Consider the following 56,602-nt stretch of genomic DNA (forward strand, 5'->3'; position numbering starts at 1 on the left):
GTGGTGGTCTACGGCCAGGAAGGCCTCACCAACAGCTATTCGATCGACGCGGGCGGCTCCATCACCATGCCGCTGATCGGCGCAGTGCCGGCGCGCGGCCGCACCACGGCGGGCCTTGCCGGTGAGATCGCCGCACGCCTGCGCAACGGCTACATCCGCGAGCCGTCGGTGGCGGTCGAGATCGAGACCTATCGCCCGTTCTTCATCCTCGGCGAGGTCCTCGCGCCCGGCCAATATCCATACGTGCCGAACATGACAGTCGAGAGCGCGGTCGCCATCGCCGGCGGCTTCTCGCCGCGCGCCAAGCGCGACGTGGTCACCGTCACCCATACCGAGAGCGGCGGCGCCATGCGCGCGGTCGTCCCGCTCGGCACGCCCCTGGCGCCCGGCGACACCGTGTTCGTCGGCGAGCGCTGGTTCTAGGGCCTCAGCCGCGCCCCCCTCGTCATTCCGGGGCGCGACGAAGTCGCGAGAATCCATCTCTCCATCGTCTCTGCAGTCGGATGGATTCCGGGGCTCGCGCTACGCGCGCCCAGGAATGACGGCGGAATCTCACCGCCTGAAATCCAGCCGCCCGTTCGGAAAACATCCGTCGATCCGCATCGCATCGACCACGCGACCGACCCAGGGCCGGGTGATCGCCGGCGTGGTCAGATTGATGTATTTTCCGACCAGGCGATCCGCGCCGTCGCGCGCCGCATCGATCAGTCCGTGCCGGCGGCCGTTGTCCCAGTCAAAGCGCAGATAGATCCGGCCTGCTGAGACGCGGATCTCGGCGCGGCCCCGCTTCCACTTGTCCGGCGCATCGCCGCCGATGGTGGGATCGGCGCCGCCATTCCAGCGGCTCTGCCACTCGCCCTCGAGCGGATCGGAGCGCGTCGTGATTGATGCCCATGCCGGTGCGTTGACGTCGGCAGCATCGCCGGGCAGCGATGCCGTCGCGGCATAATCCTTCACCTCGAAATCGTCAGGAGATGGAACGTCCATGGTTCCGAACGGATTGCGGATGACGAGGTGCGTGATTGCCTGCTGCATGGCGATCTCCCGGCGTGAGTTGGCTTGACCGGCCAGCTCTATCGCCGGGCGGCACGATGCAGCCACCCGATTTCCGCTCCGGGGCGGCGCAACTCTCTCTTGTCATTCTTGTCATTCCGGGGCGCGCGGTAGCGCGAGCCCGGAAGCCATCGCGCTACCATCGCTGACGCCCGATGGATTCCGGGTTCGACGCTGACGCGTCGCCCCGTAATGACGGCGGGGAGTGTCGCGCGCCCTATTTCAAATGCTTCGCGAAGAACGCCATGCTGCGCGGCCAGGCGATGTCGGCGCTGGCCTTGTCGTAACTGGCGCGCTCGTCGCAATGGAAGCCGTGCTGGGCGCCGGGATAGATGAAGACCTCAACTTCCGGCCGCTTGGTCTTGATGGTCTCGACGTCGGCGAGCGGAATGCCGGCATCCTTCTCGCCGAAATGCAGCTGCGTCGGCACCTTCGGCGTCTCGTCGGCAAAGCGCACGATTGCGCCGCCGTAATAGCCGATCGCGGCCTTCAACCCCGACAGCCGCGTCGCCGCCACGAAGGCGACGCTGCCGCCGAGACAGAAGCCAATGATGCCCACGGGCCCGACGCTTCTGGCGACGTCGATCGCGGCTTGCGTGTCGCGCAGCATCGCGGCCCAGTCCGGATTGGCCACGAACTTGCGCGCCTCCGCAATCTCGTCGGGCGAATAGCCCGACTGGAAGTTCGGCGACGTCCGGTCGAAGATCGACGGCGCGATCGCGACATAACCTTCCCCGGCCAGCCGGTCGCAGACAGAGCGGATGTGATGATTGACCCCAAAAATCTCCTGGATCACCACCACCGCGCCCTTCGGCGTGCCTGAGGGATCAGCGCGATAGGCGCCGAGCTGGAAATTGTCGGAGGCCGTCAGCTTGATGTCTTGTCCCACGCGGGTTGTCCTTCTTGGTTGTCGATCCGAAATTCAGCTCTCTCCTCATCCTGAGGAGCGCGCTCTTCGCGCGCGTCTCGAAGGATGCAAGGCCGAGAGGCGGCAGCGGGGCCTTCATCCTTCGAGACGCTTGCTGCGCAAGCTCCTCAGGATGAGGGGATAGGGTTCACTCCCACATCCAGTTCTCGCCGTAATCCTCCTTCCATCCTGCCAGCCGTCCGTGGCGGAATTGCAGGAACAGGCGGTGGCGGTGGGGGAGCAAGCCGCTGCCGCCGATGTTGCGCAAAGCGAGGTAGATCTCGTTGCCGGCACGTCCCCGTACATATTGCAGCGGCTGACCGAGGGCGCGCGCGGTCTCTCCTGCATCCATGCCGAAGGCGAGCGGCGTGTTGTTCGACGAGGTCGTGACGAACGGCTGGCGCGGCGGCACGGCGCCGAACGGCTCGGCCTGCGCCGATATCGACAGCAACATCGTGCCCGCGGCCAGCATCATCAGCTTCATCGCCTACGTCCCTGCTCGATCGCCCTATGCCGGCAAGTTCTTCAGGAAAGGCACGACCGCGTCAACAAAAGCCTGGGGCTGATCGATGTTGACGGCGTGTCCGGCGGCGGGGATCACGACCTTTTGTGCGCCGGGGATCTTTGCCGCCATGTAGTCGGACGCGGCGAGGAACGGCGTGTCGTCGGCGCCGACCACGATCAGCGAGGGCACCGTGATGTCGGGGAGCAACTCGATTACGCAGGCGTCGCGCTGGGTCAGCATGCCGCGTGCGGCGAGCGCCAGCCCCCTGGCGTTGCGATGGTTCGCGGTGGCGCGCTCGCGCGTTGCCGATTTCAGGACGTCGAGGCCTTCGCGGTCGAGCCTGTCGGCCGTCGCAAGCGCCCGCGCGTTCCAGGCCTCGCGCGCGTCGTCCTTCTTGAAGCCCGGTCCGGTATCGATGATCAACAGCGCACGGGCCCGCTCCGGGTGTGCGCGATAGAACGCGAGCGACATGTAGCCGCCGAGCGAGAGGCCGCCGATGACGGCGCGCTTCGTGCCGACCGCATCGAGGATCGCCGCCATGTCGCCGACCGTCAGCGCTTCGCTGTACGCGTTCGGATCGTCGGGATAGTCGGACCGGCCGTGGCCGCGCATGTCCCACAGGATCAGCTGGTGATCCCCAGCGAGCGCATCGACCTGCCCATGCCACATCGTCGAGGTCGAGGAATAGCCGTGGGTGAGCAGCAATGGCGGCCCGTTGCCATGGACCTCGTAGTAGATTTCGACGCCGTCCCGGTTGATTTTAGGCATTGTTTTTCGCGCCTTTCTCGTTTCTTTTCTATCGCGCCTCGATGACGGTCCACCCACTCCCCCTGTGGGCCCCCTGTGGGAGAGGGTGGCTTCGCGAAGCGAAAGCCGGGTGAGGGGTCTCCATCCTCACGAGCGGTTTTGCGAGTGGAGAGAACCCCTCATCCGTCGCGCTACGCGCGCCACCTTCTCCCACAAGAAAGGGGAGAAGGAAGTCCGCGCCTGCGGCTGCACTCTAGCGCGCCAAGTTACCTCGAAGAAACTACCTGATCGCAATGGCACGCATGTCGGACAACACGCTCTGTTGCGTCCAGTCGCTGCATCCGCCTGCTCTCGCAACGCACAACATCGGGCTGCCGAGATCGTTCGACTGCATCCAAATTGCATTTGCCTCCGTGCCTGAACGCGATCATTCTCGCGGGCAAGGCTGACGCCGGCCCGGTGGGCGTTCGCCACACAAGTTGCCGCCGTAAGCGGCTTCATGCACCGGCAGGGGAAGACGCCTATGCCAACACTCACCATCAACGGGCGGAGTCTGTCCGTGGATGCGGCGAACGACACGCCGCTCCTCTGGGCGATCCGCGAGCAATTGCAGATGACGGGCACCAAGTTCGGCTGCGGTGCCGGGCTGTGCGGTGCCTGCACCGTGCACGTCAACGGCGAAGCGGTGCGCTCGTGCCAGACCATGGTCGGCGACGTCGCCGGCAAGAAGATCACTACGATCGAAGGCCTCTCGGCCAAGGGCGATCATCCCTTGCAGAAGGCTTGGATCGCCGAGCAGGTGCCGCAATGCGGCTACTGCCAGTCCGGGCAGATCATGCAGGCGGCTTCGCTGCTCGCGAAGAATCCCAATCCGACCAAGGAAGAGGTGGTCGCGCATATGGACGGCAATCTCTGCCGTTGCATGACCTATTCACGGATCCAGAAGGCGATCATGCGCGCCGCATCCGAGATGCGCACCGCATCCGCCACCTCCAGCGAGCGGAGGCCCACATGAACAAGCACGTCAAGAACGTCACTGCCGAGGCGACGGATCTCAGCCGCCGCTCCTTCCTCGTCGGCACCGCCGCGACCGGCCTCGTGCTCGGCTATGCCGGCGTGCCCGGCATCTATCCTGCGGCCGCCGCGGCGCCTGCCAATTTCGAGCCGAGCGTCTGGTATGCGATCTCGCCGGACGGTCTCGTCACCGTGACCTGCGGCAAGGCCGACATGGGCCAGCACATCGCCTCCACCATGGCGCAGATCGTCTGCGAGGAGCTGGGCGCGAAATGGAGCGACATGCGCGTGGCGCTCGCCTCCAACGATCCGAAGTTCAACGATCCCGTGCTGGGTGCGCAGATCACCGGCGGCAGCTGGTCGACCATGATGAACTTCGACGCCATGAGCCGCGCGGGCGCCGCGGGCCGCATCGCATTGACCGAAGCTGCCGCCGCCGCGATGGGCGTGCCGGCGTCCGAGCTCGTGGTGCGCGATTCCGTGATCGTGCATCCCAAGTCGAGGAAGCAGATGTCGTTCGCCGATGTCGTGAAAAGCGGAAAGGCGACGAAAACCTTCACGCCCGACGAGCTGAAGGCGATCAAGCTGAAGACGCCCGATCAATACACCATGATTGGCGTCTCGGTGCCGCAGCTCGACATCCCCTCCAAGACCAATGGCACGGCGAAGTACGGCATCGATGTGATGCTGCCGGGCATGGTCTATGGCGCGGTGGTCACGCCTCCGGTGCGCTTCGGCGCCACGGTGAAATCGGTCGACGACAGCGCGGCGAAGAAGGTGCCCGGCTTCATCAAGGCCGTCACCCTCGACGACAAGACCGGCACGACGTCGGGCTGGGTCGTCGCCGTGGCCAGCACCTACGCCAACGCCAAGAAAGCGGCGCAGGCGCTGAAGGTCGCCTACGACAACGGCCCGAACGCCAAGCTGTCGAGCCAGTCGCTGCTCGATGAAGCCATGCGGCTTCAGAAGCTGGAGGATTCCGGCCAGTTCTTCGTCAAGGACGGCGATCCCGTTGCTGCCTTCGGTTCGGCGGCCAAGGTGCTGGAGGCCGAGTACACCACCAGCATCAACATCCATGCGCCGCTGGAGCCGATGAATGCCACCGCGGAGTTCAAGGGCGACATCCTGCACATCTATTCCGGCAACCAGTTCGCGACGCGTTCCGGCGCGATCGCCGCGGGTGCCGCCGGGATCGATCCGAAATTCGTGGTCATGCACCAGATGTGGCTCGGCGGCGGCTTCGGCCGGCGTCTCGATGCCGACATGATGATCCCCGCGGTGCAGGCAGCGAAGGCGGTCGGCAAGCCGGTGAAGGTGATCTACACGCGCGAGAACGACATGACGATGGATTTCTCGCGTCCGCTCACCTATCAAAAGGTCAAGGCCGGCGTGGACGGCGATGGCAAGCTCATCGCGATCAGCCACGACGTGGTCTCGGCCTGGCCGACCGCGCGCTGGGGAATCCCGGACCTCCTGACGCCCTCGGTCGACAAGAAAGGCCCGCTCGATTCCTTCACGGTGAACGGGGCCGACTTCTTCTACACCGTGCCCAACCATTATGTGCGCGCGATCAAGAACGAGCTCGCGCACAACGCCACACCGTCCGGTCAACTCCGCTCGGTGGCGCCGGGCTGGACCTTCTGGGCGGTCGAAAGCATGATCGACGAGATCGCGGCGGCGACCGGCAAGGATCCCGCCCAGTTCCGCATCTCGCTGCTCGACGGCGCCGGCAAGAACGACGGCGGCGCGCAGCGGCTGCGCAACACCCTGCTCGCCGCGATGGGACTTTCGGGCTACGGCACCAAGCAATTGCCGAAAGGCGAGGGCATGGGCGTGGCCTGCGTCTCCTCGCAGGAGCGCGCGACTGCAAGCTGGACGGCGTGTGTCGCCCATGTCGCGGTGGCGCCGTCGGGCGCGGTGACCGTGAAGAAGCTCACGGTCGCAACCGACGTCGGCACGCAGGTGCATCCCGACAACATTCGTGCCCAGGTCGAGGGTGCGGCACTGTGGGGCCTGTCGCTGGCGATGTACGAGAAGGCGACGCTGAAGGACGGTGGCATCGAGCAGACCAATTTCGACAGCTACACGCCCTTGCGCATGAGCCAGACGCCCGAGGTCGCGGTCGCCGTGATCGCCAATGGCGAGAAGGCCACCGGCGTCGGCGAGCCCGCGGTGACGGTGGTGGCGCCGGCCATCGGCAACGCCATCTTCAACGCCTGCGGCGCCCGTGTTCGCGCCCTGCCGATCACGGCGGAGGCGGTGAAGGCGAGCATGAAGGCGTAAGCTGAGCCGCGATCGCCAAACGAGATGATCCGCCGGAGGGCAACCTCCGGCGGATCTGTTTTGGGGAAGCCGCCTCCACACCCTCACTGTCATGCCCCGGCTTGACCGGGGCATCCAGTACGCCGCGGCTTCTCGGTTCAGCCGCGCCGTCACGGCGTACTGGGTCGCCCGGTCAAGCCGGGCGACGACAACGGAGGGTGGGGCGACAGCATCCAAAATTCCTCTGTGTTATCAATGCCCGTTCTACTGTGCATGGGGTTGTTTTCGCGGCTTCGAAGCTCCCCCTCCCGGAACCCCAATCCCTAAAATTGCACCCTATTCCCCAAGGTTCCATTGAGCACGCCTCTTAAGGCCCGGAGAACCTGATCCGGCTTAGGCTGACGCCAAATCCAGTTCCGTGCTTTGGGGAAGTCATGAGCGCCTCAGCCAAACCCGCCGCCAACCGTCGGCTTCTGCTCGCCTCCGATCGCAGCGACGGGAGCAGCGAGCTCGCCAGCATCTTGAAAGCGGTCGGTGACGTCTCCACGGTGACGACGGAAGAGATTCCCGCCCAGCCGGCGCGCGATCTCTCCGGCCTCGTGGTCGACATCAACCTGCGCTCGCCCGAGAGTGTGCAGCGGGTACGCAACAAGCTGCGCGGCGATGCCTACCGTTCGATGCCGCGGCTGTTCGTGCTCGCGGACGCCCTGCATCACGGCACCATGCAGGCCTGGGCGTTAGGGGCCACCGACACCATCTCACGGCCGCTCCAGGCGGACGCGATCCTTCAGCGCATCCGCGCCGCTTTCCCTGATACGGCCGCCTATGACGCCACCGATCGCGGCAAGACGCTCAACCGCGGCGTCGCGGCGGCGCACGCGGTGCTGACCAAGATGTTCGAGAAGCTGCCGCTCGGCGTGCCCCTGACCTTCGACGACGTCATCGCGGCCGAGAGCAAGATCCTGAAGGCGATCAAGCATTCCTCGCTGCGCGAATGGCTCACCACGGTCGGCTGCCATCATGTCGGCAGCTACCGCCATTGCCTGTTCGTCACCGGCTTCGCGGTCGCCTTCGCCCAGCATCTCGGCATGCGCGAGGACGACCAGCGCCGCCTGACGCGCGCAGCGCTGCTGCATGACGTCGGCAAGGCCTTCGTTCCAGCCGCGCTGCTCGACAAGCCGGGCAGGCTCACCGACGAGGAGATGGCGGAGGTCCGCCAGCATCCGCGCCGCGGCTATGACGCGCTCGCTGCCCAAGGCGGCTTCCCGCCGGAGATGCTCGACGTGGTGCTGCATCATCATGAATTCCTCGACGGCTCCGGGTACCCGAACGGCCTGTCGTCGAACCAGATCAGCGACATCGTGCGCCTGACGACGATCGTCGACATCTACGCCGCCCTGGTGGAGAAGCGCGCCTATCGCATGCCCTTCACCCACTCCCGCGCCTTCGCGATGATGGAAGGCATGGGCGGCAAGCTGGATCAGCAGCTGCTGCAGGCCTTCCGGCCCGTGGCGCTGGGGTCGTTCTGACAATCTAATCCGTCATTCCGGGGCGCGCGAAGCGCGAACTGTGGTGCGCAATTGCGCACCTGAGAATCTCGAGGTTCCGGGTTCGGTGCTCTGCACCGCCCGGGAACGACTAGATCACCCCACCATCTTCCTCAGCTCCGCCTTCGCCACCTTCTCCAGCGTCGAGCGCGGCATGTCGTCGACCAGCCTGATCTCGCGCGGCAGCTTGAAGTCGGCGAGGCCCTTGCGGCAGGCTTCCATCACGCGATCATGCAGGTCCGGCGCAGCACCCGCGACGCCGCCTTGCGGGATGATGAAGACGACCGGCACCTCGTCCAGCATCGGATGCTTCTTCGCCACCACGGCAGCTTCCCGCACGCCCGGCACCAGCGCGATCACCTGCTCGATCTCGGAGGCCGCGACGTTCTCGCCGCCGACCTTCAGCATGTCCTTGGCGCGGTCGCCGAACTTGATGAAGCCGTTCTGAAGCCGCTCGACGCGGTCGCCGGTGAGGAAGAAGCCGTGCTCGTCAAAACTCTCGCGCGTCGCCTCCTCGTTGTGCAGGTACTCGGCGAACAGCGACAGGCCCGGGATGCCCTTGATCGCGAGATTGCCGGTGTCGCCGACCTCGGTCGGCCGTCCGTCATCGCCGGTGATACGGATTTCGTATTCCGGCGCGGCGCGGCCGATCGACATCGGGATGTTGGGCTGGTCGACCTCGCCGACAATGCCGTGGGTGATGGTCTCGGTCATGCCCCACCAGCCGATGATCTTGACGCCGAAGGCGGCGAAGGCGGGCGGCTCGTTGATCGCACTGCCCCACAGGCGGAATTTGTGGTCCTTCGGGATCTCCTGCTCGAGCAGCGCTTTCATGCAGAACGGAATCGTCGAGGTCCAAGTCGAGCCGTGCTCGCGCGCGACGCCCCAGAACCGGCTCGCGGAGAAGCGCGGCTGGATCACGCAAGTCGCCCCGACCCACAGTGCCGCCAGCATGGAGTAGGCCAGCGCATTGGTGTGGAACAGCGGGAGATAGGTCTGGTGCACGTCCTCGGCGTGAAGGTCCTCATGCGCGGCATTGATCTTGGCGCCCCACAGCGCGTTGGCATGGGTCCACAGCACCGCTTTCGGCCGTGATGTCGTGCCCGACGTGTACTGTACGCTGCACGGCGCGAGCGGATCGGTCGCGCGCCTCGGACGATCGGCGCTGTCGGCGAACAGGGATTCAAAACTGTCGCCGCGTGAGACTGCCTGCGCAGGCGCTGTACCGGCGTCATGCGAGGTCACCGCCATCCAGCGAATGTTGCGGCAATTCTGCGCGACGACTTCCGCATAGGCCGGCTGCGTGATCGCAGCGACCGCGCCGCAATGATCGGCGAAATACTCGATCTCGGCGGACGCCGAGCGGGTGTTGGTGGTGACCGCGACGGCTCCTAACTCGACACAGGCAAACCAGGCCAGCAGCGCCTCGATGCAGTTGTCGAGGTGAATGAGCACGTATTCGCCGGGCTTGACGCCGCGCCTGGCGAGCCCCGCCGCAAGCGCGCCGACCCGCTCGTGAAACTCGCCATAGCTCCAGCGCCGCGCCGGCGCGTCGAACGGAGCCCAGATCAGGAACGGATGATCACGCCGGACCTCGGCGCGCATCCTCAAAAGCCAGGGCACGTCGAGCCCGTCGAACGGGCTCACGATTCCGGCGGCGGTCTGTTGACCTGGCATGGTTCCTCCCGGTGCAGCCCTGCATCTTGCTGCCGGCTGTCTTTGGATTATTGCGTCTTCCTGCCACCAGATGGCGCGGGGCGCAAATCGGAGCACCCCATCTCTCCCGTCATTGCGAGGAGCCCTTGCGACGAAACAATCCAGGTTCACTCCGCGGAAACAGTCTGGATTTGCTTCGCTGCGCCTCAGTCCTCGTACGACGATATCTCGATCAAGCTGCCATCGGGATCGCGGCAATAGACCGAGCGCAGCGTGCCGCGGGCGCCTTGCCTCGGGCCTGGGCCCGCCTCGATCGCAACGCCATGTGCCCGCAAATGTGCCACCACCTCGTCCGGTGTGGCCGAGGTGAGGAAGCACAGATCCTCGCTGCCGGCGGTCGGATGATTCGCGGTGAACCACTCCACTCTGTCGGCATCGCGCTGCCGGACGTTGATCCTCTGGTTACCGAACTCGAGGAAAGTCCGCGGCGCTTTGCCGCCGCCCGGATCGAACACCTTGACTTCCATGCCGAGAATCTTGCGGTACCACTCCGCCGTCGCCGCGACATCGCTGACATTGATCACGAGATGATCCAGGGCATGAACCTTGACCGGCATGTCTCATCCTTTCGTCGTGATGCGCCCCGCGCACTTTCCGCCTGCGGCAAGCTTTGTTACAACCGCGCCGCCGCGACGTTCAAGCTATCCGACTTTCAAGAACAACACTGGGAGAACCCTTGAGATGATCACTCGCCGTACCGCGCTGGGCCTGCTCGCCGCCAGTCCGCTTGCAGCCACCCCGCTGTCGAAGGCTGTTGCCGCCGATTATCCGGCACGCCCGGTGAAATGGGTGGTCGGCTATCCGCCGGGCGGGGCCACGGACATCCTGGCGCGGCTGATCGGCCAGCGGCTCTCGGAAAAGCTCGGCCAGCAATTCGTGATCGAGAACAAGCCGGGCGCCGGGAACAATATCGCGACCGAATCAGTCATCAACGCCGAGCCCGACGGCTACACGCTGCAGCTGGTCAATCCCGCCAACTACATCAACGCTTCGCTCTACGCCAATCTGAAGTTCAACTTCGTGCGCGACATCGCGCCGGTCGCCTCGTTCCAGCGCGTGCCGAACGTGATGACCGTCAACAAGGACGTGCCGGCCAAGAACGTCGCCGAGTTCATCGAGTACGTGAAGGCCAATCCCGGCAAGGTGAACATGGCCTCGTCCGGCAACGGCACCTCGGTGCATCTGTCCGGCGAGATGTTCATGGCCATGACCGGCTGCAAGATGCAGCACGTGCCCTATCGCGGCGCTGCGCCCGCAATCACCGACATGCTCGGCGGCCAGGTGCAGGTGATCTTCGACAACATGCCCTCGATCATCCAGCACATCCGCTCCGGCTCGCTGCGCGCGATCGGCGTCACCACCGCGGAGCGCTCGCCGCAATTGCCGGACGTGCAGGCGATCGCCGAGACCGTCAAGGGCTATGAGGCGAGCGCGCTGTTCGGCATGGGAGCGCCGAAGAACACGCCGAAGGAGATCATCACCAAGCTCAACAGCGAGATCAACGCGCTGATGAAAGAGCCCGACATGGCCAAGCGCCTGGTCGAGCTCGGCGGCGAGCCTCGGGTGCAGACGCCGGAGGCGTTCGGCGACGAGATCAAGGCCGAGACCGAGAAGTGGAAGAAGGTCGTCGAGTTCGCCGGCCTGAAGGTCGAGTAGCGATCTTGTGATGCCTGAAAAGGGAGCCCTGCCGTTCGGCAGGGCTTTTTTCTTGCGCGCGCGATGCCATGATCCGGAATAAAGCCGTGCGACGAACCTGATGGTAGATGGCGCGTATCTCGCGTCGTGAGCAAAGGAGTTGCGGTCATGCGCAAGACGCAATTGGCACTGCTGACGCTGTGCGCGACGGTCGTTGCCGGCTTCGTCACCATCACGCCGGCGGCAGCCCTCGATTACCCCTGGTGCGCCCGGGGCGGCGAGTATGACTATCCCGGCGAATGCGCCTACAGCACCTATGAGCAGTGCCAGGCGAGCGTGTCCGGGCGGCTGCTGTACTGCGATCGCAATCCTCGCTTCGCCTATGGCCAGCAACAAATCCCGCAGCCGCGGCCGCACCGGCGCGCGCGGCCCGCCGCGCCCTACTGATCGCGCTTCATACTGGCCTCATCCTGATCACGCAGTCGTGCGCACCCGCGCCCGCGGGTTCCGGCTTGACGCTGCCCCGCTCGCTTCTATACTAAACCACATGGTTAAGTATCAGGACGAGGCACTGGACCGGACCTTCGCGGCGCTCTCCGACCCGACGCGGCGTGCATTGCTGGCGCGCCTCGGCGAGCAGCGCAGCCTGTCGGTGAGCGAGCTGGCCGCGCCGTTTCCGGTCTCGCTTCCGGCGATCATGAAGCATCTCGACGTGCTCACGGATGCAGGCCTGATCGTGCGGGAGAAGACCGGCCGCACCGTGGTCTGCCGGCTTACCGCACGGCCGATGGAGCAGGCGATGAACTGGCTCAATCGCTATGCGCAGTTCTGGTCCGACAATCTCGACCGTCTTGCCGCCTTCGTGGAGGAAGAGACATGGCCGCCACCGCCGTCAACGCCGCTGAACGCCCGCCAGCAGATCGACCAAGCCTCACGCTCACGCGCCGGCTCCGCGCGCGGCCGGAAAAAGTCTTCGCCGCCTGGACGCAAGCCGAGCAGCTAGCGCAGTGGTTCGGGCCGCCGAACATGAAGCCGGCGACGTTGCAAGCCGATCTCGACGTCCGCATCGGTGGCCGCTTTCGCATCAGCTTCGTCCGCGACGACGGCGAGTATTTCGAGGCCGGCGGCACCTATCGCGAAGTGGTGCCGAGCGAGCGCCTGGTCTTCACCTGGGCCTGGCACTCGACGCCGGAACGCGAATCGCTGGTGACGATCTCGCTGAAGCCGGACGGTGCCGGCACGTTGATGATCTTCCATCACGCCCAGTTCTTCGACGAGACCGCACGCGACAACCACCAGCGCGGCTGGAGCTCGTTCTTCGACAAGCTCGATGCCTTCGTCGCTTGAGCTCCAAAGGAGAGTATCATGCAGCAACATCAAATCGTTTCGCGCGAGCAATGGATTGCGGCGCGCAAGGCCCTTCTGGCTCGCGAGAAGGAGTTGACGCAGGCCCGCGAACGGGTTGCCGAGGAGCGCCGCCAGCTTCCCTGGGTGAAGGTCGACAAGACCTACGTCTTCAGCGGGCCGAACGGCAAGGTCACGCTTTCCGATCTCTTCAAGGGCCGCCCGCAGCTCATCGTCCAGCACGTGATGTTCGCGCCCGACTGGGACGCTGCCTGCAAGAGCTGCTCGTTTTGGGCCGACGGCTTCGAGCGCATGGTGCCGCATCTGGCCGCGCGCGACACGTCCATGGCTGCGGTCTCGCTGGCGCCCAGCACAAAGCTCGAAGCCTTCAAGAAGCGGATGGGCTGGACCTTCGACTGGGTCTCCTCGGGCGACAACGATTTCAACCGGGACTACGGCGTGACGTTCTCGCGCGAAGAGATCGCGACCGGAAAGCCGATGTACAATTTCGGCACCACGCCAATCTACGGCCCCGAGCTGCCCGGCATCAGCGTGTTTTACCGCGGCGAAGCCGGTGAGATCTTCCACACCTATTCCTGCTTCGCCCGCGGCCTCGACATGATGAACGCCGCCTATCAATATCTCGATCTCACGCCGCTCGGTCGTCACGCGGAGGGTCTGCCCTATCCGATGGACTGGGTCCGCCTGCGCGACCAGTACGAGCCGCAGCCGGCGAAGGCGGCGTGCTGCCACGGGTGAGGGAGGGGCACGCTGGATCCCATCAAAGGTGTCGTCGCCCGGCTTGACCGGGCGATCCAGTACTCCGAGACGGTCGTGGTTCAATCGAGAAGCCGCGGCGTACTAGGAGTCCCCGCCTGCCGCCTACGCTAAAGCTTCGGCGCCCCTGGACCTCGACCGCGGCGAAGCCTTGGCGTAGCCGGGTCGCGGGGAATGACAGCGCGAGGCGGCGAGGCAGCTATCCTTCCGCGCCACGCTACCGCTTCGCGTCCGCCTGCTCCGTCGCATTGCACGAGATCAGCATCGTATAGGGCCGGGCGTTGGCGGCGATGTCGGTGGTCTTGAGCTCGCCCTTTGGTTCGGCGGTCTGATAGGGCACTACGGAATTGTCGAGGAAGTCGCGCAACACGCCCGTCTTGATGGCGAAGTTGATGTTCTCGGGAATGTTTCCGGTCGCCACCGCGATGCGCAATGCCGGAATCTTTCCGGTGACCACGCCCACGACCTGACCGGTGCTATCGAACAGCGGTCCGCCGCTGTTGCCGGGCTGTACGGGCGCACTGATCTGCAGGAAGCGCGAGTCGTTGCGCATGCCGCGGAGCGAGCTCACGATGCCGGTCGTCACGGTGAAGTCCGAGGTCAGGATGCCGTGATAGGGAAAGCCGATCGCGACCACGGCGTCGCCGGAGCGGATCGAGCGGTCACGGATCCGGGCAAAGTCCTTGAATGGCGTCGTCGATGGCGCCTGCATCAGGGCGAGATCGTTGTTGGCGTCGCTCGACACCACGCGCAGCACCATTGCGGCCCCGCCGGTGAGATTGCCCTTGATGTCGCCGGCGCAGCCGTCGATCACATGTTGGTTGGTGACGATGTGTCCGCTCGTGCTGACCACGAAGCCGGTGCCGCTCTTGGTCCTGGCAGATTTGCCGCCGGCCGGCGGTGATGTCTGCTTCTCCGCCGTCGCTGCCGGCTTGGCCGCTCCTTTGGTAAAGTCGCCCGCCTTGCCCAGCCCGTCGGCTTTCACCCTGGTGACGCAATTGGCCAAAGCGGCGATCACCGGTCCGGTCGATGTCAGATCGAAATTCAAGGCGGTGCGGCCGCTCGTCGCGACCATCAGGCTCGCCTTCTGAAACGTTCGCACAACGTTGATAGGCATGACGGATGTGAGCATGTTCGGCTGGTTTGCCGTGGCGAACAGCCTGGCTTGCTCCTGCCCGTCGAAGATGACGTCGATCGCGGCGTTCTCGCCCTGTTTGAAGCGGTAGCTGGGACTCGCAAAGGCCAGCGTCCAGGTGCCGGCGGCATTGTAGCCTACCACGAGTATGACGCCGTTGGCGTAGGGCGTCGTCGCTGCACAATGCGAGAAAGCACCCGTCTCGTCATTGCTGAAGGCGCCGCCGATCCAGTTGCCGACATTGACGGAGCCGAACGGCCCCGCCGCGTTCGCCCCGACCACACTCAACTGCAACGCGACCGCAACAACGAACGACCTCAACCACATACCAGCCCCCGGAACGCTTTCGGATCCATCTTATCCGCGAGGGCAGGTCGGGTGCAACCGTCAGTTGTCCGTCCGAGGTCGTGCGGCTCTCGCAACAGTTCGGGCTTGCATCTGCTTTGCAGCGCCATATACTTTGCAGTACAAAGTAACGACTCATCGTCCCGGAATGCCCGGGTGGAACGAGGTTTTGGCGTTGCCAATGCGCGATCTCGACAAGGCGCTGGCCGACATCGTGGCGATCCGCAGCCAGATCGCGGCGGGCACCGCCTTCCGCGGCTACGGCCCGGCGACAATGGCGGCGACCGGCGCCGTCGCGCTCATCACCGCGATTCTGCAATTCTGGCTGCTGGGTGATCCCACCGGTGAGCCGCTCGGCTTCTTCGTCGGCTGGTTCATCGCTGCCGTTCTCTCGGGGCTCATCATCGGCATCGAGATGCGGGCGCGCTCGCGACGCCATCATTCGGGTCTTGCCGATGCCATGATCCACCAGGCGATCGAGCAGTTTCTGCCCGCCGGCGTTGCCGGCGTGCTGCTCGCAGTGGTGATGTGGAAGTTCGCGAGCGAGACGCTGTGGCTGCTGCCGGGTCTGTGGCAGATCCTGGTGTCGCTCGGCATCTTCGCCTCGGTCCGCTCGCTGCCGCGCACGGTCGCGCTCGCGGGCGCCTGGTATTTCGTGTCGGGCTTTGCGGTCGTCGTGCTCGCGAGCCGAACCCACACGCTGTCGCCATGGACCATGGGGCTGCCCTTCGTGATCGGGCAATCGGTGATGGCGGCCATTCTGCATTTCGCGTCCGGAGACAACGATGTCGAAGATTGACAGCGCGCCCTTCTCATATGAAGGGCTCGACCGCGTGATCCACGAGAAGGCGAGGCTCGGGCTTCTGACCTCGCTGATGGCGCATCCCAAGGGCCTGGCATTCGGCGACCTCAAGCAGCTCTGCGGCCTCACCGACGGCAATCTCAGCCGGCACCTAGCCGTGCTCCAGGAAGCCGGCCTCGTCGAGGTGACCAAGGGCTATGAGGGCAACCGCCCGCACACGACCTGCCGCCTGACCAAGGCCGGCCGCCGCCGTTTCCTCGACTATCTCGCCGTGCTCGAGCGGCTGGTGCGCGACGCGGCGAAAGCTGCCGGCCGCGAGGCGCCGCCGCTCGGCCGCCTCGATATCGTCTCGACCTGATCTTCCCCTTTTTGGCTGGAGACTTTGCAATGCAAAGTGAAATCACGTCCCGCAACGAGAAGCTTCATGTCGGCATCATCATGGACGGCAACGGCAGATGGGCGACGCGGCGCGGCCTGTCGCGCGTGCGCGGTCACGAGGCTGGCGTCGAAACCATCCGCCGTATCGTCGAGGCCGCGCCCAAGCAGGGCATCGGCACGCTGACGCTTTACGCCTTCTCAACCGACAATTGGCGGAGGCCGAAGGCCGAGGTCGCCGCACTGATGACCTTGCTGCGCTTCTATCTCACCAGCGAGGTGCAGAGCCTGCTCAGGAACGGCGTGCGCCTCTCCGTCATCGGCCGCCGCGATCGCCTGCCCGACGGCGTCGCCACCGCAATCACCCGCGCCGAGGAAGCCACGGCCGATGGCAGCGCGCTGCATTTGCGCATCGCCGTCGATTATTCCGCGCGTGACGCCATCCTCAACGCCGCGGCGAAGGCGGCTGCGCTGACGAGCCTCACCCGCGAAGCCTTCTCGCAGCTCGTTACCGGCGAGGCTGGCCTTCGCGACGTCGATCTCATCATCCGCACGTCCGGCGAGAAGCGGCTGTCGGATTTCCTGCTCTGGGAAGGCGCCTATGCCGAGCTGCACTTCACCGAGCGGATGTGGCCCGAATTCGAGGCGGGCGATCTCGCTGACGCGCTCGCCGCCTTCCACAGCCGTGAGCGCCGCTTTGGTGGCTTGCAGGCCATTCTGCCTGGGGAGGTGCCTTCGCTCTCTCGGGTGTGACGGGCGGCACGTGAGAACGAGTTGTTGGTTTTCAGCCGCATGACCGGCAAGGATGTCCAAGCGGCGGGCAGGCGGCGCCAGCCGCATCCCCGTTGATTGCCGCCTGGCATGGATCGTGCTCTAGTATTCCGACGTTGGATATCGCGCCGCGACGGGAGCTTTCGCAAGATGCGTGCGGTCCTGGACTATTGCACCGGCGGAACGGAGCGGCAGCTTGCCGCCGGCACGGTCGTGGTCGCCGAGGGTGGCACCACCGGCCATCTCTACGTGCTGACGCAAGGCAAGCTCGAGGTGCTCAAGGGCGAGATGGTGGTCGCCACCGTCACCGAGCCCGGTGCGGTGCTGGGTGAAATGTCCGTGCTGCTGGGCCAGCCGCACACCGCAACCGTGCGGGCCTGCTCCGACGCGGTGGTCTACGAATTCGAGGATGCCGCCTCGTTCCTGGAGAGGGAGCCGGGCGTGGCCCTGCTGATCGCAAAAATGCTGGCGCAGCGGCTCAATGTCGCCAATACCTACCTCGCCGATCTCAAGCGGCAATATGCCGGCCACGGCACGCATCTGGCCATGGTCGGCGAAGTGCTCCAGAGCATGATCAACCTGCCGCCCCTCGAGGTCTCGCCAGGCTCGGATCGGCAATCCGATCCAAGAATGTGAGCCAATCGGGCGGCGCCTCGATCGGAGCGGCGGGGCGCTTCAGCGGCGCATGCAGGTCGATCCATTGGGCCTCGCCGGCCGCAAGCCAGAACGCTTTGTCCGCACCGAGGTCCAGCACGATGTAGGTCGGGGGGCGGCCTGGTTGCAGGCCCGTGTTGAAGACCCAGGTCTGGCCCAGCCGGTCGAACCACGAGCCGCCGGTGACGAACGGCGACTGGTGCACATGGCCCGAGATCACCATCGACGGCTGGTACTGCATGACCCATTGCACCAGCTCGACGTCGCCGAAGAAGCGCTTGCCGCCCCAGCTCGTGGGTGAATCCGCCGGCGGCGCATGATGGGCCCAGATCCAGCGCTGCGGTCGGTCGGCCGCGGCATCGCGCAACTGCTCGACGAGGCGTTGCTTGACCAGTGGTCCGTCCCACCACGGGCACACCGTGAACAGGGTGCCACCGATGTTGAGGCTGTCGCCGTCGCAGGCAATGCCAAGCTCGCGCACCTCCGAGATCCAGCGCGAAATCTTTTCGCCCTCCGCGTTGCGCTCGTCGAGGTCGTGATTGCCGGAGCAGAGGATCACGCGGCTCGTCGCGGCAAGCAGCGCGAGGTACTTCTTCACGACGACGATCTGGGCGCGAAAATCCACCATCGAGCCGATGTCGAGCGCATCGCCGGCGAAGATCACGAGATCGAATTGCGACGCCGCGCTGACCAGCCAGTCGAGCTGCGGCAGCGAATAGTGCAGGTCGGCCACGACCAGGCAGCGCATTGGAGAATCGTCCGCGAGAGGTCGACTATATCCGGGAATTCCAGGCTCATGAAAGCAAGAAGCGGACCAGCATGTCGCTCCCTCGCGTCATCATCGCAGCGCTGGACCGGTTCATCGAATTCTGATGTCGTATTGAACCGTCAATGCGGATGTCCGTATGACCTCATTCAAGACCATTCGCACCCGCGCCGAGAAACGCAAGGGCGGGCCCAAGGCGTTGGAGAAACTGTTGCCGGCCAAGCCGGACCTCAAGCGGCTGGCCAAGCTCGGCGACGACCGTATCCTCGCCGAAATGACCAAGCGCGTGTTCTGCGCCGGCTTTGCCTGGAGCGTGATCGATTCGAAATGGGACGGCTTTGAAGACGCCTTCCTGCATTTCCAGCCCGCCAAGCTCACCTTCCAGCCCGAAGAGTATTGGGAGGGCCTGCTGCGCGACGCGCGCATCGTGCGTAACGGCGCCAAGGTCATGTCGGTGCGGGACAATGCCGTCTTCGTCCAGGAGATCGCGAAGGAGCACGGCAGCTTCGGCAAGTTTCTGGCGAAGTGGCCGTCGTCCGACGAGATCGGCCTGCTCGATCTCCTCAACAAGCGCGGCAGCCGGTTAGGGGGCAACACCGGCCAGATGCTGCTGCGCTTCGTCGGCTGGGACGGTTTCGTGACGTCGAGGGACGTGGTGGCTTGCCTGCGCGGTGCGGGTCTCGACATTGCCGAAGAGGTCAAGTCGAAGGGCGACCGCGCCAAGGTGCAGGCACAGTTCAACGCCTGGGCCGGGGAGACCGGCCTGCCCTACGCACATCTGTCGCGCATCTGCGCGCTCTCGGTCGGCGAAAACGGCGCATAGCGCGTGAGCGCGGCCCACCGCCGGATCGTGTGCATCCTGTGGCGATCTTGTGCCGCGAGCGCGGCGGACGCCGCATGCGATCACGAAATACATTTTGCAGGAACCTTTGTCCGCAGCGCCTGTTCGGCCATTGAGCCAGGCGGACAAGCGCGCAGGGAACGCGCGCTTGTCCGCCCGGGTCAAAGGAACCGGCTACAGAAACGGAGCAGCTCATGAAGCTCACATCTGAACAGGTGAAGCAGACCGTCAACCAGCTCGGCGCTCAGGTGCTGCCCGACGAACATCCCGCGATGCCGCAGCTCAACAGCATGTTCGGCGACCATACTTTCTTCGTCGACGAGATGGGCCTCAAGGTCCTCGAGCCCACGGGATCGCTTGGTACCGACCGCCAGAGCGGCGAAGTCGTCAGCCTCGCCGATTGGGGCGATTCCGACCTGACGCGCCTGATGGCGCATGAGCCCGAACCGACCGGCGTGATCGTGGTGTTCGAGCAGATGAAGCATTGAGCGCCCCGAGCAGGACGTTTCGAGACACGTGCGCCACGGTCGGCAAAGCGCTGATCGTGGCGCGAGGCTTCAGCATGCCCGGTCGTTCCGTTGTCTTCCAACGAGCGTCGTGCCGGTCGTGCTATCCGCCACGGCTGCGAGCGTAGCGCCACATTTCTCCGCGACAGGCCGGAAACAACGCGACGATCGTGAGCGAGACCGCATATGACCGCTGGCGACGCCGACTGGTCCGAACGGCAGCCCGCATATGAAGGCGAGAATCGATGTTGAGACATTGAACGGGCTCCAGCGCATGTACTCCTTGGTGCGACCCTGGCTGAGGCAGAGCCAGTTGGCGGGGCTGTTGTTGGCTTGCAGCAGACCGGCGATCCTGAGGGCGAAGATCGGCGCAGCCTCGGGAACCGCTCGCACGGCGTTCCGATCTCAAGAGACTTCGCTGCTGTGTTGCAATGTCTGTTCTGTCGGAATCTCGATGGCGATCTGAGTTCCCGGACCCGCTTTGCGCTCAAGTCGCAAGCGCCCGTTGAGCGATGAGGCAACTAGGTTGAACGCGATGTGGAGTCCCAGGCCGGCATTGCCACGCTCCCGACTGGTCGTCACGAACGGATCGAAGACGTGAGCCTGCAATGGCTCGGGGATTCCGACGCCTTCATCGGCGCAGACCAGGCGGACCGAAGTCGGGTCCGGCCGGCTCACCGTGATGACAAACCTGCCGCCTCTCTTGTCAGGATAGGCGTGCACGGCAGTGTTGAGGGCGAGATTGCTGATCACCTGAGCAAGCGCTCCGGGGTAGCTGTTGAGCTTGACTCCCGCCGGGCATTGCACCTCGACCGTCAGGCCGTGATGCGCCAGCAATGGCCCGAGCTTGGACATCAACTCCGACAGCCAATCCCTGAGTTCGAAAGTGCGCCGGTCCTCATCGGCTTGGTGAACGGCGACCTGCCTGAAGCTGTGCACCATCTCGGACGCGCGATGCAGATTGTCGAAGGTCAGGCTGAGTCCCTGCTTCAGCCGGTCAATGCCCTTGGTCAGATCGGAGCGCCGGACCGATGCTCCGGCCAATGCGTCACTCATCGCTTGCAGGTCAGCCTGCATGGCCGTCGAGGTGGTCAAGGCGAGGCCGAGCGGGGTGCTGACCTCGTGAGCGACACCTGCCACCAATTGCCCGAGCGAGGCGAGCTTTTCCGCCTGCACGAGGTGCTCCTGGGTCGCGCGCAGATCTCGCAGCGATTTCTCCGAGCGTTCTTTCTCGCGTTGCAGCGCCTCGGATGTCCGGAATTGCTTTCGCGCCCGGTACTCGCGTGCAGCCACAGCGTAGAGCGATAGCGCGTAGGCGTTGCCGACGAGAGAGTGGTTGATGAACCTGAGGCCCGCCGGCAGCGTCGGCGCGAACGTCTCGGCGATCAGCAGCGCCACCCATGAGAGCAAACAGAAGATCGCCAGCGAGCCGATCCGCAATGGCAGCATGGTCGAGACGAACAGGATGATCATCATCATGCCGGGCGCGGCAAACGTGAAGCCCGACGGCAGCACGAGATAAATGCTGGGCAGGATGCAGCCGGGGATGACGCAATAGACGAGGAAAATGGTCTCCGCCCACGGCTTCATCCAGCGCCGTGACAGCAATGCCGTGAGCGGCAGCAGGATGAACACGGCGGTGCCACCACGGATTGCGAGCGTGGTCGGCACGACTTCGGGGTAGAGCACCCAGTCCCACAGTGTGTAGCCGGCATAGGTGGCGGCGCCGAGCAGCATCGCGATCTGCGTCCAGCCGAGACTGCCTCGGACATATTGGTCGACAAACCGGCGCTCCTCGATGCGGTCTTCGAAACGCAGTCCGAGGCGTATCAATAAGGCAAGCATTCCAGCATCAATCGCGAAAAACCGTGTCTTGGTGTCTCTACGACAGGTTTGGCGCCGCGTCGCGGACAAAGATGCCGCGCTCGCTGAAGGGGGCCTCCAGCCCCGTTCAGATGCCCAACGTCAGCTGCGGCTCCGCACCGTCTCCGACCTGGAGCGACGACAGCGAGACCCCCAACAGCCTGACGCGCTTGGGCAGCGGCATCTCGGCTTCGAGCAGGCCGCAGGCCAGCCGCTCCAGATCGTCGCGGCCGGCAACGGCCGCCGTGACCGACCTGCTGCGCGTGATGATCTCGAAGTCGGCGAACTTGATCTTCAGGGTCACGGTGCGGCCGCGATTGCCGGTGGCTTCGCAATGGCGCCAGACTTTATCGACGAGAGGCCTGAGCTCGGCGACCAGCGCGTCGAACGCGTCGAGATCCGCCGAGAACGTATTCTCCGCACCGATCGACTTGCGGATCCGGTTGGCGCGGACCGGCCGCTCGTCGACGCCGCGTGAGATCCAATAATAGTATGCGCCCGACTTGCCGAAATTCGCATTCATGAACTCCAGCGTCTGGTTACGGATGTCGCGGCCGGTGAATAGGCCGAGCGCGTTCATCTTGGCAGCTGTCGCCGGACCGATGCCATGGAACCTGCCGACGGGCAGCGTCTCGACGAAGGCCGGTCCCATCTCCGGCGAGATCACGTACTGACCATTGGGCTTGCGATGATCGGAAGCGAGCTTGGCCAGAAACTTGTTGTAGGAGATGCCCGCGGACGCGTTGAGGCCGGTCTCGGCCTTGATCTTCTCGCGGATCTTCAGCGCGATGTCCCGCGCCAGCGGAATGCCTTGCAGGTTCTCCGTGACGTCGAGATAGGCTTCGTCGAGTGACAATGGCTCGATCATCGCCGTGTGCTCGGCGAAGATGTCGCGGATCTGCCTGGAGATCGCCTTATAGACCTCGAAGCGTGGCTTGACGAAGATCAGATCGGGACACTGCCGCTTCGCCGTCACCGATGGCATGGCGGAGCGAACGCCGAACTTGCGGGCCTCGTAGCTGGCGGCCGCGACGACACCGCGTTCCGCGGAGCCTCCGACCGCGACCGGCTTGCCGCGCAGCTCCGGATTGTCGCGCTGCTCCACCGACGCGTAGAAGGCATCCATGTCGATGTGGATGATCTTGCGCACCGGCGAGGCTGCGCCGGTCACCGTGTCGGATTCGCTCATGGCAAGATGATACAAGCGAGCAAGGAGAAGCGCGAGGTGATGGATGGGTCAGTTGTCAAAGCGCAATCTCAGGCTTGTGAGTGGCAAGCGGGAGCACGCGACCTAATATGAGCCGGCGGAGGACGCCCATGCAATACAGCTCCGAACTCATTCAGACGATGCGCCAAGCGCTGGAGACCGTGATGGCGAACGTGCCGGCTCACCAGTCGGTCTTCGGTCTGAAAGCGGCCGTAGCCGAATGCATCCTGAAGGCCGCGGCACACGGCCAGACTTCGTATGACGGACTGGTGGCGTCCGCCTCTGATCAGGTTCAGGCAATCATCTCGATGCTGACGTGAGAGCCGGCATGAAAGCGGCTGCAAGCTGGCGCACCCGACGTCGATCTCTTGGAAGAGATGGCGAGGAAAATCGGCAATGTCAGGCTGATCATCGTCGATCCGATCTCGGCATACATGGGCGGCAGCGACGGCAACGGGAACGTAGAGACCCGGGAAGTGCTGGAGCCGTTGGCCGACATGGCAAACCGTCTGCGCATCGCTGTGGTCGCCGTGACGCACCTCAACAAGAGTGGAGGCGGGGGCAACCAGAGCGCCTTGAACCGGTTCGCCGGATCGATCGCGTTCGAAGGGCCCAAAACCTCGCAGTCTCTTTCGTCCAATCATCCGTGCCAGGCTTGAGATTTTGAAGGCGTCCCGTGGTCTGCGCCGCCTCAAAGTACAGGTCGAGCTTCTTGGTGAGGAAGGGACGTTGTGCCTCAATCCTCCGGGTTGCCTCTGCCGCTTTTTCCGCCTCCAACCTCTTGGTCGAGTAGTCGTAGAGCGTCCACAGAGCTCCGACCAAAACCGCAGCAATTGGAAGCCAATCTTGTACGAACTGGAGGGCTGGTGATTTCTTCTGCGCCGGCGGCTCTCGGACGGGTAATTTGCTCATGTGTCAAACCATTATTCAAGCAATGGACAGACAATCCTGACCATGGTTGTATGAAAGTGCGGACTCAACCAAGGGAGGGGGAAATGGTCAAATGGATACTTGCCTGCTTGGTGGCTTTGGCTATTTCAGACGCAAGCGCCCAACAACTGGGGAATTACTCCGCCAATCCGTACGCTCCTAACTCGACAGGTAATCCGTACGGTGCTGGAAGCCCGTTTGGTCAAAACAGCATCAACAATCCCTACGGGCGCTATGGCAGCCAGTACAGCAACGATTCGGCAACCAACCCGTATGCTACGAACGCTCCAAAGCTATACGATTCCGATGGGAATTATCGAGGACGCCTGAGCAGCAATCCTTACGAACTGGACTCCGTTTCAAACCCCAACGGCCGATACGGCAGCCGCTACTCATCGGACAGCATCAACAATCCATACGGAGCCGGAAATCCGTATTCGGCGGACAGTCCGACGAACCCATATGGCAAGGGCCTGTCTATTCAGGGCGACGATGACTAGCGACTCCTGGGTCTTGGCCAGGGTCTGTGGAGGACCAGGAGCGTCTCACATCTACGGTTTTGAAGCTATGACACGATCGAATTCCTGCGCTGGTCCTTCAACGATCAATATGCGGTGCTCCAAAGTGAGGAGAACTTCCGTCGGTACGTATGCGAGAACCTTGATGAGATCGAATCCGAGGCTCGTCCTGCAAACTGTGCTTCTTGGCCTGATCCTATGGAGGGTCTGGTGATGACGCATGGCCCATTCCACGCTTCCAAGGTGCATTAGGTCTAAGAATGGCGGGCCGCGACTATGACGGGGAGGACGACGAGAAGCCTCCTAAGCTGAGGGTCGTTGGCGATAACCCGAATGCTCGGGCCGATCGACAAATCGAATGGGCCAAGGACGAGGCGCAGCGCGCACTATCCCAATTCGCCGCCGCTCTGCTGCGTACAATGGTGGGTAACGATACCGAAGCGGTCTACCTCATCCGTCGGCTGGCTCTCGTCGTAGAGGCGATTAACAAATTCGAGAAACAGGCGGATCGCGGGATATCGGCCGCAGAGCTGCAGGAAGCGCCTGGCTCAGGCCGAAATGGATTATTCAGCTGACGATGATTGGCGCCATCGTCACTGGCTCCGCGAACACGGGATGGACGCAATTGTGAAAGGAGCCCTTCGCCTGGCACGCCGAAGGCTGGCTCTTCGCCAAGGATCTTGTGTGCTGGCGAACATCGATGTCGCGCTAACAGCACACTGGCATCGAACCGCGGACGAAGTCTGGAGCGTCGGGGACCCCGACAAGGCGGGACGCGCTATCGTGCACTGGTCAGAAGGCGGCTTGATTGGGTACAACCGCTTCGCGATGGCGCACCCGACACGATTCGAACGTGTGACCTTTGCCTTCGGAGGGCAACGCTCTATCCAGCTGAGCTACGGGTGCTAGTCGAGGTTCATTTAGCCGATTGCCGCGGGGTCGGCAACCTCCGCCCGCGCCCAGACGCCCGGTATCGCCCGATTCCCCGTCCTGCGCATCGCTTTTCAATCCAGGAGGGCGGCCGGTCGCGAGATCTCGCCGGAATCGTTCACAAACATCAACGGGCGCGCCTTCGAGGCGACGAACACGGCCGCCGTGAGCGGGCCGCCAAAGCAGGCGCCGGTATCCAGGTTCAGCCGATTCGCTCGCAGATCAGGTGTCCAGGACCGGACCGGCGTATGGCCATGGACGATGAACAACTCGTGGTCGAGATCGGACGACAAGAAGGGTTCCCGGATCCAGAGCAAGTCTTGGTCGGATTGCGACGCCAGCGGTACGCCCGGCCGTATTCCTGCGTGGACGAAAAGTCGTCCATGCTCGATCTTCATGAGCGGAAGCGCGCGTATCCAGTCGAGATGCTCACTCGGGAAATCGGCCGGATCCTCGATTCCGTAGCTGTCGGGCGTCTGTTCGCCGCCGTTTCCCCACCAGTTCATGAGATCCCGGTCGGTGCGCTCTATCTCGGCCGCGCGAAGCAGCATTTCCTCATGGTTGCCCCGGAGACAGACGAAGGATCGGTCCTGCTGCCCCTTGCTGCCCACGAGCACATCCATGACCTCGCGACTCTGGGGCCCCCTGTCGATGTAGTCTCCGACAAAGACAAACTGGGCGCTCCGATGGCCGCGAATCTCATCGCACACGGCGAGAAGCGACATCAGCTTTTCGAAGCAGCCGTGGATGTCGCCGATGGCGAATGTCAGCAATTCGTGCTCGGGAAGTGGCAAAGCAGGATTTCTCCCTCTTACCAACTCAGATGTAGAGATCCTTGGTCGTGCCCTTGAACCTGATGCGCTTTGGACCCACGCCCAAATCCGCGAGCGATTCAATCACCCTGTCGTTCAGCGTCTTGCCGTCCTTGTCCTTGCGATCACGCTGGTCCGCGGTGAAATCATAGACGAGCAGCCCGACATTGGCGTTGCTCACGTTGATCTTCTCTCCCTTCGCAACCGCGCCGACCGCCTCAGCCACACTACGGTGCCCGTTGCTCCATTCCGCCATCTCGGTCAGATTCTTCGCAACCCATCGATAGCTATCATCGATCTCCGTCTTGTGAAGGTCGATCACCGCCCTATAGTCCTTGATCTGGCGGAAAATCTTGCCGTTCTCCAGTTCGGGATTGCTGAACGTCTTGGCCTCCCAGAACACCAGATCTATTCCGCTCGCCGTCGTCTCGAAATTCGCAAGGTCGATGCGCGGAAGACTCCGCCCAACGCCGGGGGCGCCGGATGCGTTGATCGCGATCTCGACGTCGACGACGGAGCGATTGGATGTCGCGATCTCGTGAACGCCTTCCTTCTCTCGTCCGGAGTAGAGCGATGCAGCCCTTTTGAGCTTCTCCAGGGTCTTTGCGCCCTCATATTCGCGCGTCAGCATTCTTTGCTCGGCCTCGCCAAAGGCGAACTTGCCGTCGACGAGCGAGATCTGATCCTTCAACTCCGGATTCAGGAGATACTTTTCGTGCGTCGTGGTGGTCACCTTCCCGCCCTTGAACGACACCTTGAAGATGGATTGTCCCTGCCAATAGACGTTCAGGTACTCGTTCCGAACGCCGATGATGAGAGAGGAATCGGCGAGAACGTCCCTCCACCAGCCATCCTGCCGAGCAAGTGCCTCGAGTGCCTTGCGAAAGTCGTCTTGCCGGATTCCGCGTCTGAAGCTCATCTCATACCTCCCACCATTCGCCATCGCTGCGTCGCGTGACGTTGTCAAAATATTTGAAAAAGCTGTCGCCTTCGAATGTGTGAACGGGCACCAGCTTGTCCGGTCGTATTGCGCTCGAGAGCCGCTTGAGATCCAGGATGCTGGCGTGGCCCGAGGTATGGATGATCTCAATGGGTACGCCGCGTGTTGCGAGATCCGCCTTCAGCCTGGCTCCAGGACCATCCTTCAGGTATCCGTCCCATTGTGACCAGATCGCCCTGGCGCCGGCCCAGAGATTTGCGGTCTCCACGTCGGGGGCCATTGCCGGGCGAAACAACATCACTGTGCGATCGGCGATCTCGGTGATGCGCTCGCGGTAGATTCGCGCGGATTTGTACGGCTCGAGCAGGTCGAAGCGCCTGTTCCGTGCGATCTGTCGCCGCTGATATTCCGGCACGTAGACCGACAGGTTGGGCCAGCCGACGCTCGGCAAGCGCTCGTTGCCGGTGGCCCGCAATATCTCCATCGCGTAGAGGTCCAGCAGCAGCGTCCGGTCGCTGCGCTTGCAGGCGCGATAGAGGCTGACGATGCGATCGATGTTCTGCGCCGAGGCGGAGATGATGACGAAGCCCGGCGGCCCGAGGCTCTCGGTCAATCTCGCTTCGATGGCGTCTTCCGTCGGAAATTGTGTCCGTTCGTCAAGACGGCCGAGGCTCGATCCCTCCATCAGCATCGTATCGACGCCGCGGGGCGGATCGCTCACCAATCGCTCGAACAGGCCGCTCTTGCGGCCATGCGCGCGGATGTCGCCGCTATAGAACAGACGCCGGCCGGCGGCGTGGATCAGCAGCGCATAGGCATCATAGGCCGAATGATCGACCAGATAGGGCGTGATGCTGAAGGGGCCGATCTGCAAAGTCTTGCGATCGGCCAGCTCGAATGAAACGCCTGGCACGAAGCCGTTGGGCACGAAAGGAGCTGCCGCGCGCATGATGCGAGCGGTTGCAGCGCCCATGGCCAGGGGGACATTGGGGCTGCACAGGGGGAGCAAACCCCAGTGGTCGCCGTGTCCGTGCGACAGGACGATCGCACGCAGGGTCGGATCGTCGCCGCGAAGCCCGGCCACGGACGGGAGAAGATCGTCGGACGCGCCGTCGGCGTCGAGCGGAAGTCCAAGGTCGAGCAGGATTCTCTCGCCCGCGGCCTCGAGTTCGATGCAGGTGCCACCAATTTGCTGCGTTCCGCGGTGGACACGTCCGCGAAACGAACCGGCTTCCTTGGACATCAGCGGCTGGTCTCGATGGCTGAGCCGGGGGCGGCCGAGCAGGCGAGGGCACTGGGCAATGGGCAGGGAAACATCAAAGCGAATACAGCTCCAGGCAATGACTTATCTATATTCAAATGAGCGCCCGAGAAATTGCGACTTCTCGTGAAGAAAATCTGCATGTTGCTTCGGCGCAACATCACCCGTTGGCGAACCCGAACGCAATAGAAGCTTCAGTGGGCTGAACTTCAGCACCGGCGGGACCGGCGACTTGCGACGGCTGGAAGTCGGTGCGAGCCGCGATCGGCTCGCGCGAATTCGGCAAGCACGCGTTCGGCACAGATGACGCGGTTGCGGCCGAGCCGTTTGGCGACATAGAGCGCCTCGTCGGCCGCGCCCAGCAGCCGGTCGGGGCCGCCACCCGCGCCACCGGGAATCAGGCTTGCCACGCCGACGCTGAGGCTGACGTGGTCGCCGGCGCCCGCGGCGCCATGGGCGATCTGCAAGGCCATGACGGCGCTGCGGATCTCCTCGGCCACGGTGCAGGCGGCGTCGCAGTCCATGTCCGGCAGGATCAGCGCGAACTCCTCGCCGCCATAGCGGCTGGCGAGGTCGAGGGGGCGCACGGCATGCCGGTTGACGACAGCTGCGACCGCGCGAAGGCACTCGTCGCCGCTCTGGTGGCCGTGGCGGTCGTTGAACAGCTTGAAATGGTCGACGTCGACGAACAGCAGCGCCAGCGGCTTCTGCGTGCGCTGGGCGCGGGCCCACTCGCTCATCAGCATCTGGTCGAAGGCGCGGCGGTTCGACAGGCCGGTCAGCCCGTCCTTGGTGGCGAGCTCCTTCAGCGACATCTCGGCGCGCTTCTGGTCGGTGAGGTCGCGCAGCGTCTCCACCACCGCGATCAGGTTGCCGGCCTCGTCGTGAATCGGGCCGGCGTCGATGGCGAGATAGAGCTGGTTGCCGAGCTTCGGCATCACGCACCAGTTCTCCGCGGAAAAGCCGAGGCCATTGTGGCCGCGCGCGGCATATTCCGAATAGTACTCCGGCAGCTGTTCGGGACGGTCGAGCGCGACGAGGTCGGCAAGGCATGGGCGCCTGGTTTCGTAGAAGGCCTGCCAGTGCTTATTGGTGCCGATCACCTCGGAAGCGTCGACGCCGGTCAGCCGCTCGCAGGCCCTGTTCCAGATCACGACACGGCGCCTCGGATCGATCACGAAGGTCGGCACCACCAGGTGCTGCATCAGCCGCACCGCGTAGGAATCCGCGAGATCGACATGTTTGCGCGGCTTCGCCATCACGCCACCGCCGCCACGGGCAAGGTCCCGGGCAAGCCATCGCCGGGACCGAACAGCCTTCGCACTTCGCTGGCGGGCTTCGGCGCGCTGAACAGATAGCCCTGCATCTGCGTGCAGCCGAGCGCGCGCAGCATGTCGCGCTGTGCCTCGGTCTCGACGCCCTCGGCGACCGTGGTCATGTTGCTGACGGCCGCGATGTTCACCACCGCCTGCACGATCACGGGCGCGCCGCTCGTCTCGGCGATGTCGGCGACGAAGCAGCGGTCGATCTTGATCTTGTCGAACGGGAAGCGCTTCAGATAGCTCAGCGAGGAATAGCCGGTACCGAAATCGTCGAGTGCGATGCGCACGCCGATCGAGCGGAGCTGATGCAGGATCGAGAGCGCCGCCTCGTCGTCGCGGATCAGCACCGCCTCGGTGATCTCGAGTTCGAGCCGGCGCGGGTCCAGCCCGGACGCGGCGAGCGCGCCCGCAATCCGCAGTGCCAGCGTGTCGCATTTGAGCTGCACCGGCGACACGTTGACCGCGACACGCACATGCGCCGGCCAGGTCGCGGCCTCGTTGCAGGCCATGCGCAGCACCCAGTCGCCGAGCTCGGTGATCAGGCCGGTGTCCTCGGCGATCGGAATGAACTCCGCCGGCGACACCATGCCGCGCTCGGGATGCCGCCAGCGCAGCAGCGCCTCGCAGCCCGACACTTCATTGGTGCGCAGGTCGACCAGCGGCTGATAGTGAATCTCGAAGCCGCCATTCACCAGAGCCTGCCGCAGATCCAGCTCCATGCTCAGGCGCGCCTTGGCGCTCGCATCCATTGCCGGCTCGAAGAAGCGGTGGGTGCGGCGTCCCTCGGCCTTGGCGCCGTACATCGCGAGATCGGCGTTCTTGATCAACTGATCGAGATCGGCGCCGTCCTGCGGCGCCAGCGCGATCCCGATGCTGGCGTCGGTCGAGAGCTGATGGCCGAGACAATGATAGGGCTGCCGAATCGCCTGGTAGATCCGCGTCACGAAGGACAGCACGTCGGCGGACGATGCGATCCCGGTCTGGATCACCGCGAACTCGTCGCCGCCGAGCCGCGCGATCAGGTCGCCCTGCTTGAGGCAGCCGCGGAGACGGCCCGCGATCGCCTTCAACAGCTCGTCGCCGACATGATGACCGAGCGAATCGTTGATGCCCTTGAATTCGTCGACGTCGATGTAGAGTAGCGCGAACTGGCAGCCATCGGCGACTTTCGCCAGCTCGCGTTCGATCTGCTCGCGGAACAGGGTCCGGTTCGGCAGGTCGGTCAGCGCATCGTAATGCGCCATATGCGCGATCTTTTCGTGATCGCGCCGCCGTTCGGTGACGTCCTCGATTACGTTGATGATGTAACGCGGCTTGCCCGCCTTGTCGCGAATGCCGATACGCTTCGAGATGGTATGTCGCTGGCCACCCGTCCGCCTCGGCCAACTTTGTTCCTTGACCAACAGCTGATCGGGCGATTGCAGCAAGGCGTCATCATCGCGCTTGACGATGACGGCCTCCGGTGCCGGGAGGATATCGGTGGCGGTCTTGCCGACGATCGTCTCGCCCGTTTCGTTGAAGACTTCCTCGGCGATGCGATTGACCAGCAGATATTGCCGCGTTTGAGCGTCCTTTACCGTGATCTGCGACGGAATGTGATCGATGATCTCGCGCAGGAAGGTGTGGTTGCGATCGCGCTCCTGTTCCAGGTCGCGGCGCTCGGTGATGTCTTCGATCGTGGCGACCCATCCGCCCTGCGCGAGAGGGGTGTTGATGACGTGGAAAGCGCGGCCATTGGCCAGCTGATGAGTTCTCGTGGAGACGGTACCTTCGGCGACGGTCCGCATGACGTCCGCCCAAAATTCCTCGACGTTGCCGTCGAACGCGCCGCGCTCCTTGCGATGGTACATCACCTCGCGAATGTGACAGCCGGGCTTGATGACGTCGTGGGACAGACCGAACATGTCGGCGTAGCGGCGATTGCAAATGACGATATATCCGGCGGCATCGTACAGGATCAGGCCCTGCGACATGTTGTTGAGGGCGGTATCCAGCCGCTGCCGCTCCAATTCGATTCGCTCCTTGGCCTCGCGGTTCTGCCGGTTGATCTGCCGAATGATGAGATAGAGGATCAGCGCGATCACGGCTGCCGAGAAGCCTGCCGTTGCGACCAGGAAGCCGGTCTGCTGCCGCCAGTCCGCGAGCGCAGCCGACATCGTATTGGTCGCAACGATGATCAGGGGAAAATGATTCAGGGACGCGGCCGAGCCGAGCCGGTCCTCGCCGTCGATCGGGCTCTTGACGCGAAGCGTCTGCTGACCGCCCCTGGTCAGCACCCTCTGCATCAGCGGGGCGTCCTTGAAGCTCCGTCCGATCAATTCTTCGACGTGCGGATAGCGCGCCAGCATCTTGCCTTCGCGATCGAACAGCGAGATCGCCGTGCCCTCGGCAAGCGCGACCGATGCGAAATACTGCCGGTAGCTGTCCGGGTCGATGCGCCGGACCATCACGCCGAGGAAGGTGCCGTCGGCGCCGGTCAGCCGGCGCGCGACGATCGTGGTCCATTGGTCGATGATGAAGCTGCGGACAGATTCCAGGATGAGCGGCTCGGCCGCTGGATCCGATTTGAACGTCTGGAAATAAGCGCGCGAGGAGACGTTGATCTTGGACAGGGGCTGGGTCCGCGACCAGTTGATCAGTTCGCCGTCGGCATCATAGATCGCGATGTCACCGAGATAGGACACGGAGCCGATCTTGCTGCGGAGCATCTGGTTCGTCGCAGGTCCGGAAATGCGCTCGCGGAACATTGCGGGCGAGGTGATCTCAGGCAGGTTCATCTGCTCGATCACATCGGCGGCGACGCTGTCGGAGTCCTGGAATTGCTGATCGAAGTGCCGCGCGATCAGCTGCACCGTGTTTTCCAGCTCGCGTTCGCGGTTGGCGAGGGCCCGCTCGCGAAATTCGCCGACGGCCACGGCCGTGACGATGAAAATGCCCGCGACCAGCAACACGCCGCAAAGGGTCAGCCACAGCACAGGACCACGCCGCGCCAAGACTTCCCAGCCGTTCCTCGCGGCTAGAGATATTCCGGCTGCAACCTTGGAAAAAACCTGGCGCATTCCCCCTCCCTGCTGGAACAGGAATACATTGCAGAAATGGCGCAAACCTTAGGAAAACCAGTTACCTAAGCATTAATTCGGCCGCGTGGTCGCGTCCGTAGGCTGCGAAGCGGGAATCTCGTTGCGGTTGCGCGGCGCGCGCAATCGCTGCTCTGCATCATTGATGCCGGCTTAGTGCGAGGCGCCTGCACTCTTGCCGCCGCCGGCCTTGCGCAGCCGTCCGACCACGCCGGTCGGAAAGAAGTAGACGCTGGCGATGAACAGCAGCCCGAGCCACAGCAGCCAGCGGTCCGGATGCAACAGCCCCGGCAGCAGCGGCAGGCCGGCTTCGCCCGCCGCCTTGGAGGCGACACCCATCAGCGACTGCAGATAGTTCTGGGCAAGGATGAAGATGGTGGCGCCGATGATCGCGCCGTAGATCGTGCCCATGCCGCCGATCACCACCATCAGCAGGATGTCCAGCATGATCGAGAAGCTGAGCGAGGTGTCGGGACCGGCATAGCGCAGCCACAGCGCGTTCAAGATGCCGGCGCTGGCGGCGACGAGCGCAGCGAGGCAGTTGGCGTAGGTCAGGTGGAACACGGTGCGGAAGCCGAGCGCCTCGGCGCGAAACCGGTTCTCCCGGATTGCCTGCAGCACGCGCCCGAACGGCGAGTTCACCACGCGCAGCAAAGCGAGGATCATCAGGCCAGAGATCGCGAACACCAGGTAGTAGATCAGGATGCGGCCGTTGATCTCGAAGCCGAACAGGCTTTTCGAGATCAGCACGCTGCCGGGGCGCAGCAATTCGGGCAGCTGAAAGCTGCGCCCGTCCTCGCCGCCGGTCAGCCAGGACAGCTGCGAGGCCAGCACCTGGAAGGCGGAGGCGACCGCGAGCGTGATCATGGCGAAGAAGATCGCGGCCACCCGCAGCGAGAACAGGCCGATGGCAAGCGCGAGCAGCGCTGCGAGCGGCAGGCCGGTGACGATTCCGGTTGCGACCGCGGCCCAGTTCGGGCCCATTCCGTACAAGGCGATCGCAATGGCGTAGCTGCCGATGCCGTAGAACATGGTATGGGCGAACGACACCGAGCCGGTATAGCCGAGCAGCAGGTCGTAGGAGGCGACCAGCGCGGCGAAGACGCAGATCTTGGCCGCGACGTTCAGCGCCTTGGCGCCCGGAAACAGGAACGGCGTCGCGGCCAGCGCCAGGATGATGACGACGAGAAGGAGCGTGAGGACGCGGCTGCGCGGCGGATCGCCTGAGAGAATCATCATCGGCTGGTCACCGCATAGAGGCCGCGCGGCCGCCACATCAGAATGGCGACCATCAGCAGGATGTTGGAGACGAGGGCGAGTTTCGGCACCAGGAAGCCGCCGTAATTGGCAACCATGGCGACCAGGATCGCGCCGATGAAGCAGCCGCCGATCGATCCCAGGCCGCCGATGATGACGACGATGAAAATCAACACGGTGAGGTCGTCGCTCATGGAGGCGTGCACCTGCTCGCGATAGAGCGCCCACATCACGCCCCCGAGGCCGGCCAGCGCCGAGCCCGTCATGAACACGCCGAGGAACAGCCGGCGGATCCGGTAGCCGAGCGCCTCGACCATCTCGCGGTTCTCGACACCGGCACGGATCAGGAGGCCGAGCTTGGTGCGGTTGAGCACGAGCTGGATCGCGATGAAGACGGCGAGCCCGAGCAGCATGGCCAGTACGCGGTATTTGGCGACCGCGACGTCGCCGAGGATGAAGGAGCCGCGCAGTGAGGCCGGCAGCGGCATCGGGATGATCTGCGGGCCCCACAGCGCATAGAGCGTCTGCTCGGCGACGATCAGGCCGCCGGTCGTCATCAGGATCTGCTTCAGGTGCTGGCCATAGACCGGCAGGATCAGCACGCGCTCGACGACCAGGCCAAGCGCGCCGGAGACTGCCATCGACAGCAGCGCGGCCGGCGCCAGCACCGCGAGGTTCACCCAGAGCGAATCCGCCTGAATTGACGCCGCAAACGGCGCCAGCACCAGCGTTGCGACATAGGCCCCGACGGCGATGAAGGCGCCGTGGCCGAAATTGAGCACGTCCATCAGGCCGAACACGAGGGTAAGGCCGGAAGCCATGATGAAGATCATCATGCCCATGGCAAGGCTCGCGGCGGTCAAGGTCAGCCAGGAGCTGGTCGATCCGATCAGCGGGATCATCAGCAGCGCGAGGGCGATCGGCAGCAGGACCGGCGCGAGATCGCGCTTCGGCTTCGGCAGCGGATCGGTTGAGGCAAGGTCTGTCACTGATGCGCCTCCAGGCTCAGGCCGAGCAGCCGCTCCTGCAGCGGCACGTCGGCGGCGAGCGCCGCCATCTCGCCGCGATGAACGATGGTGCCGTTGTCCATGACCAGCACGCTGTCGCCGAGCTCGCGGGCGGCAAAGAAGTTCTGCTCGACCAGCAGGATCGTCGCGCCCTTGCGCTTGATCTCCTTCAGGCACTCGATCAGCGCCATCACGATGGCGGGCGCGAGGCCCTTGGTCGGCTCGTCGATCAAGAGCAGCTTCCGCGGCTCGATGATGGCGCGCGCGATCGACAGCATCTGCTTCTGTCCGCCCGAGAGACTTCCCGCCCGTGACAGCCAGAACCGGCGCAGCGCGGGGAAGAAGCCGAAGATCCAGTCGAGCTGGGCATCGTCGAGGGGCCCGTCGCGGGCCGCGAGCACCAAGTTTTCTTTGACCGTGAGATCGGAGAACACCGCCATGCTCTCGGGCACGTAGCCGACGCCGAGCCGGGCGATGTCGGGCGTCGCAAGGCTCTCGATGCGCATCCCGGCGAGGGTGATCTCGCCCTTCGAGGCCTGCCACAGGCCCATGATGGTGCGCAGCGTCGTGGTCTTGCCCGCGCCGTTGCGGCCGAGCAGCATCGTGACCTGCCCTTGCGGGACGGCGAGATCGATGCCCTGAAGGATGTGGTAGCGCCCGATATGGGTGTGCACGCCGGAGAGTTTTAAGAGATCGGTCATGCGGCACTCTTTGGCGCAACGCCCAGATAGGCTTCCTGCACGATCGGCGAGGCGATCACCTCGGCGGGCGGACCGTCGGCGACGAGCTGGCCGTTATGCAGCACGATGATGCGGTCGGCGAGCGAGCGCACCACGTCCATCTTGTGCTCGACCAGCAGGATGATCTTGCTCTTGTCCTGCTTGAGCTGTGCGATGAGGTTGAGGACGACAGGCACCTCGTCGATGCTCATGCCGGCGGTCGGCTCGTCGAACATGAAGACCTTTGGCTCCAGCGCGATCATCAACGCCACTTCCAGCTTGCGCTGGTCGCCATGCGACAGCGCGGTCGCGGCGACGCCGCAGCGATTGCCGAGGGCGACCTGGTCGAGGATGGCGTCGGCGCGCGCGATCAGGTCGCGGCGCACCATCCAGGGCCGCAGCATGTCGTAATGGGTGCCGTTCGCCGCCTGCACCGCGAGGCGGACGTTCTCTTCCACGGTGAGGTTCGGGAATAGGTTGGTGAGCTGGAAGGCGCGCCCGAGGCCTGCGCGCGTGCGCATCGGCGCGGAATGCTGGGCGATGTCGGCGCCGTCGAACAGGATGCTGCCGTGCGAAGCGCGCAGCTGGCCCGAGATCAAATTGAAATAAGTGGTCTTGCCGGCGCCGTTCGGCCCGACGATGGCGGTGAGCTCGCCCGGGCGAAACGTGCAGGAGACATTGTTGACCGCGACATGGCCGCCGAAGCGTATGGTGAGATCGCGGGTTTCGAGGGTCAGGGGCATGGGTTTCAAGCGTGTCGGGCTGGTTGTGACACCTCTCCCCGGAAGGGGAGAGGTCGATTGGCTCCTGGCGATGCGCAGCATCGTCCAGTGCAAATCGGGTGAGAGGGCTCGGGTCCCACGAGAGAGCGGAACCCCTCACCCGCGCCTTCGGTGCGACCTCTCCCTATGGAAGAGGTGAAGCGGTCACCGCTTGTTCTTGACCGGAACGTCCATGTCCTCGATCTTCAGCTCGCGCACCGGCTCGAGCACGGCCCAGGCGACGTTCGGATCGACCTTGACCTTGAAGTGATACATGCTCTGCAGCGCCTGATGGTCTTCTTTCCGGAACACCATCTTGCCTTTCGGCGTGTCGAACTCCATGCCTTCCATCGCCGTGATCAGCTTCTCGGTGTCGGTCGACTTCGCCTTGGTGACGGCGGCGACGACGGACATCGCGGCGGCGAAACCGCCGGCGGTGAAGAAGTCCGGCGGCGCGTTGAAGCGCTTCTGGTGCTCGGCGACCAGCCAGTCGTTCACCGGGTTCTTCGGGATCTCATAGAAGTAGTAGGTCGCGCCTTCCATGCCGGGCAGGCCCTTATAGGCGGCGAGCGCCGGCAGGATGTTGCCGCCGGTGGAGAGCTCGATGCCGTAGCGCTTCGGGTCCATGTCCTGGAGTTTTGCCAGCGGATTGCCGGCGCCGGCCCAGATCACCCAGATCACCTTGCGGCCCGGCTTGTCCTTCAGCGCATCGAACAGGCGCTGGCCGACCGCGGTGAAGTCGGTGGTCGAGGTCGGGGCATATTCCTCGGCGGCGAGCGTCGCGCCGGTCTTGGCCAGCGCCTCCTTGAAGGCGGCGACGCCGTCGCGGCCGAAGGCGTAGTCCTGCGCCAGCGTCGCGACGGTGACGCCCTGCTTGCCGATCGCGACCGCGTTCGAGATCGCGTCCTGTGACGAATTGCGTGCGGTGCGGAAGATGTAGCGATTCCACTTCTCGCCGGTAATCTGGTCCGCGACTGCGGGCTCGACGATCAGGATCTTCTTGTTTTCCTCGGCGACGGGGAGAATGGCGAGTGCCGCAGCCGACGAGGTCGTGCCGATCGCGATGTCGGCCTTGTCGTCCTGATAGGCCTCCGCGAGCGCGGCCTTGGCGAGGTCCGGCTTGCCCTGGTCGTCCTTGGTGATGACGACGATCTTGCGGCCGTCGAGCGTCATGGTGCCCTTGGTGGCGTATTCAAATCCCATCTTCAGGCCGGTCTCGGTCTGCTTGGCGTAAGCCTCGAGCGGACCGGTCTTGCCGTAGATCAGCGCGATCTTGAGATCGTCGGCCCGTGCGGAAGTGCCCGCGGCGAGCGCGAGAATGGTTGTTGTTATGATGAGCGATCGACGCACGATGGTCCCTCCTGATTCAAAGTTTCTCGGCAACAGCGATTTGCACAACGTTACGAACATTGCAATTAAACCTTCCGGCGAATCGCGCCGGCGCGTGAGCATGCATCATTTTTGGGCTTGGCCCGCTGTCCCCGAATCGCCGGCCTCGACTTGGCGCCAGTCCGACTGCGCCTCCTCCGCGCTCTCGAAGATATGCGGAGCGACGCCGCGCCTCTCCAGGGCTTCGCCAAGCTTGATGCGCAGGAAGCCCGACGTGGTGTAGCGCGACACGCCGGAATAGAAGCGGTCGACGAGGCTGCGGACCATGGCCGAATAATCGTCCATCAGCTCCGGCAGGATCGAGAAGTTGTCATAATTGACGATGGCGTAGACGCGGCGCCCGAGCGGCGCCAGGCGGGCCTCGACGATGGCGGCGATGGTGTCGATCTCGGCCTTGCTGCGTAGCGGATAGCGTTCGAGGTTGACGAAGAACAGGTCCTGCTGCTCGTCCAGTGTGAAGCGCTGGTCGAGCGGGATGGTGAGCAGGCGTTCGCGCAGCTCCATGAGACCCTCGCCGAAGATGCGCGCGTCCATCAGCGCCGGGTCGCGTGGGATCAGCGGCTTGAAGTCCATCAGGCGCAGGATGTCGCGCTCGATGTCGATGCCGGGCGCGATTTCGGTGAGCTCTAGCCCGTCGGGCCGCAGTTCGAACACGCAGCGCTCGGTGACGTACAGCGTGCGTTGCTTGCGCGCCGCGGCGAACGGGCCGCTGAAGGTGACGTGCTCGACGCTGTCCACGAACTTGCGCGACTTGGCTTCGTCGAGGATGACGAGCTTGCCGTCGTTCACCGCAATGCGCTGCTTGCCCGCACCGAACGTGCCGACGAAGACGACCTCCTTGGCGTTCTGGCTGATGTTGATGAAGCCCCCGGCACCCGCGAGCTTCGGTCCGAACTTGCTGACGTTGAGATTGCCGGCGCGGTCGACCTGGGCAAGACCGAGGAAGGCGGCATCCAGGCCGCCGCCGTCATAGAAGTCGAACTGATAGGGCTGGTCGATCACCGCCTGCGTGTTGATCGCGGCGCCGAAATCGATGCCGCTCGCCGGGATGCCGCCGATCACGCCCGGCTCCGCCGTCAGCGTGATGAGGTCGATGATCCGCTCTTCATTGGCGACCGAAGCGATGCCCTCGGGCATGCCGATGCCGAGATTGACGACGCTGTTGGCCTTGAGCTCGAGGGCGGCGCGGCGGGCGATGATCTTGCGCTCGCTGACCGGCATCACCGGCAGAGAGGCGGCGCGGACGCGGATCTCGCTCGAATACGCCGGGTTATATTGGGTGCCGAAGGTCTGCCAATGGTTCTCGGGCTTCGCCACCACGACGCAGTCGACGAGAATGCCGGGAATCTTGACCTGGCGCGGATTGAGGCTGCCGCTCTCGGCGACGCGCTCGACCTGGGCGATGACAATGCCGCCGGAATTGTGCGCCGCCATGGCGATGGCGAGCGCTTCCAGCGTCAGCGCCTCCTTCTCCATGGTGAGATTGCCGTCGGGATCGCCCGTGGTGGCGCGGATGATCCCGACCTGAATCGGAAACGTCTTGTAGAGCAGGCACTCCTCGCCGCGCAGCGTGATCAGCTCCACCATGTCCTCGGTGGTGCGCGCGTTCAGCTTGCCGCCGCCGTGCCGGGGATCGACGAACGTGCCCATGCCAACGCGGGTGATGTGGCCGGGCCGGTGCGCGGCGATGTCGCGAAACAGATGCGTGATCACGCCCTGCGGCAGGTTATAGGCCTCGATCTGGTTCGCGATCGCGAGCTGCTGCAGTTTCGGCGCAAGGCCCCAATGCCCGCCGATCACGCGCCGGACCAGCCCTTCATGCGCGAAATGGTTGAGGCCGCGCTGCTTGCCGTCGCCTTGTCCGGCCGCATAGACCAGCGTCAGATTGCGCGGCTTGCCCTGCGTATAGGGCGCATCGCCCTCCTGCGACAGATAGAGCTCCTCCAGCGCGATCGCGATCTCCTCGGCAAAGCCGATGCCGACGAAGCCGCCGGTCGCCACCGTGTCGCCGTCGCGGATCAGCATGACGGCTTCGGTCGCCGAGACGACCTTGCCCTTCTCGGAATTGCGCAAATAAGGCAGGGCTGGATGGTGGCTCACGGCGTTCCTCCCGCTCCCTGGACCGTATGCCTTGTTGTGCTTGATCTTATCGCGAAGAGCAGCCCCGGAACAGGTTGCTCCTCGCGACACAAAAGGCAACATGAAGACATTCAGGACTGCGCTATCTTGCGCGTTTCGGTGGCGAAATAGACCGAGACCACGGTGATCAGCGCCAGCGCGATCATGTAGAGCGAGATCGGCCAGGTCGCCGGCGCATAGGCCGTCATCAACCCCGTCGCGATCAGCGGCGACAGCGCGCCGGCGAAGATCGAGGCGAGGTTGTAGCCGAGCGAGACGCCGCTATAGCGCACCTTGGTGCCGAACAGCTCCGACAGGAAGCTCGCCTGCGGCCCGTACATCGCGGCATGACCGACGGCAAGGCCCAGCACGATCGCGATCCAGGCGTATTGCGGGTTCCTGGTCGCGAGCAGCATGAACAGCGGGAACGACATCAGCGCCGAGAACACCGCGCCGAAGATGTAGATCGGCCGCCGCCCGAGCCGGTCGGAGAGCGCGCCGAAGGCGGGGATGGTGACGGTCTCGATCGCCGCGCCGATCAGCACGCCGTTGAGCATGTCCTGCTTGTTCATGCCGAGCGATTGCGTGGCATAGGCGAGCACGAAGGTCGCGTAGATGTAGAAGAAGCCGTTCTCGGCGAAGCGCGCGCCCATCGCGAGCAGGATGTTCTTGGGATACATCCTGATCGCCTCGAGGATCGGCATCTTCACTTCCTGCTTGGTGTCCTTGACCTTCTGGAACTCCGGCGACTCCGCGATGGTGAAGCGGATCCACAGGCCGACCAGCACCAGCGCGATCGAGAACAGGAACGGGATACGCCAGCCCCAGGCATAGAGCTGGGCGTCAGTCAGCATCGCCGATACCACGGAGAACACCAGCGTGCCGAGCACGAGACCGAGCGGCGCCCCGAGTTGCGGCCAGCTGCCGTAGAAACCCTTCTTGTCTGAGGGTGCATGCTCGACCGCCATCAGCACCGCGCCGCCCCATTCGCCGCCAAGGCCGAAGCCTTGGATCAGCCGGCACGTCACCAGCAGGATCGCGGCCCAGATGCCGGCGGTCTCGTAGGTCGGCAGAAAGCCGATCGCCGCGGTCGCCGCGCCCATGATCAGCAGCGTCAGATAGAGCATGGTCTTGCGGCCGATCTTGTCGCCGTAGTGCCCGAACACGACGCCGCCGAGCGGGCGCGCGACGAAGCCGAGCGCGTAGGTCGCGAAAGCCAGCAGGGTTCCCATCATGGGGTCAAAGGTCGGAAAGAACAGCTTGTTGAAGATCAGCGCGGCGGCGGTGCCGTAGAGGAAGAAGTCGTACCACTCGATGGCCGTGCCGATCAGGCTCGCGGTGGCGACCGTGACGTGCGAGGGGTGTTTCGCCTGAAGCTGATGGACCGAGATCGCTTCGCTCATCTTGCGTCCTCCCTTGGTTTTCGAATGCGCATGTGCAGCATGCGTCATTGTGCAAAAGCGAAGAGCAAGCTCCGCGCCAGTTGCCGCAGGCTTGCGCAGATGGCTGAAAACCCAGCAGATTCAGCGAAGGCATCAGGAAAGCGCGGCCAGGCCGCGTGTCAAGAATCCGAGACTCCGGACATGCCCAGTCTCGAAATTCAGACGGAGGCCGGGCCCGCGGCCAGGCCGAACTTGGCGAGCTTCTTGTAGAAGGTCGCGCGCGAGATCCGCAGCATCCTGGCGGCCTCGGTGATCTGGCCGTTGCTGGCGGCGAGCGCCTGTTCGAGCGTGTGCTTCTCGAACTCGGCCTCGGCTTCGGCATAGGGCACCACCATTCCGGCCGGGCGCTCGGCCGGTGCAAGCCTCGCCTCGGTGCCGATCGGGAGGATGCGGGCGACATCTTCGCCGGTCAGCCGCCCGGAATCGCTGAGGATCAGCGCGCGCTCGAGGATGTTGCGGAGCTCGCGGACATTGCCCGGCCAATCGTAACGGGCGAGCGCGGCGAGCGCGCTCGGCGTGATCTTCGCCTTGACGTAGTCGCCGGACGCGCTGATGTCGTCGAGCAGCCGGGCGCAGATGTCGGGGAGATCGTCGAGGCAGTGGCGCAGCGGCGGCAGGTCGACCGAAAGCACGTTGAGACGGTAGTAGAGGTCGGCGCGAAATGCGCCGTCGCTGACGCGCTTGCGCAGGTCCACGTTGGTGGCGGCGATGACGCGGACGTCGACCCTGGTGATCTTGTCCGAGCCGAGCGGCTCGATCTCACGCTCCTGGAGCACCCGTAGGAGTTTTGCCTGGAGCTGCAGCGGCATCTCGCCGATCTCGTCGAGGAACAGCGTGCCGCCGTCGGCAATACGGAATTTGCCCTCGCGTCCCCGTCGGTCGGCGCCGGTATAGGCGCCCGGCGCCGCACCGAAGAACTCCGACTCGATCAGCGTGTCGGGAATGGCGGCGACGTTGACGCTGACGAACGGCTTCTCGGCGCGCGAGGAGGCGTTGTGGATGGCCTGCGCCAGCATCTCCTTTCCGGTTCCGGTCTCGCCTGTGAGCAGAACCGTGACGTTCTGCCGCGCGGCTCGGCTTGCGAGCTCCTTGGCCCGGGCGATGGCCGGCGTCGCGCCGACGAAATCGGCGAAGGTGAAGCGCGCCGCACGGGGGTTGGACAATTGCCGGCGCGCCAGCCGCAGATCGCTCTCGAGCTGGGCGACGCGGGCGAGCAGCGGCTTCAGGCTTTCGAGATGATCATAGAGCACGAAGCCGATCGCGCCGATCACCCTCCCGTTCTCGTCCTCGATCGGCATGCGGGTGACGACGAGCTGCTCGCCGCCGAGCTCCATGATGTCGAGCAGGATCGGCTCGCCGGTCTCGGCCACCTTCCGCATCAGGCTGTTCGGGATGACCTCCTCGATCGGCCGGCCGATCGCCTCGGTCGTATGGTTGAGACCGAGCGCGGCAAGATATTTCTCGTTGACGTAGACCACGCGCCCGCCACGGTCGATCGCGATCGCGCCCTCGCAGAGCCTTTCCAGCCGCTCGAACAGCGTCTCCATCGCGCGCGCACGGAGATAGGCGGGATCGCTGATGGAGGAGGCGGGCATGACGTACCTCGCGGGAAGCCTGGCTGTTTATTAGCAAAAGACCAGCAATTTCAAAGGGGATTTGATTGGAGAATTCGGGCCGCCGCCGCCACTCCCCTACCGCCGATACCCGCTCGCCCGCGAATAGCCCTGGCGATTCTGTTGCATCGGCCGGCTCGCCACGCTGATCCGCGCCTCGCTGGAGACGGGCGTTGCCAGCTTCAGCTCCTCCAGAAAGATCGGCCGCGAGAAGTAATAGCCCTGCGCGAAGCGGATGTTGGTCGCGGCCTGCAGATAAGCCAGCTCCTCGTAGGATTCGAGGCCTTCGGCGATCACCGTCATGCCGAGCGCTTCGCTCAAGGATTCGATCGCGCGCAGAATGCCCTGGCTGCGCGGGCGTTTATGGATGTCGGTGATGAAGGAGCGGTCGATCTTGATCTCGTCGGCCGTGATGTCGGCCAGCGCCGAAAGCGAGGAATAGCCGGTGCCGAAATCGTCGATGGAGATGCCGACACCGAGTTTGCGGAACATCGGCAGGATCTCGGCCTGAAAATGATTCTTGGCGACGAAGGCGTTTTCCGTCACCTCGATCATGAAGCGATGGGGAAAGCCGGTGTCGTCCAGCGCCTGCGCAAAGCTGCGCATGAACTCGGGATTGCCGGCCTGCTCGGCGGCGACGTTGATGCTGATGGTCGCTTCCGCGCCGAACGTGTCGTTGATCAGGTCGATCGATTTGACGATCTCGGCGAGCACGAGATGGGTCAGCTCGTCGATGAGGCCGAGCTCGCCGGCGAGGCTGATGAACGAGCCCGGCGCCTGGATCACGCCTTCGTCGTCGCGCAGGCGTACCAGTGCCTCGATGCCCTTCACGGCCTGTGTGCGGATGTCGACCTTGGACTGGAAGGCGCAGCAGAAGCGCTTTTCCAGGATGGCGAGCCGCAGCGACTGCTCGACCTTCATCCGCGCCTGCGCCTCGCGTTCCATGCTGGCGTCGAAGAAGGCGGCCAGTCCCTTGCCGTTGTTCTTGATGCGGTACATCGCGATGTCGGCGTTCTGCCGCAGCGTCTCGAAGCTGCGTCCATGCTCGGGATAGAGGCTGATGCCGACCGAGGTCGAGGCGAAGACTTCCGAATGATCGATGAAGAACGGCGCGGTCAGCCGCTTCAGCGTCGATTGCATGAATTCGGCGACTTCCTCCTGGCTCTGGATCGGCGAGAGCAGCAGCAGGAATTCGTCGCCGGAGATGCGCGACAGCATGTCGGAATCGCGCAGGTCGCGCCCGAGCCGCTTCGACAGCTCGACCAGCAGCGCGTCGCCCACGGCGTGACCGTAATAGTCGTTGATGTGCTTGAAATTGTCGACGTCGAGAAAGGCCAGTGCAAAGCGCTCGTCGCCGCGATCGCGCGCGAGCAGGCTGTTGGCGCGATGCTCGATCACGCGCCGCGAGGGCAGGCCGGTCAGCTCGTCGAAATAGGCGGAGCGGAACAGCTGGTCCTCGAAATTCTTCTGCTCGGTGATGTCGGAGGACGCCGAGATCAGGAGCTCGCGTCCGGCGAGCCGAACGGGACGATGGGTCGTGAGCAGCACCTGGCGCGCCGCGCCGCCGTGAAGCGCTTCCTCGGTGACGACCGGCTGGCCGGCGCTGAGCGCCTTGCGGCAGGCTTCGCGGCGCGGCGCCAGATCGGGTGAGGGACGGCTGCCGTCCATGCCGAGCTGGGCAGCAGCTGCGTCGTTGACCAGCAGAAGCTCGCCATGCGCGTCCTGCACGGTGAGGCCGGCCGGCAGCATTCTAACGATTTCCTTGAGAAAACCGAGCTCGGCTTCAGTCGCGCCGGAATATCCATTGTCGTTCATAGAAGTCATGAATCTTGTTGTTTCAGCGCGCCTTTGCAATGGCCGCGATCTTGCGCGGTTCCCTCTTAAGTTTGGTTAAGGGGTCGGGAGAAATACGGGGGTGTTTTGGAGAAAACTTGCGACGATGCGACGCGCGCCGACGATCGTCATTAACAGAGGGTCAACGACGCATGCGAAACCGCGCGCGCAGTGCGCGGGCTCGCTTTCGCTTGGATGCGCGATCAGTCTTGTTTGAATCGATGCGCGCGCCGGAGGGTCACCTCTCCCCGCCGGCGAGAGGTGATCCGACCGAGTCTTGCTCTCCGCTAGCCGCTCTTGGGGATGCGGCATTGCATGATGCAATGCAGCCCCGACTTGAGATACGAGATCTCGGTCCTGCCATCGAAGGCCGACAGTGCCGATTTCAGCAGCTTGGTGCCGAAGCCGGGCTCGGACACCTTGTCCACGCTCGGCCCCTCGGTTTCGTCCCAGGTGATGGTGAGGCGGTCGTCGTTGATGGTCCAAGACACCTGCAGCAGACCGCGCGGTGCGGAGAATGCGCCGTACTTGCCTGCATTGGTCGCGAGCTCGTGAAACATCAATGACAGCGTGACCGCGAGCTTCGGCGGCAGGAACAGCCGCTCACCATTGAGAGTGAATCGGACATGGCCATAGGGCCCGAGCTCGGAGATCAGGAGGTCGCGGATATCGCAGCCCCCCTTGTCGATCCGCGAGATCAGATCGTCGGTCGCGGCCAGCGAGCGCAGCCGGGGATCAATCCGGGTCCACACCTGCGGCTGGTCGTGCAGCACCTGGTGCAGCACGGCATGCACTGTCGACAGCTTGTTCTTCAGCCGGTGCTGGAGCTCGTCGACCAGCAGCTTGCGATAATCTTCTTCCTCGATCAGGCGCTTGGAGATCCGGCGCTGGTCCGCCAGCATGATGCGATAGTGCTCGACACCCCAGATGGTGATCGCGCAGACGACCCAGTAAAGCGCGAGCAGCGCAAATCGCGCGCGATCGGCAATAGCGTCGCCGAAATTCAGGACGACGCCGAGCACGCCGCCGACCAACGCCGTCACGATGCCGATCCGAAATCCGCCCAGGGCAGCGGCAAAGAACACGGCGGGGAAGTACGGCGTGAAGTAGATGTCGGGGCGAATCTGAGCGAGACCCCAGCGGATGAGGGTCGCGCCCAGCAGGCAGATCACCGCAAACGAGATGCTCAGGCCGAGCGAGGGCGGCGCGGCGCCCTGCCAGGCCTTGCGGAACTCGTCGATCAGCTTCCTCATACGCAGCCCGGTTGTGATAGGCATTCGAAAAGCGAGCGGCCGGTGAGGATGTTACGCATGCCGCCCGCAGGAGCATAGCTTGCCTTGGCGGAAGCGGGCAGGGATAGTGGCCGCTGCGGTGAGGGCGGCGGCCGACATTCGCCATTTGGCATCAAATCGCTCGAAAAAAGGAACATTCCATGGGCAGGCTGGACGGCAAGGTTGCGGTGATTACGGGGGCGACGAGCGGGATCGGATTGCGCACTGCGGAAGTCTTCGTTGCCGAAGGTGCCAAAATTGTGATCGCGGGTCGGCGCGTACCGGAAGGCGAAGCGCTGGCGGGGCAGCTCGGGGCCAATTGCATCTTCCGCCAGACCGACGTCACGGTCGAAGCGCAGATGCAGGCGCTGATCGCGCTCGCGGTCGAGAAATTCGGCAGGATTGATTGCCTGTTCAACAATGCCGGCGGCCCGGCACAGACCGGCGGCATCGAGGGCCTTGAGGTCGAGCGGTTCGATGCGGCCATGGCGACCCTGGTCCGCAGCGTCATGCTCGGCATGAAGCACGCCGCTCCCTACATGAGGAAGCAGGGGGCAGGCAGCATCATCAACAATGGCAGCATCGCCGGCCGCCTCGCCGGCTTCTCGTCCTCGATGGTCTATAGTGCGGCCAAGGCGGCGGTGATCCATCTCACCAAATGCGTGGCGATGGAGCTCGGTGAATCGAATGTCCGCGTCAACTCGATCTCGCCCGGCGCGATCGCAACCGGCATCTTCGGCAAGGCGCTGGGGCTCTCGACCGACGCCGCGGAGAAGACGCCGGCAGTGATGCGCGAGGTCTACAAGACCGCGCAGCCGATCCCGCGCGCCGGCCTTCCCGATGACATCGCCCATGCCGCGGTGTTCCTGGCCAGCGACGAATCCAGTTTCGTCAACGGCCACGACCTCGTCGTCGACGGCGCCATGACCGGCGGCCGCAACTGGAGCCAGCAGCAGCAGGGCTATGTGGCGCTGCGCAAGGCGTTCGATCAGGAGGCGTAGGGGGCGCTCTCGTGCCCAGGACGCGGCGCAGCGCTGTCCTGGCGATGCGAAGCATCGTCCAGTTCAGCGATGCGCTGCAGAGCCGGGGGCCATCTCTCCAGGCCGAACGTGTCGCAAGATTCTGGGTCCCGGCTCGCGCTTTGCGCGTCCGGGACACGCAAGCTCACGCCGCCCTCACCGTCACCCGCAACCCATCCCGCGGCTTCGGGATCGGCCACATCTGCCAGTCCGGCTTGTAGCCGGGTGCGAGCGACACCTCGATATTCTCCAGGAAATGCCGTGCGAAGCATTTCGCCTGCATAGAGGAGACTGCTGGAAGCGGTCGTCTCGATGGACGAGGCGCTCGCTCCGACGCCGCCAAGACGTTCTGTCGAACCGGCGGCCATGCTGCCTACCGCTTTGCCGCTTCCTTCTGCAGGTCCGGGGCGTTGACGGCGGGAATGGCGACGCGGCCGGGGCCGGTCACCTTCAGCGCCTCGGCGGCCTTCTCGTTCTCCAGGATCTTGGCCATCACCGCCTGACCCGCACGCTCGAAGATCGCGCGGTTCTCGATCACGAATTTCTGCGACTTGCGAAGACCGTCGATATAGCCGTTGATCTCTGGCACGACGTAGCGCGCCACCATGTCCCAGCTGCGGCGCGTGGCTTCCGGATTGGCCCAGTCGTGCACGAAGCCGATGATGGCGCCGACGCCGCCGGAGACCTGCATCACGTTCTTGATGGTTTTGACGAGATCGTCGGGCGTGCCGATCGTGGACGCGGCGCCCTCGACGAACGCGGTCTTGTCCACGGCTTCATCGGGCGAAGAGAACGCGGTGAGCCCCGGCCGCTGCAGCGTGCCGACATTATATTCGTTGTGCCAGCGCATCAGGCCGGCGCCGGCCTCGCGGCGCGCCTGCTCGCGCGTTTCGGCGATATGCCAGGTCAGCAGCACGCGCCAGTCGGCGCGGTCGACCTTTGTGCCATGCTTCTTGGCGGCATCTTCGGCGAACTGCCACTGCTGCTGCAGCGACATCAGACCCTGCGTCGTCATCGAACCCAGCGAGATGATGCCGATGCCGTATTTGCCGGCCAGCGTCATGCCGGAGGGCGAGATCTGCGAGGCCACCACGAACGGCATCTCCTCCTGCAAGGGCAGGATCTGCAGCGCGGCATCGTTCATCGTGAACCAGTCGCTCTTGGCGGTGACGCGCTCGCCGTTGAAGAGGCGGCGGATGATGCCGATCGCCTCGTCCTGACGGTCGCGCTGGGTCATCGGATCGATGCCGAGCGTGTGCGCATCGGAGGCCAGCGCGCCCGGACCGGAGCCGAAGATGGCGCGGCCGCCGGTCATGTGGTCGAGCTGCACCATGCGCTGAGCGACGTTGAAGGGATGGTGATAGGGCAGCGACACCACGCCGGTGCCGAGCTTGATCCTCTTCGTGCGCTCGCCGGCGGCGGCCAGGAACATCTCGGGCGATGCGATCATCTCCCAGCCGGAGGAATGATGCTCGCCGCACCAGAACTCGTCATAGCCGAGCGCATCCAGCTGCTCGACCAGGTCGAGATCGCGCCGGAACTGCAGCATCGGATGCTCGCCGATCGGGTGATGCGGGGCAAGGAAGGCTCCGAATTTCAGGCGCGCCATGGCGTTCTCTCCGGCTGGATTTTCTGCTTGTTGAAGCGGCGAGGCTACGTGCTCGCGGAAGCGAACGCAATCGCACGATGTCCCGCATGACGGAATGCAGACATGCGTTGAATCTTCCTCCTGTCCCCGCTTGCGGGGAGAGGCGAAGAGAAACGCGCGAAGCCTACCTGTGAGGTAATCGCGGTGCCACTCGCGATCTGAAATCATCGGGGCAACCATAGTCCAAAGTCGTGCCCCAATGCATCAGATCGTCACAAAGCCGCTCGATTCGACCCGCCGCTGGTGGGTGCTGGCCATCGTCGTGGCCGCCCAGTTCATGTTCGGCGTCGACGCCTTCGTGGTCAATGTCGCGATTCCCACCATCGCCGTCGAGCTGAAAGCCTCGCCGGCCGAGATCGAATCCATCATCGCGATCTACCTCATCGCCTATGCCACGCTGGTCGTGACCGGCGGCCGGCTCGGCGACATCCACGGCACAAAGGATGTCTTCCTGGCCGGCGTGCTCGGCTTCACGGCGACCTCGCTGTGGTGCGGACTCGCACAATCCGGCGTCGAGCTGATCATCGCGCGGCTGGCGCAGGGCGCGACCGCGGCGTTGATGGTGCCGCAGGTGCTGGCGACGCTGCATCTTTTGTTCACCGACGACGAGCGCAACCGCGCCTTCGCCATTTACGGCATCGTGCTCGGGCTTGCGGGCGCCGCGGGCTTCCTGCTCGGCGGTTTTCTCGTCACAATCGATCTCGCGGGCACCGGTTGGCGCTCGGTGTTCTTCGTCAATGTGCCGTTTGGCCTTGTCATCGCGACTGCGGCCTGGCGCATCATGCCGTCGGTGCCGCGACGGGCGGGTACAAGGCTCGACATCAGGGGCAGCGTGGTGCTGTTCGCGGGGTTATTGTGCCTGATCGGCCCGCTGCTGTTCGGTCACGATCTCGGCTGGGCGCCGTGGCTGTGGGCGGTGATGGCAGTCGGCGGGGTGATCCTCACCGCGTTCCTGAAGCTGGAGCAAGCGGTCGCAGCCGCCGGCGGCATGCCGTTGGTCGATCTCACGCTGCTGGCGGACGCCGCCTTCCTGCGCGGCCTCGGCGCCGTCTTCTTTTTCTTCCTTGCCAATCTCTCGTTCTATCTGGTGATGACGCTGTTCATGCAGCGCGGCCTGAATATCCCACCGCTCGCGGCCGGCATGGCCTTCATTCCGCTGGCGCTCGCCTTCGTCGTGGCCTCGCGCCACAGCGGCGTGCGGGCACGGCATCGCGGCACCAAGGTGTTGACTGAAGGCTGCATGTTGCAGATCGCAGGTCTTGCGGCGCTTGCGCTTGTTGCGGGCCGTGTCGATGCTCCGTCGCCGCTCCAGCTCGCGCTGACCATGATCATCTTCGGCTACGGTCAGGGATTGGTGATGGCACCGCTCTCCGGCGCGGTGCTCTCGACGGTGAAGCCCGCCGCCGCAGGCTCCGCATCCGGCATATACGGTACGATGGCGCAGATCGGAAATGCGGCCGGAGTGGCCGCAATCGGCGCGGTGTTCTTCGCGATCGAATCATTGCAATCAGCGCGCGCAGGATTCCTCGTGTCGCTCGTGCTGTTTGTGACATTCATCATGATCTGTGCCGCATTTCTGGCGCGGATGCGCCGTGTATAGGCACGAAGTTGAGGCGCGACGGTTAATGCATGCGGATTCCAGCGGATTTCCCGCGATTTTCGCTGGGATTGACAGCGCACGGTCTTTTTATTTTGCAACGCAGCAACTATCTGGTTGGGCTGGACGTTGGAATGTCGCCCACCAGGAAGCTGCCGTGTCGTTAGCCCGAAATGTCGATCTGTTGAGACGTCTGCCCAAGCTGGACGGTCTGCGCTTTGCCGAGCTCGGCCGCAGCGCGGATTCATCCAGCCCGCTGCGAGAGGTCACGGGCTTCGGTGACAATCCGGGGGCCTTGCGCATGTTCGCCTTCGTGCCGGCGCAGCTGCAGAAGCCGCGCGCGCTCGTCGTCGTGCTGCATGGCTGCGGCCAGACCGCGGCCGCTTACGATCTCGGCGCGGGATGGTCGACGCTGGCGCAGCATTACGGCTTCGCGCTGTTGATGCCCGAGCAGCAGCGCATCAACAATGCCAACACCTGCTTCAACTGGTTCAATCCGGAGGACACGATGCGCGGCAGCGGCGAAGCGCATTCGATCCGCGAGATGATCGCACATATGGCGGACGCGCACCGCATTGATTCCAGGCGCATCTTCATCACCGGCCTTTCCGCCGGCGGCGGCATGACGTCGGTGATGCTCGCGACCTATCCGGAGGTCTTCGCGGCCGGCGCTGTTATCGCCGGATTGCCCTATGGCATCGCCTCGAATCTGCGCGAGGCGCTGGACGGCATGTTTCATTCCCCGGCGCGTCCTGCGCGCGAGCTCGGCGATCTCGTACGCAGCGCCTCTGATCATCGCGGGCCCTGGCCGAAGATCTCGGTGTGGCATGGCAGTGCCGACCGCACTGTCAATCCCGGCAATGCCAACGAGATCGTCAAGCAGTGGCTCGACTTGCACGAACTGCCCGAAGTGCCGATGGCGGAGACCAATGTCGACGGCTATCCGCGTCAGACCTGGTGGAATAACGACGGCGAGACGCTGGTCGAGTCCTACGCCATCACCGACATGGCGCATGGCACGCCGCTTGGGCTAGCCGACAACGACCAGCGCTACGGCATGGAAGGCGCGTTCCTGATCGAGGCCGGCATCTCCTCGTCCTATCACATCGCAAAGTTCTTCGGCCTGACCGGCTGGATCGCGGAGGCGAAGAAGAAGGTGGAGGCAAAGCCGGCTCTGACGCCCGCACCACATCTCGCCCGCTCGATCCGCTCTGCGGTCGCAGAGCCGACCGAGCCGAAGCGAGAAAAGTCTCACGGCTTCGATCTCGGCCAGATCATCACGCGCGCGCTGACCGCCGCGGGGCTAATGAAATAGCTCGCCGCCGTCGTCTCGGACAAGCGCGCCCCAAGCGCGTGCCGATCCGGTACCCATAACCACACGCGGATGTGGTTGCGGGGACCCAGAGTTATCAGGCCGCGCCAAACTTCTCCCTGTGGTTATGGTCCCGCTGGTCCGGGACGACGGCGGAGCTCGTGGCGGCGCCGTCGACTCAGCCCGCCGAAGCTATCGTCTGATCGATCACCTCGATCGGCGTCACCGTCACCTCGCCGCCCGCAATCTTCCGCGTCATCTCCTGATAAGCCCTGAAGAAGTCGCGCGATTGCAGAGCTTTTTGCGCGCCCTCATCGCTGGCGCTGGCGAGGTGGAAATAGCTGCCCTCGTCGCGCGCCTTCAGGACGCGATAGAAGATCCGTCCTTTCAGCTCCGGATCGCCGTCGATCGCCTTGATGAAGCGGGCGATCTCCCGGTGCCATTCTTCCGTCGTGCCGTTCTTGAACTGGTATCTGATCATGAAGTGCTTCATGTGACGCTCCTTGGTTCGTCTTGTGCGTCATCATCTGCGCCTTGCGCGCGGTCCTGCAAGTATGGACAAAATTGATAGTATGGACTTTTTCGCCGCTGCTCCTATTCTTGCCGCGTGGCGTTTTCGAGCGAAGTGGATGCCGGTTCGCGTAAGAAAACTGGCTGCGCATGGAGGAGACGACATGGCGAAGGCAAGAGCGATCCCGCTGCGCGCCTGTCCGGTTGCGGCGTTTCAGAAGATGATCAGCGGCAAGTACAAGCTGCGCATCGTCTGGGATCTCAAGGATGGCCCGCGCCGCTATGGCGAGATCAGAAGCGGTCTGCTGCGCGGCACCGAGGGCAGCGCCGCGATCACGCCGCGCGTACTCAGCCGCGAATTGAAGGCGCTGACCGAGAGCGGCCTGATCGACCGCAAGGATTTCGGCGAGGTGCCGCCGAAGGTGGAATATCGCCTCACGCGCAAGGGCAAGAGTTTCGTGCCCGTCGTCGCCGCCATTCGCGAATGGGGCGAGCGCCATCTCGGCGAGCCCGTGCTCGCCGAGGCGGCGGAGTAGTCCTACATCTCGCCGGTGATGAACGGATTGGTCATCCGCTCCTGGCCGATGCTCGAGCCGGCGCCATGGCCGCAGATGAAGCCGACATCGTCGCCGAGCGGCAGCAACTTCGTCTTGATTGAATTGATCAGCGTGGCGTGACTGCCGCCGGGCAGGTCGGTGCGCCCGACCGAGCCCGCGAACAAGACGTCGCCGACATGGGCGAAACGCAAGTCTTTGTTGAAGAACACCACGCTGCCGGGCGAATGGCCGGGGCAGTGCAGGATGTCGAATTGCAGGCTTCCAATCGACACGCTGTCGCCTTCGTCGAGCCAGCGGTCAGGCGTGAAGTCGCGACCTCCGGTCATGCCGAAGCGCGCGCCGCTTGCGACGACATTGTCGAGCAGGAACTTGTCCGCGACATGCGGACCCTCGATCGGCACCCTCAGTGCATCGCGCAGCTCGGCCGCGCCGCCGACATGATCGATATGGCCATGGGTCAGCCAGATTTTCTCCACGGTGACGCCCGTCTGCTTGATCGCATCCAGGATCTTCGGCACGTCGCCGCCGGGATCGATCACCACGGCCTTCTTGGAAGGCTCATCCCAGATGATGGTGCAGTTCTGCTCGAACAGCGTCACGGGAACGATGATCGCGCCCGCCTTGGCTTTGGTGTCGTTTTGCTCGGTCATGACCTCACAATGCCGATTTTTGCCGAGCCGCCAAGCAAAAGATTCGGGCCGCCTCCCGGGAACACCCGTCACACGGCCGTTCCAATTGGCCTGCCAATTTGAACCGGGGCGTTGCTGTCGCGTTCTCCCGCGCAAGGCGTAGATTCGGGTGGTCTTCCGGCATGGCTCACGGCAACGAGAATTGGTGGCGAGACGGCATCTTCTATCAGATCTATCCGCGCTCGTTTCAGGACTCCAACGGTGACGGTGTCGGCGATCTCGCCGGCATCCTGCGGCGGCTGCCTTACGTCAAATCGCTCGGTGTCGACGCGATCTGGCTGTCGCCGATCTTTCCCTCGCCGATGGCCGATTTCGGCTACGACATCTCCGATTATGTCGGCATCGAGCCGCTGTTCGGCACGATGGCGGATTTCGATGCGCTGCTCGCGGCCGCCCACGACAATGGCCTCAAGCTGATCCTCGACCTCGTGCCGAACCACACCTCCGACCAGCATCCCTGGTTCATCGAGAGCCGCGCCTCGCGCGACAATCCCAAGCGCGACTGGTACATCTGGCGCGATCCGGCACCCGGCGGCGGCGTGCCGAACAACTGGCTGTCCGAGTTCGGCGGCAGCGCGTGGCAATTCGACGAGACGACGGGCCAATATTACTATCACGCCTTCCTCGCCCAGCAGCCGGATCTCAACTGGCGCAATCCGGAGGTTCGCACCGCGATCTATGACGTGATGCGATTCTGGCTGGACAGGTGCGTCGATGGTTTTCGCGTCGACGTGATCTGGCACCTGATCAAGGACGCCGAATTCCGCGACAACCCGCCGAACCCGCATTATGTCGAGGGTCGGCCGCCGAACGAAAGAATCCTGACGCAATACTCGACCGACCAGCCGGAAGTGCATGACGTCATCGCCGAGATGCGGCGTGTCACCGATTCCTATGGCGCGCGCGTCCTGATCGGCGAGATCTATCTGCCGCTGCACCGCCTGATGGCCTATTACGGCAACGATCTGACCGGCGCGCAGATGCCGTTCAATTTCGCGCTGCTCTCGACCTTCTGGAGCGCGCGCTCGATCGAGAAGATCATAGAGGATTACGAGAGGTCGCTGCCGCGCGGCGCCTGGCCGAACTGGGTGCTCGGCAATCATGATCGCCCGCGCGTGGCGAGCCGGGTCGGGCCGGAGCAGGCCCGCGTCGCGGCCATGCTGCTGCTGACGCTGCGCGGCACGCCGACGCTTTACTACGGCGACGAGATCGGCATGCACCAGCTCGCGATCGCGCCGGAGGATGTGCGCGATCCCTTCGAGAAGAACGTGCCCGGCATCGGTGTCGGCCGCGACGGCTGCCGCACGCCGATGCAATGGGATTCGTCGAACTTCGCCGGCTTTTCGGAGGTGAGGCCGTGGCTGCCGCTGCCGGAGGACCATATCCACGAGAATGTCGCCAATCTCGAAGCCGATTCGCGCTCGATCCTCAATCTCTACAAGCGCCTGATCGCCGTGCGGAGGGGCTGTCCCCCGTTGGTCGTAGGCGATTATCATCCGGTCGCGGCGCAAGGCGATCTCCTGATGTACCGCCGCGAGGCCGGCGGCAGGACGGTGATTGTGGCACTCAATCTCGGTCCCGATCCGATCGCGGTGACCACCAGCGCGATCGGTTTCGACAGCAGGATATTGCTCTCGACGTTTCTGGATCGCGAAGGTGATGGGATCGAAGGCGTGCTGGATTTGCGCGGCAACGAGGGGGTCATCGTCGCTCCACCCTAGCTGTCGTCCCGGATGGGCGCAGCTCTTGGCAACGCCAAGCGTTGTGGAGGGCGGAGCGACGATCACCATAGCCACAGGGAGCTGTTTTGCGACGATTCGGAGTTGCCGGGTCGCTCCACTCTTCATTTTGCGGTTATGGGTCCGCATCTATGCGCGCTCGAGGCGCGCTTGTCCGGGACGACAGCTGTGAGCGTGGGGACAGCAAAACGACCACATCACCCCCGATGCTTCTTATCCCGCACCGTAGCTTCGTCGATGTCGCTCCGCTTCAACAGATAATCCAGCCCGCCGACGCGGTACCAGCGGTAGCCGTATGGCTCCAGCACGACGCGGTGCTGGCCGCGCTTGTCGGCGTGGCTGTGGTCCTCCGCAAGCAGGTTGATCAGGTGCGCGCCAGTCTCGCCGGGCAATCCGGCCGAGAACGCGATCTCGCGCGGTTTCTCATCGAGATTGTGCACGAACAGCACCGAATTGTTGCGCCAATCATAGCGCATGATGAACACGGCGGGATCGCGCACGGGAATGACCGCAAAATCGCCCCAGCCGACTTCCGGCACCTCCTTGCGCATGCGGACGATGCGCTCGGTCCAGTTCAGCATGGAGTTGGGATCGCGCCGCTGTTTTGCGACGTTGACGTGCGGAAAGCCATAAGGCCCCTTGTCGATGACGGGGCAGGCCGGCTTGTCGCTCTTGGTGAAGCCGCCATGCGGCTCGGTCGACCATTGCATCGGCGTGCGCGAGCAATTGCGTTCGGGCAATGAGAGATCGTCGCCCATCGCGATCTCGTCGCCATAGCGGATCACCGGCGTCCCCGGCAGCGTGCACATCAGGCTGTAGGCGAGCTCGAGCCGCCGGCGGTCGCCGCCCAGCATCGGCGCGAGGCGGCGGCGGATGCCGCGGTCGTACAGCTGCATGTCCTTGTCGGGGCCGAAGCATTTGAACACGACCTCGCGCTGCGCCTTGGTCAGTCGTCCGAGATCGAGCTCGTCGTGATTGCGCAGGAACAGGCCCCATTGCGCCGTCGCCGGCCGCGGCTTGGTCGCCTTCAGCGCCTTGGCCAGAGGGCGCGAGTCGGCTGAGGCCAGCGCGTAGAACAGATGCTGGTTGACATGGAAGTTGAACATCATGTGCATGCGGTCGGCATCGCGGCCGAAATATTCGATGTCGGTCTTCGGCAGCACATTGGCTTCGGCGAGGATGATGGCGTCGCCCTGGCGCCATTGCAGGAATTCGCGGAACGCGCGCAGCATGTCATACTGCTCGACCGGCTTCTTCACCTTCGCACCCTTGGTCGCGATCACGAAGGGCACGGCGTCCATGCGGAAGCCGGAGACGCCGAGCTGGATCCAGAAGCCCATGATCTTGAGGATCTCAGCCTGCACGTGCGGATTCGAGGTGTTGAGATCGGGCTGGAAATTGTAGAAGCGGTGGAAGTACCAGGCGCCAGCCTCCTTGTCGTGCGTCCAGGTTGATTTCTGCACGCCGGGAAACACCATGCCCTCGTTGGCATTGCCGGGCTTCTTGTCGGACCACACGTACCAGTCACGATAGGGCGAGCTCTTGTCGCGCCGCGCCTC

At 64.2% G+C, this 56,602-nt stretch carries 52 protein-coding genes, 1 tRNA gene and 2 pseudogenes (2 of these 55 only partly in view); 24 read left to right on the top strand and 31 right to left on the bottom strand.

Annotated elements, in window-relative coordinates:
- A protein-coding gene (locus tag P6U28_RS32945; RefSeq protein ID WP_129142321.1) for a polysaccharide biosynthesis/export family protein crosses the window boundary here: on the top strand, positions 1–423 show its 3' portion. The gene continues 324 nt to the left of window position 1, outside the view; only the last 423 of its 747 coding nucleotides appear in the window; its start codon lies beyond the left edge, outside the window; its stop codon occupies positions 421–423.
- 129 nt (positions 424–552) lie between these two features.
- Here the strand turns inward: P6U28_RS32945 and P6U28_RS32950 are convergent, their stop codons facing one another.
- From P6U28_RS32950 to P6U28_RS32965, 4 genes are all read right to left on the bottom strand, one after another.
- Positions 553–1,035 (bottom strand): hypothetical protein, encoded by a 483-nt coding sequence (locus P6U28_RS32950; protein WP_122406292.1) that lies wholly within the window; start codon positions 1,033–1,035, stop codon positions 553–555.
- Between the two features lie 235 nt (positions 1,036–1,270).
- The gene (locus P6U28_RS32955; protein WP_122406291.1) at positions 1,271–1,942 is read right to left on the bottom strand and encodes a dienelactone hydrolase family protein; all 672 of its coding nucleotides are present in this window, start codon (positions 1,940–1,942) and stop codon (positions 1,271–1,273) included.
- 166 nt (positions 1,943–2,108) lie between these two features.
- A complete protein-coding gene (locus tag P6U28_RS32960; RefSeq protein ID WP_122406290.1) occupies positions 2,109–2,444 on the bottom strand; it encodes a hypothetical protein in 336 nt (111 codons plus the stop codon).
- A 24-nt stretch (positions 2,445–2,468) separates the two neighbouring features.
- Positions 2,469–3,233, bottom strand: a complete 765-nt coding sequence (locus P6U28_RS32965) for an alpha/beta fold hydrolase (protein ID WP_122406289.1) — start codon at positions 3,231–3,233, stop codon at positions 2,469–2,471.
- Between the two features lie 502 nt (positions 3,234–3,735).
- On the opposite strand from P6U28_RS32965, the gene P6U28_RS32970 reads away from it, so the two are divergent.
- The 3 genes from P6U28_RS32970 to P6U28_RS32980 all read left to right on the top strand — a co-directional run bounded on the left by P6U28_RS32970 (position 3,736) and on the right by P6U28_RS32980 (position 8,017).
- Complete coding sequence (locus tag P6U28_RS32970) at positions 3,736–4,227, top strand: (2Fe-2S)-binding protein (RefSeq protein ID WP_036002624.1); 492 nt, start codon at positions 3,736–3,738, stop codon at positions 4,225–4,227.
- Positions 4,224–6,509, top strand: coding sequence for a molybdopterin cofactor-binding domain-containing protein (locus tag P6U28_RS32975; RefSeq protein ID WP_407120503.1), 2,286 nt, complete (start codon positions 4,224–4,226; stop codon positions 6,507–6,509). Before P6U28_RS32970 ends, P6U28_RS32975 begins: the two co-directional genes overlap by 4 nt.
- A gap of 413 nt (positions 6,510–6,922) precedes the next feature.
- Positions 6,923–8,017 carry an HD-GYP domain-containing protein gene (locus tag P6U28_RS32980; RefSeq protein ID WP_122406287.1) on the top strand — a complete coding sequence of 365 codons (1,095 nt, stop codon included), beginning with the start codon at positions 6,923–6,925 and terminating at the stop codon, positions 8,015–8,017.
- Between the two features lie 114 nt (positions 8,018–8,131).
- Here P6U28_RS32980 and P6U28_RS32985 read toward each other — a convergent pair whose 3' ends face one another.
- Together P6U28_RS32985 and P6U28_RS32990 are read right to left on the bottom strand one after the other, a co-directional pair.
- Entirely contained in the window at positions 8,132–9,712 is a 1,581-nt protein-coding gene (locus P6U28_RS32985; protein ID WP_407120504.1) for an ATP-dependent acyl-CoA ligase, read from the bottom strand.
- 185 nt (positions 9,713–9,897) lie between these two features.
- Complete coding sequence (locus P6U28_RS32990) at positions 9,898–10,308, bottom strand: VOC family protein (RefSeq protein WP_129142315.1); 411 nt, start codon at positions 10,306–10,308, stop codon at positions 9,898–9,900.
- Positions 10,309–10,432: 124 nt separating this feature from the next.
- Between P6U28_RS32990 and P6U28_RS32995 the strand changes: the two genes are divergently transcribed.
- From P6U28_RS32995 to P6U28_RS33015, 5 genes and pseudogenes are all read left to right on the top strand, one after another.
- Positions 10,433–11,407 carry a Bug family tripartite tricarboxylate transporter substrate binding protein gene (locus P6U28_RS32995; protein ID WP_407120505.1) on the top strand — a complete coding sequence of 325 codons (975 nt, stop codon included), beginning with the start codon at positions 10,433–10,435 and terminating at the stop codon, positions 11,405–11,407.
- A 147-nt stretch (positions 11,408–11,554) separates the two neighbouring features.
- Positions 11,555–11,833 (top strand): DUF3551 domain-containing protein, encoded by a 279-nt coding sequence (locus tag P6U28_RS33000; protein ID WP_122406283.1) that lies wholly within the window; start codon positions 11,555–11,557, stop codon positions 11,831–11,833.
- A gap of 100 nt (positions 11,834–11,933) precedes the next feature.
- On the top strand, positions 11,934–12,389 hold the full coding sequence (locus P6U28_RS33005) for a helix-turn-helix transcriptional regulator (RefSeq protein ID WP_162500530.1): 456 nt from the start codon (positions 11,934–11,936) through the stop codon (positions 12,387–12,389).
- An 11-nt stretch (positions 12,390–12,400) separates the two neighbouring features.
- A pseudogene (locus P6U28_RS33010) lies at positions 12,401–12,733 on the top strand (SRPBCC domain-containing protein); the annotation flags it as partial.
- 18 nt (positions 12,734–12,751) lie between these two features.
- Positions 12,752–13,489: a DUF899 domain-containing protein gene (locus P6U28_RS33015; protein WP_407120506.1), complete on the top strand. Its 738-nt coding sequence runs from the start codon at positions 12,752–12,754 to the stop codon at positions 13,487–13,489.
- A gap of 235 nt (positions 13,490–13,724) precedes the next feature.
- Here the strand turns inward: P6U28_RS33015 and P6U28_RS33020 are convergent, their stop codons facing one another.
- Complete coding sequence (locus P6U28_RS33020; RefSeq protein ID WP_407120507.1) at positions 13,725–14,969, bottom strand: S1C family serine protease; 1,245 nt, start codon at positions 14,967–14,969, stop codon at positions 13,725–13,727.
- A 199-nt stretch (positions 14,970–15,168) separates the two neighbouring features.
- Between P6U28_RS33020 and P6U28_RS33025 the strand changes: the two genes are divergently transcribed.
- The 4 genes from P6U28_RS33025 to P6U28_RS33040 all read left to right on the top strand — a co-directional run bounded on the left by P6U28_RS33025 (position 15,169) and on the right by P6U28_RS33040 (position 17,571).
- Positions 15,169–15,786 (top strand): hypothetical protein, encoded by a 618-nt coding sequence (locus P6U28_RS33025; protein ID WP_122406278.1) that lies wholly within the window; start codon positions 15,169–15,171, stop codon positions 15,784–15,786.
- Positions 15,773–16,147, top strand: a complete 375-nt coding sequence (locus P6U28_RS33030; protein WP_122406277.1) for a transcriptional regulator — start codon at positions 15,773–15,775, stop codon at positions 16,145–16,147. The genes P6U28_RS33025 and P6U28_RS33030 overlap by 14 nt, the downstream gene beginning before the upstream one ends.
- A 29-nt stretch (positions 16,148–16,176) precedes the next feature.
- The gene (locus P6U28_RS33035; RefSeq protein WP_407120508.1) at positions 16,177–16,917 is read left to right on the top strand and encodes a di-trans,poly-cis-decaprenylcistransferase; all 741 of its coding nucleotides are present in this window, start codon (positions 16,177–16,179) and stop codon (positions 16,915–16,917) included.
- Positions 16,918–17,085: 168 nt separating this feature from the next.
- Positions 17,086–17,571 carry a Crp/Fnr family transcriptional regulator gene (locus tag P6U28_RS33040; protein WP_407120509.1) on the top strand — a complete coding sequence of 162 codons (486 nt, stop codon included), beginning with the start codon at positions 17,086–17,088 and terminating at the stop codon, positions 17,569–17,571.
- Here the strand turns inward: P6U28_RS33040 and P6U28_RS33045 are convergent.
- Positions 17,510–18,337 carry a metallophosphoesterase gene (locus P6U28_RS33045; protein WP_407120510.1) on the bottom strand — a complete coding sequence of 276 codons (828 nt, stop codon included), beginning with the start codon at positions 18,335–18,337 and terminating at the stop codon, positions 17,510–17,512. The genes P6U28_RS33040 and P6U28_RS33045 overlap by 62 nt on opposite strands.
- A gap of 157 nt (positions 18,338–18,494) precedes the next feature.
- On the opposite strand from P6U28_RS33045, the gene P6U28_RS33050 reads away from it, so the two are divergent.
- A complete protein-coding gene (locus P6U28_RS33050; RefSeq protein ID WP_407120511.1) occupies positions 18,495–19,178 on the top strand; it encodes a DNA-3-methyladenine glycosylase I in 684 nt (227 codons plus the stop codon).
- 212 nt (positions 19,179–19,390) lie between these two features.
- The gene (locus P6U28_RS33055) at positions 19,391–19,684 is read left to right on the top strand and encodes a hypothetical protein (protein ID WP_122406272.1); all 294 of its coding nucleotides are present in this window, start codon (positions 19,391–19,393) and stop codon (positions 19,682–19,684) included.
- A 423-nt stretch (positions 19,685–20,107) separates the two neighbouring features.
- Here the strand turns inward: P6U28_RS33055 and P6U28_RS33060 are convergent, their stop codons facing one another.
- Together P6U28_RS33060 and dinB are read right to left on the bottom strand one after the other, a co-directional pair.
- Positions 20,108–21,547 carry a sensor histidine kinase gene (locus P6U28_RS33060; protein WP_122406271.1) on the bottom strand — a complete coding sequence of 480 codons (1,440 nt, stop codon included), beginning with the start codon at positions 21,545–21,547 and terminating at the stop codon, positions 20,108–20,110.
- A 106-nt stretch (positions 21,548–21,653) separates the two neighbouring features.
- Positions 21,654–22,754 (bottom strand): DNA polymerase IV, encoded by a 1,101-nt coding sequence (gene dinB, locus P6U28_RS33065; protein ID WP_407120512.1) that lies wholly within the window; start codon positions 22,752–22,754, stop codon positions 21,654–21,656.
- Positions 22,755–22,882: 128 nt separating this feature from the next.
- Between dinB and P6U28_RS33070 the strand changes: the two genes are divergently transcribed.
- The 4 genes from P6U28_RS33070 to P6U28_RS33085 all read left to right on the top strand — a co-directional run bounded on the left by P6U28_RS33070 (position 22,883) and on the right by P6U28_RS33085 (position 24,795).
- On the top strand, positions 22,883–23,092 hold the full coding sequence (locus tag P6U28_RS33070; protein ID WP_407120513.1) for a hypothetical protein: 210 nt from the start codon (positions 22,883–22,885) through the stop codon (positions 23,090–23,092).
- A gap of 18 nt (positions 23,093–23,110) precedes the next feature.
- The gene (locus P6U28_RS33075) at positions 23,111–23,431 is read left to right on the top strand and encodes an AAA family ATPase (RefSeq protein WP_407123134.1); all 321 of its coding nucleotides are present in this window, start codon (positions 23,111–23,113) and stop codon (positions 23,429–23,431) included.
- Positions 23,432–23,767: 336 nt separating this feature from the next.
- Positions 23,768–24,202 carry a hypothetical protein gene (locus P6U28_RS33080; RefSeq protein ID WP_407120514.1) on the top strand — a complete coding sequence of 145 codons (435 nt, stop codon included), beginning with the start codon at positions 23,768–23,770 and terminating at the stop codon, positions 24,200–24,202.
- 278 nt (positions 24,203–24,480) lie between these two features.
- The gene (locus P6U28_RS33085; RefSeq protein ID WP_407120515.1) at positions 24,481–24,795 is read left to right on the top strand and encodes a hypothetical protein; all 315 of its coding nucleotides are present in this window, start codon (positions 24,481–24,483) and stop codon (positions 24,793–24,795) included.
- Between the two features lie 254 nt (positions 24,796–25,049).
- Here P6U28_RS33085 and P6U28_RS33090 read toward each other — a convergent pair.
- From P6U28_RS33090 to P6U28_RS33165, 16 genes are all read right to left on the bottom strand, one after another.
- Positions 25,050–25,126, bottom strand: a tRNA-Arg gene (locus P6U28_RS33090).
- Between the two features lie 98 nt (positions 25,127–25,224).
- A complete protein-coding gene (locus tag P6U28_RS33095; protein WP_407120516.1) occupies positions 25,225–25,923 on the bottom strand; it encodes a metallophosphoesterase family protein in 699 nt (232 codons plus the stop codon).
- Positions 25,924–25,969: 46 nt separating this feature from the next.
- Positions 25,970–26,881, bottom strand: a complete 912-nt coding sequence (locus P6U28_RS33100; protein WP_407120517.1) for a hypothetical protein — start codon at positions 26,879–26,881, stop codon at positions 25,970–25,972.
- A gap of 1 nt (position 26,882) precedes the next feature.
- On the bottom strand, positions 26,883–28,046 hold the full coding sequence (locus P6U28_RS33105) for an MBL fold metallo-hydrolase (RefSeq protein WP_407123135.1): 1,164 nt from the start codon (positions 28,044–28,046) through the stop codon (positions 26,883–26,885).
- A 326-nt stretch (positions 28,047–28,372) separates the two neighbouring features.
- Positions 28,373–29,422, bottom strand: a complete 1,050-nt coding sequence (locus P6U28_RS33110) for a diguanylate cyclase (RefSeq protein ID WP_407120518.1) — start codon at positions 29,420–29,422, stop codon at positions 28,373–28,375.
- Positions 29,422–32,544, bottom strand: coding sequence for an EAL domain-containing protein (locus P6U28_RS33115; RefSeq protein ID WP_407120519.1), 3,123 nt, complete (start codon positions 32,542–32,544; stop codon positions 29,422–29,424). The genes P6U28_RS33110 and P6U28_RS33115 overlap by 1 nt, the downstream gene beginning before the upstream one ends.
- A 171-nt stretch (positions 32,545–32,715) precedes the next feature.
- On the bottom strand, positions 32,716–33,801 hold the full coding sequence (locus tag P6U28_RS33120) for a branched-chain amino acid ABC transporter permease (protein WP_407120520.1): 1,086 nt from the start codon (positions 33,799–33,801) through the stop codon (positions 32,716–32,718).
- Positions 33,798–34,808 carry a branched-chain amino acid ABC transporter permease gene (locus P6U28_RS33125; RefSeq protein ID WP_407120521.1) on the bottom strand — a complete coding sequence of 337 codons (1,011 nt, stop codon included), beginning with the start codon at positions 34,806–34,808 and terminating at the stop codon, positions 33,798–33,800. Before P6U28_RS33125 ends, P6U28_RS33120 begins: the two co-directional genes overlap by 4 nt.
- Positions 34,805–35,527 (bottom strand): ABC transporter ATP-binding protein, encoded by a 723-nt coding sequence (locus tag P6U28_RS33130; protein ID WP_122406264.1) that lies wholly within the window; start codon positions 35,525–35,527, stop codon positions 34,805–34,807. The genes P6U28_RS33125 and P6U28_RS33130 overlap by 4 nt, the downstream gene beginning before the upstream one ends.
- The gene (locus P6U28_RS33135; RefSeq protein WP_407120522.1) at positions 35,524–36,288 is read right to left on the bottom strand and encodes an ABC transporter ATP-binding protein; all 765 of its coding nucleotides are present in this window, start codon (positions 36,286–36,288) and stop codon (positions 35,524–35,526) included. The genes P6U28_RS33130 and P6U28_RS33135 overlap by 4 nt, the downstream gene beginning before the upstream one ends.
- A 183-nt stretch (positions 36,289–36,471) precedes the next feature.
- Positions 36,472–37,656, bottom strand: coding sequence for a substrate-binding domain-containing protein (locus P6U28_RS33140; protein ID WP_162500528.1), 1,185 nt, complete (start codon positions 37,654–37,656; stop codon positions 36,472–36,474).
- 105 nt (positions 37,657–37,761) lie between these two features.
- A complete protein-coding gene (locus tag P6U28_RS33145; RefSeq protein WP_407120524.1) occupies positions 37,762–39,795 on the bottom strand; it encodes an acyl CoA:acetate/3-ketoacid CoA transferase in 2,034 nt (677 codons plus the stop codon).
- Between the two features lie 110 nt (positions 39,796–39,905).
- Positions 39,906–41,216: an MFS transporter gene (locus P6U28_RS33150; protein WP_407120525.1), complete on the bottom strand. Its 1,311-nt coding sequence runs from the start codon at positions 41,214–41,216 to the stop codon at positions 39,906–39,908.
- A gap of 197 nt (positions 41,217–41,413) precedes the next feature.
- Entirely contained in the window at positions 41,414–42,850 is a 1,437-nt protein-coding gene (locus P6U28_RS33155) for a sigma-54-dependent Fis family transcriptional regulator (RefSeq protein WP_122406260.1), read from the bottom strand.
- 96 nt (positions 42,851–42,946) lie between these two features.
- Entirely contained in the window at positions 42,947–44,683 is a 1,737-nt protein-coding gene (locus P6U28_RS33160) for a putative bifunctional diguanylate cyclase/phosphodiesterase (protein ID WP_407120527.1), read from the bottom strand.
- A 305-nt stretch (positions 44,684–44,988) separates the two neighbouring features.
- Complete coding sequence (locus tag P6U28_RS33165; RefSeq protein ID WP_122406258.1) at positions 44,989–45,954, bottom strand: sensor histidine kinase; 966 nt, start codon at positions 45,952–45,954, stop codon at positions 44,989–44,991.
- Between the two features lie 179 nt (positions 45,955–46,133).
- Between P6U28_RS33165 and P6U28_RS33170 the strand changes: the two genes are divergently transcribed.
- Positions 46,134–46,973: an SDR family NAD(P)-dependent oxidoreductase gene (locus tag P6U28_RS33170; protein ID WP_122406257.1), complete on the top strand. Its 840-nt coding sequence runs from the start codon at positions 46,134–46,136 to the stop codon at positions 46,971–46,973.
- Positions 46,974–47,136: 163 nt separating this feature from the next.
- Here P6U28_RS33170 and P6U28_RS33175 read toward each other — a convergent pair.
- Both P6U28_RS33175 and P6U28_RS33180 read right to left on the bottom strand, forming a co-directional pair.
- Positions 47,137–47,274: pseudogene (locus P6U28_RS33175) on the bottom strand (hypothetical protein); the annotation flags it as partial.
- 90 nt (positions 47,275–47,364) lie between these two features.
- Positions 47,365–48,600: an LLM class flavin-dependent oxidoreductase gene (locus P6U28_RS33180; RefSeq protein ID WP_122406255.1), complete on the bottom strand. Its 1,236-nt coding sequence runs from the start codon at positions 48,598–48,600 to the stop codon at positions 47,365–47,367.
- A 238-nt stretch (positions 48,601–48,838) separates the two neighbouring features.
- On the opposite strand from P6U28_RS33180, the gene P6U28_RS33185 reads away from it, so the two are divergent.
- On the top strand, positions 48,839–50,239 hold the full coding sequence (locus P6U28_RS33185) for an MFS transporter (protein WP_407120528.1): 1,401 nt from the start codon (positions 48,839–48,841) through the stop codon (positions 50,237–50,239).
- Positions 50,240–50,393: 154 nt separating this feature from the next.
- Positions 50,394–51,551 carry a PHB depolymerase family esterase gene (locus tag P6U28_RS33190; RefSeq protein ID WP_407120529.1) on the top strand — a complete coding sequence of 386 codons (1,158 nt, stop codon included), beginning with the start codon at positions 50,394–50,396 and terminating at the stop codon, positions 51,549–51,551.
- 175 nt (positions 51,552–51,726) lie between these two features.
- Here P6U28_RS33190 and P6U28_RS33195 read toward each other — a convergent pair whose 3' ends face one another.
- The gene (locus P6U28_RS33195) at positions 51,727–52,041 is read right to left on the bottom strand and encodes a hypothetical protein (protein ID WP_122406252.1); all 315 of its coding nucleotides are present in this window, start codon (positions 52,039–52,041) and stop codon (positions 51,727–51,729) included.
- A gap of 181 nt (positions 52,042–52,222) precedes the next feature.
- Between P6U28_RS33195 and P6U28_RS33200 the strand changes: the two genes are divergently transcribed.
- A complete protein-coding gene (locus tag P6U28_RS33200) occupies positions 52,223–52,594 on the top strand; it encodes a helix-turn-helix domain-containing protein (RefSeq protein ID WP_122406251.1) in 372 nt (123 codons plus the stop codon).
- Between the two features lie 2 nt (positions 52,595–52,596).
- Here P6U28_RS33200 and P6U28_RS33205 read toward each other — a convergent pair whose 3' ends face one another.
- Complete coding sequence (locus P6U28_RS33205) at positions 52,597–53,265, bottom strand: MBL fold metallo-hydrolase (protein ID WP_407120530.1); 669 nt, start codon at positions 53,263–53,265, stop codon at positions 52,597–52,599.
- Between the two features lie 161 nt (positions 53,266–53,426).
- Here P6U28_RS33205 and P6U28_RS33210 point away from each other — a divergent pair, with 161 nt between their 5' ends.
- Positions 53,427–55,025 carry an alpha-amylase family glycosyl hydrolase gene (locus P6U28_RS33210; RefSeq protein WP_122406249.1) on the top strand — a complete coding sequence of 533 codons (1,599 nt, stop codon included), beginning with the start codon at positions 53,427–53,429 and terminating at the stop codon, positions 55,023–55,025.
- A gap of 215 nt (positions 55,026–55,240) precedes the next feature.
- On the opposite strand, the gene P6U28_RS33215 is transcribed toward P6U28_RS33210, so the two are convergent.
- A protein-coding gene (locus P6U28_RS33215; protein ID WP_407120531.1) for an alpha-amylase family protein crosses the window boundary here: on the bottom strand, positions 55,241–56,602 show its 3' portion. 339 nt of this gene lie beyond the right edge of the window; only the last 1,362 of its 1,701 coding nucleotides appear in the window; its start codon lies beyond the right edge, outside the window — the gene reads right to left on this strand; the stop codon is at positions 55,241–55,243.

This window comes from Bradyrhizobium sp. STM 3561 (assembly GCF_045571455.1).
In the GTDB taxonomy this organism is placed as follows: Bacteria; Pseudomonadota; Alphaproteobacteria; order Rhizobiales; family Xanthobacteraceae; genus Bradyrhizobium; species Bradyrhizobium vignae.

Coding starts and splice junctions, on each gene's coding strand:
- P6U28_RS32950 (WP_122406292.1), bottom strand. CDS start 1,035: ATGCAGCAGGCAATCACGCACCTCGTCATCCGCAATCCGTTCGGAACC.
- P6U28_RS32960 (WP_122406290.1), bottom strand. CDS start 2,444: ATGAAGCTGATGATGCTGGCCGCGGGCACGATGTTGCTGTCGATATCG.
- P6U28_RS32965 (WP_122406289.1), bottom strand. CDS start 3,233: ATGCCTAAAATCAACCGGGACGGCGTCGAAATCTACTACGAGGTCCAT.
- P6U28_RS32970 (WP_036002624.1), top strand. CDS start 3,736: ATGCCAACACTCACCATCAACGGGCGGAGTCTGTCCGTGGATGCGGCG.
- P6U28_RS32975 (WP_407120503.1), top strand. CDS start 4,224: ATGAACAAGCACGTCAAGAACGTCACTGCCGAGGCGACGGATCTCAGC.
- P6U28_RS32980 (WP_122406287.1), top strand. CDS start 6,923: ATGAGCGCCTCAGCCAAACCCGCCGCCAACCGTCGGCTTCTGCTCGCC.
- P6U28_RS32985 (WP_407120504.1), bottom strand. CDS start 9,712: ATGCCAGGTCAACAGACCGCCGCCGGAATCGTGAGCCCGTTCGACGGG.
- P6U28_RS32990 (WP_129142315.1), bottom strand. CDS start 10,308: ATGCCGGTCAAGGTTCATGCCCTGGATCATCTCGTGATCAATGTCAGC.
- P6U28_RS32995 (WP_407120505.1), top strand. CDS start 10,433: ATGATCACTCGCCGTACCGCGCTGGGCCTGCTCGCCGCCAGTCCGCTT.
- P6U28_RS33000 (WP_122406283.1), top strand. CDS start 11,555: ATGCGCAAGACGCAATTGGCACTGCTGACGCTGTGCGCGACGGTCGTT.
- P6U28_RS33005 (WP_162500530.1), top strand. CDS start 11,934: ATGGTTAAGTATCAGGACGAGGCACTGGACCGGACCTTCGCGGCGCTC.
- P6U28_RS33015 (WP_407120506.1), top strand. CDS start 12,752: ATGCAGCAACATCAAATCGTTTCGCGCGAGCAATGGATTGCGGCGCGC.
- P6U28_RS33020 (WP_407120507.1), bottom strand. CDS start 14,969: ATGTGGTTGAGGTCGTTCGTTGTTGCGGTCGCGTTGCAGTTGAGTGTG.
- P6U28_RS33025 (WP_122406278.1), top strand. CDS start 15,169: ATGCGCGATCTCGACAAGGCGCTGGCCGACATCGTGGCGATCCGCAGC.
- P6U28_RS33030 (WP_122406277.1), top strand. CDS start 15,773: ATGTCGAAGATTGACAGCGCGCCCTTCTCATATGAAGGGCTCGACCGC.
- P6U28_RS33035 (WP_407120508.1), top strand. CDS start 16,177: ATGCAAAGTGAAATCACGTCCCGCAACGAGAAGCTTCATGTCGGCATC.
- P6U28_RS33040 (WP_407120509.1), top strand. CDS start 17,086: ATGCGTGCGGTCCTGGACTATTGCACCGGCGGAACGGAGCGGCAGCTT.
- P6U28_RS33045 (WP_407120510.1), bottom strand. CDS start 18,337: ATGCGCTGCCTGGTCGTGGCCGACCTGCACTATTCGCTGCCGCAGCTC.
- P6U28_RS33050 (WP_407120511.1), top strand. CDS start 18,495: ATGACCTCATTCAAGACCATTCGCACCCGCGCCGAGAAACGCAAGGGC.
- P6U28_RS33055 (WP_122406272.1), top strand. CDS start 19,391: ATGAAGCTCACATCTGAACAGGTGAAGCAGACCGTCAACCAGCTCGGC.
- P6U28_RS33060 (WP_122406271.1), bottom strand. CDS start 21,547: ATGCTTGCCTTATTGATACGCCTCGGACTGCGTTTCGAAGACCGCATC.
- dinB (WP_407120512.1), bottom strand. CDS start 22,754: ATGAGCGAATCCGACACGGTGACCGGCGCAGCCTCGCCGGTGCGCAAG.
- P6U28_RS33070 (WP_407120513.1), top strand. CDS start 22,883: ATGCAATACAGCTCCGAACTCATTCAGACGATGCGCCAAGCGCTGGAG.
- P6U28_RS33080 (WP_407120514.1), top strand. CDS start 23,768: ATGGTCAAATGGATACTTGCCTGCTTGGTGGCTTTGGCTATTTCAGAC.
- P6U28_RS33085 (WP_407120515.1), top strand. CDS start 24,481: ATGGCGGGCCGCGACTATGACGGGGAGGACGACGAGAAGCCTCCTAAG.
- P6U28_RS33100 (WP_407120517.1), bottom strand. CDS start 26,881: ATGAGCTTCAGACGCGGAATCCGGCAAGACGACTTTCGCAAGGCACTC.
- P6U28_RS33110 (WP_407120518.1), bottom strand. CDS start 29,422: ATGGCGAAGCCGCGCAAACATGTCGATCTCGCGGATTCCTACGCGGTG.
- P6U28_RS33115 (WP_407120519.1), bottom strand. CDS start 32,544: ATGCGCCAGGTTTTTTCCAAGGTTGCAGCCGGAATATCTCTAGCCGCG.
- P6U28_RS33120 (WP_407120520.1), bottom strand. CDS start 33,801: ATGATGATTCTCTCAGGCGATCCGCCGCGCAGCCGCGTCCTCACGCTC.
- P6U28_RS33130 (WP_122406264.1), bottom strand. CDS start 35,527: ATGACCGATCTCTTAAAACTCTCCGGCGTGCACACCCATATCGGGCGC.
- P6U28_RS33135 (WP_407120522.1), bottom strand. CDS start 36,288: ATGCCCCTGACCCTCGAAACCCGCGATCTCACCATACGCTTCGGCGGC.
- P6U28_RS33150 (WP_407120525.1), bottom strand. CDS start 41,216: ATGAGCGAAGCGATCTCGGTCCATCAGCTTCAGGCGAAACACCCCTCG.
- P6U28_RS33155 (WP_122406260.1), bottom strand. CDS start 42,850: ATGCCCGCCTCCTCCATCAGCGATCCCGCCTATCTCCGTGCGCGCGCG.
- P6U28_RS33160 (WP_407120527.1), bottom strand. CDS start 44,683: ATGAACGACAATGGATATTCCGGCGCGACTGAAGCCGAGCTCGGTTTT.
- P6U28_RS33165 (WP_122406258.1), bottom strand. CDS start 45,954: ATGAGGAAGCTGATCGACGAGTTCCGCAAGGCCTGGCAGGGCGCCGCG.
- P6U28_RS33170 (WP_122406257.1), top strand. CDS start 46,134: ATGGGCAGGCTGGACGGCAAGGTTGCGGTGATTACGGGGGCGACGAGC.
- P6U28_RS33180 (WP_122406255.1), bottom strand. CDS start 48,600: ATGGCGCGCCTGAAATTCGGAGCCTTCCTTGCCCCGCATCACCCGATC.
- P6U28_RS33185 (WP_407120528.1), top strand. CDS start 48,839: ATGCATCAGATCGTCACAAAGCCGCTCGATTCGACCCGCCGCTGGTGG.
- P6U28_RS33195 (WP_122406252.1), bottom strand. CDS start 52,041: ATGAAGCACTTCATGATCAGATACCAGTTCAAGAACGGCACGACGGAA.
- P6U28_RS33200 (WP_122406251.1), top strand. CDS start 52,223: ATGGCGAAGGCAAGAGCGATCCCGCTGCGCGCCTGTCCGGTTGCGGCG.
- P6U28_RS33205 (WP_407120530.1), bottom strand. CDS start 53,265: ATGACCGAGCAAAACGACACCAAAGCCAAGGCGGGCGCGATCATCGTT.
- P6U28_RS33210 (WP_122406249.1), top strand. CDS start 53,427: ATGGCTCACGGCAACGAGAATTGGTGGCGAGACGGCATCTTCTATCAG.